Below are 55,884 nucleotides of genomic sequence, written 5' to 3' on the forward strand. Positions count from 1 at the left end.
TTCAACGATTTCGTCGATGTCGCGCGCGGCCTGATTGCCCGCGGCTATACATCGGCGGGCCGCATCAGCGCCAGCGGCGGCAGCGCCGGGGGCGAGTTGATGGGCGCGGTGATCAACCGGGCGCCCGAATTGTTCGGCGCGGTGGTGGCGCATGTGCCCTTCGTTGATGTGCTGTCCACCATGCTGGACGAGACACTGCCGCTGACGCCGGGCGAATGGCCCGAATGGGGCAATCCCATCGAGAGCAAGGCCGCCTTCACCCACATCCTCAGCTATTCGCCTTACGATCAGGTGGTCGCGCAGGATTACCCGCCGCTGCTGGTCACCGCTGGGCTTAACGATCCGCGCGTGACCTATTGGGAACCCGCCAAATGGGTCGCCAAGCTGCGCGTGACCAAGACCGATGATAATGTGCTGCTGCTGAAAACCAATATGGGCGCAGGCCATGGCGGGCGGTCGGGCCGGTTCGAAAGCTTGCGCGAGGATGCGGAGGAATATGCCTTCATCCTGTGGCAGCTGGGCATCGATCAATAGGCTGACGCATGGCCAACACCTTCGCCATGACCTTCACCGCCAGGGCCGAGCATATTGACGAGCTGGGCCATGTGAACAACGGCGTGTGGGTGAACTGGATGGAGGAGGTGGCGACCGCGCATTGGCGAAACGATGGCGACCCCGCGCATGTTGCCGCCTATGCCTGGGTCGTCACCCGGCACGAGATCGATTACCGCGGCAATGTGCGGCTGGGCGATACGGTGACTGCGCTGACCGAAATCCGTGAGGGGCCATCGGGCGCGCGGTTTGACCGGCATATCACCTTCACCGACGCGAACGGCAAGCTGCTGGTGCGCGCGCGCACGACATGGGCGATGATCGACCGGGCGACAGGCCGCCTGCTGCGCGTGCCGCCGGAAGTTGCCGCGCCTTTTTTACAGGCGGATTGATCGGGGGCGGAACAGCTTCACACGAAGACACGAAGTTGCCGCCCTTGCGGCAAGGCCGCATTCTGGATCTGGCAACGGTTCGCGTGGCAGATGCTTATCGAAAGAAGCACCTGCGGTGCGGCTCGCCCGACATCTTCGTGTCTTCGTATGCAATCAAAAGGGCGCGACTTTATTCCGTAAACAGCGCCAGATCGATGCTTTCACCCACCGCCTGCAAACCGGCATCGGAACCATGCAGGAAATCGCCCATATGGTATCCCTCGCGCATCGCGGCGGGGTCCGCCGGGTCGGCAAAGGCTGTATCCAGCCGCGTTACCGCATCGAACTCGCCCCCGTTCACGATCCAGTCGTTGATCGTTTGGCGCGCGGCCTCGCCTTCTTCGCTCCAATAGCCGGCGCCCTTATAGGGGCCGATGGGGCTGCCGATGACCTTGATGCCCTTTTCCCGCGCCCGCAGGATCAATTGGCGGTATCCTGCGATCATCTGCGCCGCGTCGATCTGCGGCTGGTCGAGCGTGAAGCCGCCCGGTCCGCCGCGCTGTGTGCCATAGCGGTTGCCGATATCGTTCACGCCGACAAAGATGATGAGATGCGTCACATTGGGCAGTGCCAGCACATCCTCGTCAAACCGGGCGAGCGCGCTTTCGCCCATGCCGGGGGAAAGGACACGGTTGCCTGATATGCCCGCATTGGCGACCGCATATTCCAGCCCTGCCGCCTCCAGCCGGTTGGCAAGGATATCGGGCCATCGCCGGTTCGCGCCGGGCGTGGAGCCGACCCCGTCGGTGATCGAATCGCCTAAGGTCACGATAGTGCCGCGCGCATCAGGGCTGAGCACCTCGACCGTGTGCAGGAAAGCGCGGTAGCCTGCGGTGCTGGCCGCTTCCCACGCCTGCCCCACATGGTTGCCGGGGGCGGATACGGCCAGCGTGTCCTGCCCGGTCAAATGGCAGGTGCACGGGCCAGTGGCTTCGGGCAAATAGAACTCCACCTTGATGCGGGCGAGATCAGGCAGGGTCAGCGCCACGGCATCGCTGGCAAAGGGGCTGCCGCGCGGGATCACCGCGCTTGCCTCTCCGCCAAAGGTCAGCGTGCGGCTGGTGCCGGGGACTTCCGCGCCCGCATCGTCAATCTGGAACAGGCGCGCCGCACCGATGGCAAGCGGACCTGTGCCATAGCGGTTGGTGAAACGCACCCGCAGATGCGTGCCCCCTTCGGACAGGCGCAAGACCTGGCTGATGGTCACATTTTCAAAGCTGGCGGCGGCAAACGGCCCCTGGGTGGAAAGCGGCGCGTGCGGGCTTGCCGTCCAGCTGCCGACCCAGATCCCCTCGCCATCCTGCGCCAGCGCGGGCGCGGCCATCGCCATCGCCATCGCCATCGCCATCGCTGCCGCAGCCAATCCCAGCCCGAAACGCCGCATCCACTCTCTCCCTTGTATCCGCGCCTTGTGCGGCGCTGTGCATGCTAGTCTAGACCCCGCGCCTCAGCGCATCAATCCGCCGATCAGATTGCGAACAAAGCGCCCGGCGATGGAGCCGCCCAGTTCGGTGGCAATGCTGCCCGCCGCGCTGGTGGCGGCGGTGCGCATGGGGTTGGCGCGGCTGGATTTGCCGGTGATCGCGGCGGCGGCGACCGACGCGGCGGAGCCCGCTGCCGCGCCCAGCGCCGCCTTGCCCGCCTTTTCCCAGATCGAGGTGGTCTTGCGCCCGCGCCTGGTCACTTCCTCCTCGCCCTTCTGCGCCACTTCGGCAGCCGTGGCGGCGGCGTCGGCGGCCTTCTGCGCCAGCACTTCGGCCGCACTCTCGCGGTTGACGGGCGTGTCATACTTGCCATCGACAGGGCTGATCGAGCGGATGATGGCGCGCTCCTTCTCGGTCACCGGGCCCAAACGGCTGCGCGGCGGCTTCACAAGCGTGCGCTGCACCACCGATGGCGATCCGTCCTCCAGCAGGGTCGAAACCAGCGCCTCGCCCGTTTTCAGCTCGGTAATCGCCTGTTCCACCTTCAGATCGGGATTGATGCGGAAAGTCTGCGCGGCGGCCTTGATCGCCTTCTGGTCGCGCGGGGTAAAGGCGCGCAGCGCGTGCTGCACCCGGTTGCCCAATTGCCCCGCCACTTCTTCGGGAATGTCGATGGGGTTCTGCGTCACGAAATAGACGCCCACGCCCTTCGACCGGATCAGGCGCACCACGCGCTCGATCGTGTCCTGCAAGGCCTTGGGCGCATCGTCGAACAGCAGGTGGGCCTCGTCAAAGAAGAACACCAGCTTGGGCTTTTCGGGGTCGCCCACTTCGGGCAGGCTTTCGAACAGCTCGGCGAGCAGCCACAGCAGGAAGGTGGCGTAGAGCTTGGGGCTGCGCATCAACTGGTCAGCGGCGAGCACATTGATATAGCCGCGCCCCTGTTCGTCCACTTTCAGGAAGTCGTCGATTTCCAGTGCCGGCTCGCCAAAGAACTGCCCGCCGCCTTGCGAATCGAGCGCGAGCAATTGGCGCTGGATCGTGCCGATCGTCGCCTTGGTCACATTGCCGTATTTTGCCGTCAGCTGCGCGGCATTTTCCGCCGTGTAGACCAGCATGGATTGCAGGTCTTCCAGGTCGAGCAGCAGCATCCCCTGCTCGTCCGCGAAACGGAACACGATGTTGAGCACGCCTTCCTGCGTCTCGTTCAGGTCGAGCAGGCGGGCCAGCAGCAGCGGCCCCATTTCCGACACCGTGGTGCGGATGGGGTGGCCCTGCTGCCCGTAAAGATCCCAGAAGATCACCGGGTTATCGGAATAGGCATAGTCGGTCATGCCCAGTTCGGCGGCGCGCTCTTCCAGCTTGGCGGCGTGCTTGAATGTGGGCGATCCGGCCATGGCGATGCCCGACAGATCGCCCTTCACATCGGCCACGAACACCGGGACGCCTGCGGCAGAAAAGCTTTCGGCAATCCCTTGCAAGGTCACCGTCTTGCCGGTGCCGGTGGCGCCCGCGATCAGCCCGTGCCGGTTGGCGCGCGCCAGAACCAGCGACTGCGTGCCCCCGGTTGCATCCTTGCCGATGAAAATCTCGCCCATGCTGCGCCCCTGTATCCCTGATAACTCAAAAGGAAGCTTGGCGCAGGCAGGGCCGCACGGTCAAGCACCTGCCCTTTCAGGCGATGGACAAGGGCCATTTTGTGGCTAGAGCAGTCGCCTATGTCCGCCCAAAAGCCCTTCGTCCTGCTCGATGATGCCCGCGCCGAGGGGGCGGGCGACGCGCAGCTTTTCGAAAACCCCCGCGCATTGTTCGTGGCGCAGACGCCCGGCGATGTGGCGCGTGTGCTGGCCGAAGCGGATGCGGCGCGGCGCGAAAGCGGCGGTACGCTGGCGGGATATCTTGCCTACGAAGCGGGCCTCGCGCTGGAAGAACGGCTCGCCCCGCTGGCAGACAGCCGCAGCGGCGCGGCCGGCCCGCTGGTCTGGCTGGGCCTGTTTGACGAAGTGACCGCGATCCCCGCCGCCGATATGCCCGGCTGGCTGGAGGAACGCGGCGGCAGCGATCCTGCCAGAATCGGCCCGCTCGACCCGCAGATGTCCACCGGCGCCTATCTTGCCGGGTTCGGACGCCTGCAAGACGCGATCAGGGCGGGCGACATCTATCAGGTCAATTACACGATGATGCTGGCGGGCGCCGCAACCGGGCATCCGCTGGCGATCTACCGCGCCGTGCGCCCCACGGCGCTGGCCGGATATGGCGGGGTGGTATTTGACGGGTCGCACTGGCTTTTGTCGTTCAGTCCCGAACTGTTCTTCACGCTGAAGGGACGCGAGGCGCGGGTAAAGCCGATGAAGGGCACCCGCCCGCGCGGCAACACGGCGGCGGAAGACACAGCCTTTGCCGCCGAGCTGGAAGGTTCGGTGAAAGACCGGGCGGAAAACCTGATGATCGTCGATCTGATGCGCAACGACCTGTCGCGCGTGGCAGTGCCGGGCAGCGTGCGCGTGGAACGCCCCTTTGCCATCGAAAGCTATCCCACGGTGCACCAGATGGTTTCCACCGTGCGCGCCACGCTGGCCGACGGGATGGGCGCGCTCGACATGATGGCCGCTTTGTTTCCCTGCGGATCGATCACCGGGGCGCCCAAGATCCGCGCGATGGAACTGATCAATGAAGTGGAGCGCGACGCGCGCGGCCCCTATTGCGGCGCGATTGGCCGCATCGGCACCGCCGCCGATGGCAGCGCCGATGCCGCCTTCAACGTCGCCATCCGCACCGTGCGCCTGACGCCGGGCGAGAATGACCGGCACAAGGTCGAAGCGGGCGTGGGCGGCGCGATCGTGGCCGACAGCGTGGGCATGGCCGAATGGCGCGAATGTCTGGTCAAGGGTGGCTTCCTGCGCGGCCCCGCATCGGGCGCAGACTTGATCGAATCGATGCGGTTCGACCCCGACGAAGGGATTCCCCTGCTCGAACTGCATCTGGAACGGATGAAGGCCAGCGCGGCGGAATTGGGCTTTGCCTTCGACCGGCACGAAACCCGCAACCGCATTCAGGCGCTGTGCTTTGAACTCGATGCGCCTGCCAAGCTGCGCCTGCTGCTCGCCCGCAATGGCGAGGTGACGCTGGAGGCGCAGCCGCTTGCCGCCGGTGCCCCGCCGCAGGAGGTGCTGTGCGCGGTGATGCCGCTGCCCGTTGTCACCGGCGACTGGCGTTTGCGGCACAAGACCACCGACCGCGCCTTTTACGACGATGCCCGGCGCGCCGCGCAGGACATGGGCGCGCACGAAGTGCTGTTCCTCCGCGATGACGGGCTGCTGACAGAGGCCAGCTATGCCAGCATTTTCGTGGAGCGCGGCGGCAAGCTGCTCACCCCGCCGCTGGCGCTGGGCCTGCTGCCCGGCGTGCTGCGCCGCCATCTGATCGAGGAAGGCCGCGCGGTGGAGGCCGAATTGCGGCTGGAGGATCTGGCCGATGGTTTCTTCCTCGGCAATTCGGTGCGCGGCCTGATGAAAGCGAAACTGCCATGACCCAGCACCTGAGCGAAATGCTCCAGCGGATCGAGGCATCGCCCACCACCGCGATGACCGACCGCGCCATGCAACTGCGCGAGGAAGGCCGCGACATCATCTCGCTGTCGGTGGGCGAACCCGATTTTGCCACGCCCGCCCATGTGATCGACGCGGCCAAGGCGGCGCTGGATGCAGGCGCCACCAAATACACCCCCGTCACCGGCACCATGGCGCTGAAAAAGGCCGCCGTGCTGCATTTCGCGCGCGATCTGGGCATTGCCACCGATCCCGCGCAGGTGATCGTGACCGCAGGCGGCAAGCAGGCGATCTTTCAGGCGATTGCCGCCACGGTGAGCGCCGGGGACGAGGTGATCGTGCCCGCGCCCTGGTGGGTATCCTATCCGCAGATGGTGCGTTTCGCCGGGGGCCGTGTGGTGCCGCTGATCACCCATGCGCACCGCAATTTCCGATTCGATCCGGGCGATGTCGAGGCGCTGATTACCCCGCGCACCAACTGGCTGATGCTCAATTCGCCCGGCAATCCCACCGGCGCGGTCTATCCCGCCGAAATGTTGCTCGGCATTGCCGAGGTGCTGCGCCGCCACCCGCAGGTTCTGGTGCTGTCGGACGATATCTACGCGCCCTTGAATTACACCGATGGCCCGCACGCCACGCTGGCCAACCTTGCGCCCGATCTGGCAGACCGGATCTGCACCGTGTCGGGCGTATCGAAAAGCCACGCGATGACGGGCTTTCGCATCGGGCTTGCCACCGGGCCGCAATGGTTGATCGAGGCGATGGGGCGGCTGCAAAGCAATTCCACCGGCAATCCCGCCGCGGTCAGCCAGGCGGCAGCGGTCGCCGCGCTGGAAGGGCCGCAGGATTTCCTTATCGAATGGCGCGAGATTTTTCGCCGCCGCCGCGATCTGGTGGTCGCCGGCATCAACGCGATCCCCGGCCTCTCCACTCCGGTGCCCGATGGCGCGTTCTACTGCTTCATCGATGCGACGCCGCTGATGCAGCGCTTCGATGGCGACGACAACAAGCTGGCGCTGCATTTGCTGGAAGCAGGCGTGGCGGTGGTTTCGGCTTCGTCCTTCGGCGGCAAGAATGGCTTCCGCATTTCCTTTGCCACGAGCGAGGATGTCCTGGCGGAGGCGATAAGGCGGATTGCGCGCGCGCTGGCATAAGCGTTGCGGCAGCACGCATTTCTCACACGAAGGCACGAAGATGCAGCATTGGCGGCGCAGCCGCTTTCAATGGCGGCCCAGCGCTGCGTTCTGTGAAGTGGCAGGAGGCCTGCGGCGCTCGCACCATCTTCGTGTCTTCGTGTGAAACCCGATAAACGCACAAATCACCTTTCGACACAGTGCCGCCAAACCGTCTATGGGCGCAGGGATGAGCGAATTCACGATCCTGTACGAAGACGGCGAAGCGCTGGTGATTGACAAGCCGGGCGGCCTGCCGATTGACCGGCCGCGCAAGGGCGGCCTCTCGCTGGAGGCGCGGCTGGATGAATTGCGGCTCGGCTTTCAGCGCCAGCCGCAGCCCGCGCACCGGCTCGACACCGATACATCGGGCTGCCTGCTGCTGGCGCGCAATCCCAAGGCGTTGAAGCGCTTCAACCAGGCGTTCGAGAACCGGCAGGTGGGCAAGACCTATCTGGGCATTCTGGCGGGCATTCCGGCAGACAAGGAAGGCACGGTCGAACTGGCGCTCGCCAAGATCAGCAGCGCCGAAAAGGGCTGGCGCACGATCCCGGCGAAGAAGGGCAAGCCCAGTATCACCCATTGGCGCGTACTGGCCGAAGTGGGCGGGCGCGCGCTGGTGGAGTTTCGGCCCGAAACCGGGCGCACGCACCAGATTCGCGTCCACGCCGCCAGCGGCATCGGCATCCCGCTGCTGGGCGATCCGGTCTATGGCACACCTGCCGGATTTGCCCGCACCATGCTGCACGCCAGCCGGATTGAACTGGGCCGCGAGGGCAAGACGCCGATTGCCGCGCATGCGCCGCTTCCGGCCGATTTCGCCAATCTGGGTTTCACCGAGAGCGAATAATGGGCCGCATCCTCGACACCGCGATGGATATTGCCGAGGAAAGCTTCGTCACCGCATCCGGCCCCGGCGGGCAGAATGTCAACAAGGTGGCGACCGCGGTGCAGCTGCGCGTCAACATCTTCGGCCTTGGCCTGCCGCCTGCGGTCTATCACCGGCTGGTCGCGCTGGCGGGGTCGCGGCTGAACCAGAAGGGCGAGATCGTGATCGATGCGCGCCGCTTCCGCACGCAGGAAGCCAACCGCACCGATGCCCGCGCCCGGCTTGCCGAGATGATCGAGGCGGCGCTGAAGGAACCCAAAAAGCGCGCCCGCACCACGGTGAACCGCCCCGGCAAGGTGAAGCGGCTGGCATCCAAGAAAGCGCGCAGCACGGTGAAAGCGGGGCGCGGCAAGGTGGAGTGGTAGGGCATCCATGCCGCCCTCCCCTGCTTGACTTTCCCCCGATTCTCCCGCAATGGCCCGCCCCATGAGGCGGCGCTGCGCGTGCCGCCTGTTGTTTTTTGCGGCTGGTGCCGCGCACAAGCTGTATTGGGAATTGCGACATGGCGAAGCCTGCAACCATCAAGATCCGCCTGAACTCGACCGAGTCGGGGCACTTCTATGTCACCAAGAAGAACCCCCGCAACACGACCGAGAAGATGAGCTTCCGCAAGTACGACCCGATCGTCAAGAAGCACGTCGAATACAAGGAAGGCAAGATCAAGTAAGCGGCGCATCGCTGCCTTGCTGGGCTGGAACGATCCGGTTCAGTGACAGTTCAAGGCCCAGCCGATAAGGATGGCCGGATGAACAGCTTGAAAAAAATCTCCGCTCGCACTCTGGGCGCCGCATCAGCCGGCGCCCTTGCGATTCTTGCGCCGGCTGCGCTTATTGCGCCTGCCGCACCTGCCGCCGCCCAAAGCGCGGCGCAAAACACGCAGATCAACCGCGCCGTGGCTGCGCTGCGCGGCATTACCACGATGCAGGCCGATTTCACGCAGACCGACCGCGCCGGGCGCACCGTGTCGGGCACGCTGACCCTGAAGAATCCGGGCCGCATCCGGTTTGAATACAGCCGCGATGTGAACATGCTGGTCGTGTCCAACGGCAGCACGCTGACACTGGTGGATTACGATGTGCAGCAGGTCGAACGCTATCCGGTGCGCAATTCGCCGCTGGGCGCGCTGCTCGATCCAAACCGCGATGTCGCGCGATTTGGCCGCGTGGTGCCATCGAACAGCCCCGGCGTGATAAGCGTGGCGGTGGCCGATCCGGGCCGTCCCGAAATGCCCGAATTCACGCTGATCTTTGTCGAAAAAGCATCCGCCCCCGGCGGGCTGGAACTGGCAAGCTGGGTGGCGCGCGATGCGCAGAACAACCGCACCACGGTGCGCCTGCGCGGCCACCGTTATGGCCTGGCGGTGGCGGACAGCACCTTCACCTACCGCGACCCGCGCCGCACGACCCGTCGCCCCTGACACTCGGCGCGCGGGCGAAATGTTGGAGGTTTGCGACAAAATGCGATTCCCCATTCATTCAGCGGACAGGCAACGCTCCCTATAGTCAGAAATGCAAGACGGCTGGCGCATTCGGGTTTCCCCCCTGTTGCCCGACCCGCCCTGAAAGCCCGATTGCGAGCGTGACGAACGCTTGAAACGAACCCCCGTCCCACGATGCCCCCGGGACGGGGGTTTTTCATTGGCTGCACAGCGCTTGCGATGCGCGGCCCCGCCACCTAAGCATCGCGGCCATGATCTCTGTCGCCAGCTGGAACATCAACTCGGTCCGCCTGCGCCTGCCGCTGGTGACGCGATTCCTGGCCGAACAGGCACCCGACATTCTGTGCCTGCAGGAAATCAAGTGCCAGGAAAGCCAGTTTCCGCATCATGCGTTTGCCGATCTGGGCTATAACCATATCGTGATCCATGGGCAGAAAGGCTATCACGGCGTTGCCACGGTCAGCCGCATCCCCATCCGCGAAGTGTCGCGCCACGATTGGCAGGCCAATGGCGAAGCGCGCCATGTGGGCGTGGAGCTGCTTGGGCCAGAGGCTGGCGCGCTGGCGGGCATGGTGCTGGAAAATGTCTATGTGCCTGCCGGAGGTGACGAGCCTGATCGCACAATCAACCCCAAATTCGGGCAGAAGCTCGACTTCCTCGAACGCATGACGCGCTGGGCCGAGGCGATCGACCGGCCCACGCTGATCGTGGGCGATTTCAACATCGCACCGCTGGAAAGCGATGTGTGGAGCCACAAGCAATTGCTCAAAGTCGTCAGCCACACCCCGATCGAGGTGGAGACGCTGGCACGGTTCCGCGATGCGCATGGCTGGGCGGATCTGGGCCGCCAGTTCATTCCTGACCCGGCGCGCTATTACAGCTGGTGGAGCTACCGCTCGGCCGATTGGCGCGCGAATGATCGCGGGCGGCGGCTCGACCATATGTGGGCCAGCCCTGATCTGGCGCGGCAGTCGACCGGCCACCGCGTGCTGGAAGATGCGCGCGGCTGGATGCAGCCGTCCGACCATGTCCCGCTGATCACGGAGTTTGCAAGCTGAGCGCTTCGCCACCTTCCCCAAGCCGCCGCGTGGCGCAGGCGGTGGACGCGCTGCGCCATGGCTGGCCGCTGCGCATCGGGAACGCGCCGCTGCTGCTGCCGGTGGAAACCGCCGCCGCGCCGGGTGCTGCATCCACCCGCCTGCTGATTTCCGCCGCACGCGCCGCCACGCTGAAACTGGCGAATCAGCGTGAGGCGGCAGATGGCCATTCGCCCGTGCTGGTGGAAGCGAGCGCGACGCAAGATCTGGCACAGGCGCTCGCCGTGGCCGATCCTTCGCGCGATCTGGATTCCCCGCTCAAAGGCCCGTTTGCAGCGAAGGCGTTGAGTTTCCCGGCCGAAGCGGAGGCGGCGCTGGAACTGGCGCGGATTGCGGGCGTGCTGCCGGCCTTTCTGGTCGATCCCAAGGACGCGGGGGAGCCGGTGACGCTGGAGGCCAGCGATCTGGCGGATTGGGCCACGCCGCAACACCTTACCATCGCCACCCGCGCGCGCCTGCCCGTGGCCGCAAGCGAGGAGGCCGAAATCGTCGCCTTCCGCAAACCCGACGACATGCGTGAGCATGTGGCGCTGGTGATCGGCAATCCCGATTACGGCCGTGCCCCACTGGTGCGGCTGCATTCCGAGTGCCTGACGGGCGACATCTTCGCCAGCCTGAAATGCGATTGCGGCCCGCAATTGCAGGCCGCCCTTCGCCTGATGGCGGCAGAGGCGGCGGGCGGCGGCTGGGGCGTGCTGCTTTACCTAAGGCAGGAAGGGCGCGGCATCGGCCTTGTCAACAAGCTGCGCGCCTATCGCCTGCAGGACGAAGGGTTCGACACGGTGGACGCGAACGCCCGCCTTGGCCTGCCGGTGGAGGCGCGCGATTTTGCCACGGCGGCGCGGATGCTGGAACTGCTGGGGGTGGAGGCGGTGCGCCTTCTCACCAACAATCCGGCCAAGGTGGATGCGCTGGCGGCGGCGGGTGTGACGGTGGCCGAACGCGTGGCGCACCAATTGCCCGCCAACCCGCACAACGCCCGCTATCTGGCCACCAAGCGCGACCGGACCGGGCATTTGCTGGGGTAGCGCGGGCCTAAGCCTACCGTATCTCGTACTGCGTCAGCCCGCGGCCCAGCGCATTGCTGGTGATCTGCTGCACTTCGCCTGACCAGTCGGCCACGAACACGGTGTTGCGATCGACGCCGGGAGCCAGCCGCGCGGTGTTGCCCGCCACCACGAGGCCTGCGCTCGAATAATCGCGGCTTTCGGGCGCGACCGCGATGAAGGCGGAGTAATTTTCCTTGTCGCGTCCCTGCACGAACCAGTTGTTGCTGATCTGGCCGCTCGCGCCTGCGGGCAGGTCGATCATGTAATTGGTGCCGCGCCCGCCCGCATCGTCAAAGCTGTTGCTGGCGATTTCCACGCGCGGCGCGCGGGCCTTCAGGTAATGACCGCCGCGCCCCTGTTCGAACCGGCTGTTGGTGATGCGCACCAGACCCAGCGCGCCGGTATAGATCGAATGCGCGCAGCCGCCCGATCCCTCGCAGGTGCCAAGACGGGTGAAGGTCGAATGGTCGACCACCAGCGTCGCGGTTTCGGCATTGGCCGTCAGGATACCCTGCTGGCTGTCGCGGAACCAGCTTTGCGCCACGGTCAGGTCGCCCGCCTCCATGCGGATGCCCGCGCCGTTGTAATCGCGCACGCGCATGTTCTGGAAGACGAGGCCCGATACCTGCGCCGACCGTCCGCGCAGCACCAGCGCCGCCTTGCCTTCGCATGTCACCGCATCGAACACCGCCTGCCCCGGCTGGGTAGCGAGATAGGCGATCTCGCCCGCGCTCTGCACCGCGCATTGGCGGTGATTGCCCGGCGCAATCGCGATTGTGCCGCGCCCGTCGCCGATCGAGTCAACCGCGGCCTGCAGATTGGCAAAGCCCTGGCCCGTCTCCACCACGGTGAAGGGGGCAGGCGAGCCTTGCGCCAGCAAAGCGGCGGGAATAGCGGCGGCAGCGGCAAGCGCGGCAAGTGCGGAGAGGCGTTTCATGGCCTGCACCTATAACCCGGCGCGGGTTAACAGGCGGAAAAGGCGGGCATCACCTCCGCCCCGAACAGCCGGGCCGACCGGGTGACTTCGGCCACGGTCATGTCGCCAAATGCCAGTTGCGCCACGCTGTAGGTATAGCCGCCCGCCGCAATGTCGCCTTCAAGGAAAGCGCGCACGGTGGCGGGCGATCCGGCGCAGGCGCTGCCCGCAGCTTGCAGCGCGGCCCAGTCGGCGGGAAAGCGGCTGACGATGGGGTTAGCCACGCCCTGAACTTCCCACAAATGCGCAAAGCTCGCGCGCCAGCGGGCAAAGGCGCGGGTGGCAATGCTTCGCGCCTCGGCATCGGTATCCGCCACCACAATATGCCGCCCCGCGCCGATCAGCGGCATGGCCGCCGGATCGCCGCCGCTTTCCGCATAGGCCGTGCGGTAGCTCGCTACCAATTGGCGCAAGGGTTCGCCCGCCAGCAGCGTGACCATGTTGAGCCGCTCTTTCGCGCAGCGCTCCACCGATCCAGGCGAGTTCGTGCCATACCACAAGGGCGGGCGCGGCGTCTGGGTGGGGCGCTGCGGCACGGGAACGCGATTGAAGGTGTAGAAGCGGCCCGTGTGCTCCACTGTGTCGCTTTCCAGCGCTTTCAGCACCACCGCCAGCGTTTCGGCGGCGCGCTCCTCCTGCTCGGCCATGTCGACGCCGTAGAAGCCCATTTCGATGGGACTGATTCCGCGCCCGTAACCGAATTCGAGCCGCCCGCCCGACAGCGCATCGAGCATGGCGATCTCCTCAGCGAGGCGCAGCGGGTGGTAAAGCGGCAGGAGGAAAACCAGCGGGCCAAACCGGATGGTTTTCGTGCGCTGGCTCAGCGCGGCGAGATAGACCGCAGGCGACGGCGCATGGCCCAGCGGGGTGCCGTGATGTTCGGCCACGTGATAGGCATGAAACCCCGCTTCCTCGAACGCGGTGACCATCTGCAGGCGGGCTTCCAGATGATTGGCCAGCGGCAGGCCGGAATCATCCACATGGTCGAAAATGCCGAACTTCATTGCGCCGCCTCTCCCCATGATCGGGAAGCCGCGCCCTTTAGCGTCGGCCTTTATCCCGCTCACGCTCGCGCTTGAGCGCCAGCAATTCATCGAGGTTGATAACCTCTGCCCGCGCCAGCATCCAGCGGATCATGGCAATCGCCCAGATCGCGGGGACAAGGATGAAGCCTGCGGTGATCTGGCCCACAAACGTCTCGTCATCCGGGCGGCCTGCCACGATCCAGACATAGAGGCCCGACAGCAGCGCGTAAGACAGCATCCACATCGCGGTCAGCCGCCAGCCTTCGCCGCCGCGCGGCATGATCTTCATCGCCCAGCGTCCCTGCCGGTAACAGACGAAAGGCTTGTCCTTGTCCGCCATCCTCTACTCCCCTTTTCTGGGCCGCCCGCGCCGGGGGGCCTCGCTCTGCTCGACACGGATGCCCCGCCGCCCCAAGGCCTCGCGCAACAGCACCTCGATCTCGGCATTGACCGAGCGGAAATCGGCCGCCGCGACCCTTTCCAGCGCCGCATACAGGGCGGGATCGAGCCGCAGGGGAAAAGGCTTTTTGGGGCTTGCGGGCATGGTGCAGATTACTGGTAGAGTGTGCCCGTGTTCACCACCGGCTGCGTGTCGCGGTCGCCCACCAGCACCACCATCAGATTGCTGACCATCGCGGCGCGCCGTTCGTCATCGAGATTGACGATGCCATCGGCCGACAGCTTGTCGAGCGCCATTTCCACCATGCTCACCGCGCCCAGCACCAGCTTGGCGCGCGCGGCGATCACCGCTTCGGCCTGTTGGCGGCGCAGCATCGCGCCCGCGATTTCGGGGGCATAGGCAAGGTGAGTCAACCCCGCCTCGTCCACCACGATGCCCGCCACTCTCAGCCGGTCGTTGAGTTCGGCCTGCAATTCGGCGTTGATGACATCGGCGCTGCCGCGCAAAGTGGTCTCGTCCTCCTCGCTCATATCGTCATAGGGGTGACGCGCGCCCACGGTGCGCAGCGCGGCCTCGATCTGGATGTTCACGAATTCGCGGTAATCATCGACATCGAACACCGCCTGCGCGGTATCGGATACGCGCCACACGACATTGCAGGCAATCTCCACCGGATTGCCGCGCAGATCGTTGATCTTCACGCGTTCGGAATGGACATTGTTGGCGCGCACCGACACCTTGGTGCGCCCCATCCACGGCCAGATCCAGCGCAGGCCCGTTGTCCGGTCGGTGCCGCGATAGGCGCCGAACAGCGTGATGACGCGGCCCTGATTGGGCTGGATCATGAAGAAACCGGGCAGGATCAGCAGCGCGGCAATGCCCGAAAGGATCAGCAACCAGCCCCTGAACGCGCTGGGCGCATCAGGTTCCAGAGTGATGATGTTCCAAAAAAACAGCAGCACCGCGGCCAGCAGAATGCCCGCCGCGGCATAGCCGTTGAACGTGCTTGCCGCCTTCTCCTTGCTGGTGTTCATCCCCAGTGAAAACTCTGCCATCGATACCCCCTGCGATTGATACTAATATGATATCATATTTATCTAACCGGAGCGGCTAGGCAAGCGGAATCGGTCAGTAGGCACGGATTACCGCGAGGAACTGCCTGCCATAGGCTTCCAGCTTGCGCGCGCCGATGCCGGGCAGCGCGCCCAGCTCCGTCAGGGTAGAGGGGCGCGCCAAAGCGATTTCGCGCAAGGTGGCATCGTGGAAAATCACGAAAGGGGGCACGCCCGCTTCCTGCGCCAGTTCGCGGCGCAAGGCGCGCAGCGCCTCGAACAGCGGATTGCCCACCGGGTTTGCCGCCGCGCCGGGGGACGCGCGCCGACCTTTGCGGGCAGCCCGCTCTGCCGTGCGCGCAATCGCCACCGGCATCTCGCCTTTCAGGATCGCGCGCGCATCGCCGCCCAGCGCGAGCCCCCCATGCTCGGTCGCCACCAGAGTGCCGCGTGCCTGAAGTGTGCGCACCAGCGGCTGCAACAGCGGCGCCTCGTCCGCGCCGACAATGCCGAAGACCGACAGCCGGTCATGCCCGCGTGCAGTGACCCGTTCGTCGCTCACGCCGGTCAGCACTTTCTGGACATGACCAAAGCCAAAACTCTGCCCGGTGCGATACACGGCGGAGAGCAACTTGCGCGCCAGTTCGGTGGCATCGATCATGGCGGGCGGGTCGAGGCAGTTGTCGCAATTGCCGCAGGATTGCGGCGGTTCCTCGCCAAAATGGCGCAGCAGCAGCGCCCGGCGGCATTGCGGCGTTTCGACCAGCGCCGCCAGCGCATCGAGCCGCTTGCGCTCCCCCTGCTGGCGCGCCTCCTCCACCTCGGCAACACGCTGGCGCGCCGCGACGAAATCGCCCGCGCCCCAGAACATCACCGCCAGCGCCGGATCGCCATCGCGCCCCGCGCGGCCGGTTTCCTGGTAATAGGCTTCGATCGATTTGGGGATGCCCGCATGGGCGACAAAGCGGACATCGGGCTTGTCGATGCCCATGCCAAAGGCGATGGTGGCGACCATCACCATATCCTCGCTCGCCACGAAAGCTGCCTGGTTTTCCGCGCGCTCCTCTGCCGGAAGACCGGCGTGATAGGGGCGCACTTCGCGGCCCGTGGCGCGTTCCAGCTGCGCGGCCAGTTCCTCCACCTTGCGGCGCGTGGGGGCATAGATGATGCCCGGCCCCGGCTCCTCCTCCATCAGCTGCGCCAATTGCGCGGGCACCGATTGCCGGTGGCGAATGGCATAGCGGATATTGGGCCGATCAAACCCCGCCACCACCATGCCTTCGGCGGGAATGCCCAGCTGTTCCAGAATATCGGCGCGGGTATGCGCATCGGCGGTGGCGGTCAGGGCAAGGCGTGCGGCACCCGGAAAGCCGTCCATCAGCGGGCGCAGCAGGCGGTAATCGGGGCGGAAATCATGCCCCCATTCGGATACGCAATGCGCCTCGTCCACCGCGAACAGCGCCACCCGGCCGCGATTGAGCAGATCGCGAAAGCCCGGCTGGCTGGCGCGTTCGGGCGCAACATAGAGCAGGTCGAGCGCGCCATTGCAGAACGCGTCCGCCGTCTCGCGCCAGTCGGCATCCGCGCTGGTCAGCGCAGCGGCGGCAATGCCGTTGGCGCGCGCGCTGCGCAGCTGGTCATGCATCAGCGCGATCAGCGGGGAGATGACGACGCATGTCCCATCCAGCAGCGCGGCGGGCAATTGGTAGGTCAGCGACTTGCCCGCGCCGGTGGGCATGACGGCCAGCGTCGATTGCCCGCCCAGCACACGCGCCACCACCTGTTCCTGCACCCCGCGAAAGCTGTCAAAGCCGAAAATCCGGCGCAGAGCGGCGCGCGCCTCGTCCATTTGCGTGGCAGGGGAGATCGGGGAATCCATGCCGCCCCGCTTGGCACAGCCGGCGCAGGGCCGAAACCGTGCAACTGGCCGTTATCGGCGATTTTCTTGTGCGCAGCGCTGGGCTATTGAGATGGCACGCCCATTACAGGAGTATGCCACAATGAAGACCACATTCGCCGTCCGCCTCGCCTTCAGCGCTCCGCTGGCTCTGGCGCTGGCCGCCTGCGGTTCCGCCACTGACGCGTCGGAAGATGCGCTGGCCGACAATGTTGAACTGCCTGCCGATGAGAGCCTGGCCGGCACGCCTGCCCCGGTGGCGGACGAGGCGGCGCTGGTGGAAGGCGCCGCCGCGACAGAAGGCGAAGCAGCTGATGCGGCGGCAGAAGCCGAAGCCATGGTTGCGGCCGACGCTCCCGCCGCCCCGGCGGCCGAGTGATCCGCGCCCTTGCCCCGCTGGCTGCCTGCCTGGTGCTGGCGGCGTGCGGCGCAGCCGACACCGATCCCGGCCCCGGCGGGGTGAGCGTGGGCGAAGCGCGTGCGCTGGACGAAGCGGCGGAAATGCTCGACCAGCAGCGCCTGCCCGCCGAAGCGCTGGAGGAGCCGGAAACGCCGGAAAACCCCGCGCCATGATCGGGCACTGCTCCGCAAAATAGGAAAGGGCCGGCCCCGCGCGGTGCGGAACCGGCCCTGATCCTGTGCTGCACCCCGAAAGGTGCAGGCAGCAGCAGCTTACTGAGCCGGAGCAGCTTCAGCCGGAGCGGCTTCAGCCGGAGCAGCTTCTTCCATGGCGCCTTCAACCGGAGCAGCTTCAGTCGGAGCAGCTTCAGCCGGAGCGGCTTCAGCCGGAGCAGCTTCTTCCATCGCGGGCTCTTCCACGGGAGCTTCTTCAGCAGCTTCTTCCGAAGCGCAGGCAGCCAGGCCCATGGTCAGCACGGCAGCAGCAGCGACAGCAACGATCTTCTTCATGTGTTTTCCCCTTCAATAAACCAGGGCGATTTGCGCCACCCATCGAAGGGGCAAGCACCCCTTCGCCGCGCTGCTTAGCGCATTTCGCCGCGCTGCAACAGATTAACTGCGAACAGTAGAAAAAATGCCCCAGCAAAAGACACCAGCAGCGCTTCCACGCTGTAGGCCCCGCGCAGGATATTCCCCAATCCGATCAACGGGTTGATGACTATTCCAGCGAGAATTGCCCCGCCTACCCCGCTGGCAAGGTTCACCAAAAGGTTCCGCGTCTGCCCTGTCTGCAGGATGATCGTCGCCAACCATCCCAGCACCAGGCCGAGCAGGATGAGGAAAATCAGCCCCATGATGGAAAGTTCCGCTGCGTCATTCCGGTAAAACGCGGCGGATAGATGCTTGTTCCGTTCTTCCCGCCGCGCCTGTTACCGCATTGTCAGCCAGATCAGCGCCACCGCGCCGATCACGATGCGATACCAGGCAAAGGGCGTGAAGCCGTGCCGGCTGACATAGGCGACGAACAGCCGAATCACGATCAGCGCCACGATGAAGCTGACGGCGAATCCGATCGCAATCTCGCTCCAGCCGATGCGGGTTGTGCCATCCATCAGATCGTCCCCGTTCTGGAAAAGCTCCAGCGCGGTCGCCCCGATCATCGTGGGTACGGCAAGAAAGAAGGAGAACTCTGCCGCGGTCTTGCGGTTCACGCCCATGGCGAGCGCACCCATGATCGTGGCGCCCGACCGGCTGACGCCGGGGATCATCGCCGTGCATTGCGCAATTCCGATGCCGATCACCTGCTTCAGCGGCAAGTCGCTGACCGCCACTTCCTCGCCCGGCTTGGCGATCTTCTCGATTGCGATAATGGCCATCCCGCCCAGAATCAGCGCCCAGCCGACCAATTCCGGACTGCCGAGCATCACATCAATATAATCCTTGAACACCAGGCCCAGCACAGCGCTGGGCATGAAGGCAATCAGGATATTGCGCGCAAAGCGCAGGCCCGCCGGTTCCAGCCGCAGCACGCCCATCCCTGCGTTCCAGAACGTGCCCCAATACTGATACACCACCGCCAGTATCGCGCCGAGCTGGATCACCACATTGAACATCGCCCATTCGGCCGCGTCATAGCCGAACATTTCCGATGCCAGAATGAGGTGGCCGGTGGAGGAGACAGGGAGGAATTCGGTCAGCCCCTCGACAATGCCGAGAAGGATTGCGGTGAGGGTCGTGTCCATTGCTGCTGCGATGCGGCATGGCGGGGGCTTTCGTCAAGCCGCCCGCCTGTATTCCCGCGCAATTACCAGATCTTCACGCGCTCTTCGGGCGGCAGATAGAGCGGATCGTCCGGGGTGACGCCAAAAGCCTCGTACCACGCATCCACATGGCGCACCGCGTTGTTCAGGCGGAAATCGCCCGGCGGGTGCGGGCTGCCGCCGATCATCTGTGCACGCAGCGCCTGTTCGCGGTATTTGCCGCGCCACACCTGCGCAAAGCCGAGGAAAAAGCGCTGGTCGCCGGTAAGCCCGTCGATCACCGGCGCTTCCGCCCCGTCCAGCGACAGGCGATAGGCGCGGTAGGCCATTTGCAGCCCCACCACATCGCCCAGCGTTTCGCCAAGCCCGCGGCTGGTCAGGCACACCTGTCCATCGTCGATGCAATATTGCTGGAGCAGGCCGACCAGACTTTGCGTGCGCGCGCGGAAACCGGCCAGATCTTCGGGTTGCCACCAATTGCGCAGCGTGCCCGTGCCATCATAGCGCGAGCCCGAATCGTCAAAGCCGTGGCCGATCTCGTGCCCGATCACCGCGCCGATCGCGCCGTAATTCACCGCCGGGTCGTTGCCGGGGCCGAAAAAGGGCTGTTGCAGGATCGCGGCAGGGAACACGATCTGGTTGAACGGGGGCATGTAATAGGCGTTCACCGTCTGCGGCAGCATCAGCCATTCCGTGCGGTCTACCGGCTTGTCGAGCCGGGCGAGCGAATCGGCGCGGCGCCAGGCGGCGGCGCTCATCCGGTTGGCCAGCGGCGCGCCGGGTGTGATCTCCAGCCCGTCATAGGTCTTGAACTGGTCGGGATAGCCGATCATCGAGGTGAAGGACGCCAGCTTGGCCTTCGCTTCCTCCACCGTGGCAGGCGTCATCCAGTCGTTTTCCGCCAGACTCAGTTCCATTGCCCGGAAGAGATTGGCGACGAGCTCGTCCATCATCGCCTTGCTTTGGGGCGGGAAATGCCGTTCGACATACAGCGCGCCCAATTGCTCGCCCAGCATCCCCTCGATCTCGCTGATCGCGCGCTTCCAACGCGGGCGCTGTTCGGTCTGGCCGTTCAGGAACCGCCCGAAGAAATCGAAATGCGCGGTGTCGATGGCCGAAGGCAGAACCGGCGCGTAGGACGCGAGAAAGCGCACCGCCATCCACGCCTTCAGCGTTTCCAGCGGTTCGTCCGCGACCATCTGCATCATGGCGGGCAGGCCGCCGCCCATCAGAGCCAGTTGCGCCTCGGTCAGCTCCAGCGCGGCCACTTCCTCGTCCGTGGGCAGAAGTTGCGAGGCGAGGAAACGCTGCACATGGCCCAGTTCGCTGCTGTCGAGCAGGGCGTCCACCGGAAAGGCCGGGGCAAGCGCAGCCAGTTCGGCGCGGCTCAACTCGTTATAGGTCAGTTCCGGGATACGCATCATCTGCTGGTCCCATTCGATCACCGCCACGCGCCGCTCGAAATCATAGACCGCTTCTGCCGCCGCCTGCGGATCGGCATAGCCCGCCTGCCCCAGCATGAAGGCAAGGTATTCGCGGTAGGCCGCACGGGTCGCCAGGTTCTGTTCGGTATCGTCGAGGTAGTATTTGCGATCGGGCAGACCCATCCCGCCAAAGCCGATTTCGACCGCGTGGGCATTGGGGTCCATATCGTCGATTGTCACGCTGGCCGAAACCATCGCGGGCATTCCGGGGCGGGCGAACAGGCGCACCAGTGCGTCCAGATCGGATGCGGTGTAGATTTCGGTCAGGAAGGGGTAAGCCGGCGCCATCCCGGCTGCGTCAATCGCGTCCTGATCCAGAAAGGCCTGATAGGCATCGACCAGCCGGCGGGCCTGCGTGCCCGGCGCGGGGTTGGATGCGACCAGTTCGGCCACCAGTGCTTCCACATCGGCCACCGCCGCCTCGCGCAGGAAATCAAACGCGCCATAGCGCGAAAGATCGGCCGGAATCTCGGTATTCGCCGTCCAGCGGCCGTTGACATAAGCGTTGAAATCCGCGCCCGGCCGCGCCGAAGGATCGATCTGCGTCAGGTCCACGCCCCAGGTGCCAAAGGTCATGGTGGGCGCTATGGAGACGGTCTGCGAGGCGGCAGTCGGCGTATCCGCAGCCGCAGGAACAGACGCATCCTCATGCGCCAGAACGGGCAGGGAAACAGCCAGAGCGAGCGTGGAGAGGCCGGTAGCAAGAAGGCGACGGATCATGTGTAACCCCTGAAAGCGCTGCGCGGCAGGCGCACAGGCTGTGGCAAATGCAAAACGAAGCTGTAGCCGAGGCGCGCGGCAGGCAAATGCCGCTTGTCGGTTTCAGTTGTTACTTCGTCGAATATCAGCGGCCCCCGCAACGGGCAAGCAGGCCCGAAGGCGGTGGATTGGTCGAAAACCTCAGGCCGCCTGATCGGTGAATTGCAGCGAGGCGAGGCGGGCGTAGAGGCCGCCTTTGGCCATCAGCGCGCCGTGATCGCCTTCTTCCACGATGCGTCCGCCATCCATCACCACGATCCGGTCGGCCGCGCGCACCGTGGCAAGGCGGTGCGCGATCACCAGCGTGGTGCGGTTTTCCATCAGCCGTTCGAGCGCCTGCTGCACCAGCCGCTCGCTTTCGGCATCGAGCGCGCTGGTCGCCTCGTCCAGCAGCAGGATCGGCGCATCGCGCAGCAGTGCGCGGGCAATCGCCATGCGTTGCCGCTGCCCGCCCGACAGCCGCGCTCCGCCTTCGCCAAGGAAGGTATCGAGGCCTTCGGGCAGGTCGCGCAGGAACTTTTCGGCATTGGCCGCACGCGCCGCATCCCAAATCGCGTCTTCGCTGGCATCCCATGCGCCATACCGCAGATTGTCGCGGGCATTGGCGGCGAACAGCACGCCTTCCTGCGGCACCAGCGCCATGCGGCGGCGAATTTCGGCAGGGTCGGCCTGTGTCAGCGGCACGCCGTCGATCTTCACCGTGCCCGCCTGCGGGTCGTAGAACCGCTCGGCCAGCTGGAAGATCGTGCTCTTGCCCGCGCCTGACGGGCCGACAATCGCCACAGTCTCGCCCGGCTCCACCGTTAGCGTGAAGCCCTCGATCGCCTTTTCGCCGGGCCGCGTGGGATAGCTGAAAGTGACATTGTCGAACGCGATGGCCCCGCGCGGCGGCACGGGCAGCGGCACAGGGCGGGCGGGCGGCGCAATCGCGGGCGTCTCGCTCAGCAATTCGTTGAGGCGGCTGGCCGCGCCCGCACCGCGCAGCAGATCGCCATACACCTCGGTCAGCGCGCCGAAGGCGCCTGCCACGATCAGGCCGGTAAAGACAAAGGCGGCAATCGTTCCACCGCTCAGCGTGCCGTCGGCCACCATCATCGCCCCGCGCCACATGATGAAGGTCAGCGCGCCGAAAATCAGCGCGATGGCCGTGGCGGTCATCACCGAACGGATCAGGATGCGCGTGCGCGCGGCGGCGAAGGTATCCTCCACATCGCCGGCGAAACGGGCCAGTTCGCGGGCTTCCTGGTTGAAGCCCTGGACGATCTTCATTGCGCCCAGCACTTCGGTGATGCGCGCGCCCACGGTGGCGATGCGATCCTGGCTTTCACGGCTGGCCTTGCGCACGCGGCGGCCGAATATGGCAATCGGCCCGATCACCAGCGGGATCGCCACCACCATCAACAGGGTGAGGCTGGGGGCAAGGTAGATCATGTAGCCAAGCCCGCCCACCGCCAGGATGGCGTTGCGCAGCGCGACCGAGATGGTTGTGCCCACCACATGTTCGATCTGCGCGGTGTCGGCAGTCATGCGGGTGGAGATTTCGGACGGCGAGTTTTCCTCGAAAAAGCCGGGCGAGAGGCGCAGCAGGTTCTCCTGCACCGCCAGCCGGATGTCGGCCACCACCCGTTCGCCCAGCAGGCTGACGAAATAGAATCGGCAGGCTGTGCCCACGGCCAGCACCATCGCCACCAGGAAGAGGCGGCGGAACCACAGATTGATCTCTGCCGGATCGGCCCCGGCGGCAAAGCCGGAATCGATTACACCGCGGAAATAGGCGGGGATCGCCAGCGTCGCGCTGGCGGTGATGACCAGCGCCAGCCCCGCCAGCGCGATGAGCCCGCGATAGCGCGCCGCCGCGCGGAAAATCATCGCCAACGGGCCGAGGCTGTCGGCGGGTTTCACAGTGTCGGGCGATGCGCGGCTGGCCATATCGGCCACGCGCCTAGCCCATCTGGCGCAAGGAATGAAGGGCGCGGATGGACAAAATCTGTGCCCCCCAATCCGAACCGGGAATTGCGCTTTGTGCGGCAACGCACCATGTCCTAAAATATCAACAGATTCGATCCGATGGGTCGCAGCCGGGGGTCGCCATGCTTTATTCCGCCTATGAAATGCACCGGCAGATGATGAACGCCGCCAGCACCTGGGCACAGGTGGGCGCGAATCTGCTATCCAACCCCGCCTTGCCGATGGGCTATTTCGGCCTTGGCCCCGCCATGGCGAGCGCGCTGAAAGTGTTTGCCCATGTGTATGAGGAACGCGGCAAGCCCGCCTTCGGCATCGATGCGGTCGAGGTGGGCGGCGAATTGTTCCCCGTTCACGAAGATGTGGTGTTCGAAAAGCCCTTCGGCAGTCTGCGCCATTTCCGCCGCGAAGGCTTGCCCGCCGATGCGCCCAAATTGCTGATCGTCGCCCCGATGAGCGGGCACTACGCCACGTTGCTGCGCGGCACGGTAGCGCGCATGGTGCAGAACCAGGAGGTATGGATCACCGATTGGGCCGATGCCAAGATGGTGCCGCTGGATAGGGGACTGTTCGATCTCGACGATTACATCGATTACCTGATCGAATTCCTGCATTTCATCGGCGAAGGCACCCACATGCTGGCGGTGTGCCAGCCTTCGGTGCCTGCCTTTGTCGCCGCTGCGGTGATGGGCGCAGCGGGCGATCCCTATCGGCCCGCCAGCCTCACCATGATGGGCGGCCCGATCGATACCCGCGCCAGCCCGACTTCGGTCAACGATGTGGCGGTGAACCGGCCGCTGAGCTGGTTTGCCAACAATGTGATCGCCACCGTGCCGTTCACCTATCCGGGTGCGGGGCGCAAGGTGTATCCCGGCTTCCTGCAACTGGCCGGCTTCATTTCGATGAACCTCGAAAGCCACATGCAGAGCCATTACCAGATGTTCCAGCACCTGACGCTGGGCGACCATGAAAGCGCCGAGGCAACGCGCAAGTTCTACGACGAATATCTGTCGGTCTGCGACATGACGGCGGAATTCTACCTCCAGACAATCCACCACGTGTTTCAGGAACACAGCCTGCCACGCGGCAAGTTCGTCCACCGCGACAAGGCGATCGATCCCGATGCGATCCGCGATACCGCGCTGCTCGCGATCGAGGGGGAGAAGGACGACATTTCCGGCATCGGACAGACCAAGGCCGCGCTGGGCCTCGCCCCGCATCTGCCCGATACGATGAAGAAATACCACCTCGCCAAGGATGTGGGCCATTACGGCATCTTCAACGGGTCCAAATGGCGGAACAAGATCGCACCGGTGGTGGAAGACTGGATCCGCGCCAATGCGCGTTAACGGTCAAGCTGCGGGCGGCGGAACTTCGGGCACGCGCCAGAACAGCCGTTTCAGCACCCGCCGCGCCAGCAGCAACAGCCACAGGCACGCCCCCAGCACGATCAGCGCGACAACGGCGCTTGCCACCGGATATTCGTAAGCCAGCCAGATCAGGCCCAGCGTCGCCACATCCTCAGCGCTCGACACCGCCACATTGCTGACCGGTTCGGGGCTGGTATTGACCACGGCGCGCGCGCTGGCCTTGCCGCCATGCGCCAGCAACGCCCCACCCCCACCCAGCAGGAAGGCGGTCACTTGCAAGACCGGATCGCCGGGATCGACAATCGCCAGCGCCACCAGCGCCCCGCCCAACGGCCGCACGAATGTGTGCACCCCGTCCCACAGGCTGTCGATCCACATCACCTTGTCGGCCAGAAACTCGGCCAGCGCGCCCACCGCCGCCAGCCCCATGATCCACGGATTGGCCAGCACGCCAAGGCCGGAAAGATGTTCGGGCAAGGGCACCACGCCGCTGCGCATGGCAATGCCGGTGGCCAAAATCACCAGATAAAGCCGCCACCCCGCCAGCAGGCTGGCACTGGTGGCAATGCCCAGAATCTCGACAATGCCAATGGTTTGCGGCGCGTCCATTGCGGCAGGCTACACCCACGCAGGCCCCCCTGTCGATCAGCGAGTGGCGATCAGGCCATGGCCGGCGATGGCCGGGGCTTGCCCGTCAGCTTGGCGCGCCATTCGCGCCCCTCCACCCGCTGCACATAGCTCCACAACGCGCATTGCAAGCCCACCAGCATGAACAGGAACGGCTGATAGGCAATGCCGACGAAGACCGCACCCACCAGATAGACCAGATGCGCCTGTTGCAGCGCGGTGGCGAGGCCCCATTGCCAGCTGCGGTTATCGCCATCGCGGCGGCGGAAACGGCGGCGCAGGCTTTCCATGTGCCACACGCCCAGCCCCTGCAGCAGCAGCCAGACGGCGAGCCCGAAATAGCCCTGTTCGCCCAGCAGCTCGAAATAGGACGAGTGGTAGGCCCGCGCCGTCTCGGTCACCTCGCGGTATTCCACGCGGCGCATGGCGCCTTCGCCGGTCGTCACCACGGTGTTGTAGGTGAAGCTGTTGGCGCGGTAGGCGTCAAAGCCGCCGCCCAGCGGATGTTCCTTGGCGTAATCGATCGTCCATTGCCACACCACCAGCCTTGTGGAAGCCGACTGGTCGCCGCGAAAGCCGACGATCGTCTCCATCCGCTCGACATATTCCTGCGGCAGGAATGGCACCGCCGCCATCATCGCAAGGCTTGCCGCGCCTGCATAGAGGAAGCGATACCGCACCGATCGCAGCAGCAACACGAACAGCACCAGAATACAGATCAGGCCCGTGCGCGCCGATGTGCCGACCGGGATCAGCAGACAGGCGAAAACCAGCCCTGCGGTAAAGGCCCATGTGGTCCAGTGGCGCGGGAAAATGCTTGTATGCCGCGCCACCCACAGCGCCAGCGGAATGGTGGCGATGGCGACGGTGGAAATGATCGAGCCTTCGTACATGCCCGAATTCTCGTCTGCCAGAAGGCGCAATTCGCCATAGCCGCCGCCGCCGAATACGGTCTTGATCCCGCCATTGATGGCAATCGTGCCCACCGCCAGCACGATGAAGGTCACCGCCGCCTCGATCCGCAATTTGGTGCGCAGGGTGAGCGGCAGGAAAGCGGCAAAGATCAGCGCTTTCCATACCCAGTCCCATTTCGCCCAGGCCGAATCCTGAAACTCGGCCCCCAGCGTGGTCATCCCGCACCACGCGAGCAGCACGAGGATCAGCGCCTGGCGGAAGGTGAAGCGCGACCCGACTTTGCTGTCGAGCAGCAACCAGCCCGCAAACGCGGCGACAAAGGTGATGAGCGAGAGCTGGAAGCTCTGGATCAGACCCCAGCCGATCTTCTGCGGCGCGACAATGTCGATATAGATATAGGCGAGCACCCAGATAAACGGACGCTTCAGCCCTAGCAGCAGCAAGAGGCCGATAAAGCCGAGAAGGAACAGATCCTTGAGCACCGCTCAGCTATCCGCATCCGGCGCGGGCGCGGGGCCGCGTTTCTTGGCCCAGCGCGAACGCGGCGCAGCCTCGCCCTCCTCGTCCAGCTCGTCGCGCTGGATCAGGCGCCATGCGGCAAAGGCCATCAGGCCATGCGTCAGGGCAAGGGTGAAGATATCGACCACGAAAAGGCTCTCGGCAATTGCAGCGTCAACGCCCTACCGTAGAGGAATTGACGCGGCGTTAAGCAAAGCCGTGGCAACAGCTTGGCCCATGCCCCCGAACACGCCTCGCATCCTGCACGTCCTCGATCACTCGCTGCCCATGCACAGCGGCTATACCTTCCGCACGCGCGCGATACTGAAAGCGCAGGAGGCGCTGGGCTGGCAGGTGCGCGGGATTACGGGGCTGCGCCATACGGCGGCAGGCCCGGATGCGGAGGAGGCCGAGGGGCTGCATTTCACCCGGACGCGCGGCGATGTCGGCGGCCCGCCGGCAATCCGCGAATGGCGCGAGGCGGGCCTGCTGGCCGATGCGATCGGCGAATTGGCAAAGGATTGGCGGCCCGACATCCTGCACGCCCATTCGCCCGCATTGTGCGGGCTGGCGGCGCTGCGTGCGGGAAGAAAGCTGGGCCTGCCCGTGGTGTACGAAATCCGCGCCTTCTGGGAAGATGCCGCCGTCGGCAACGGGACAGGGCAGGAAGGCTCGCTCAAATATCGCCTCATCCGCGCGCTGGAAAACCACGTGGTGGCAGGCGCCGACCGGGTGGTGACGATCTGCCAAGGTCTGAACGATGATCTTGTCGCGCGCGGCGTTCCCGCAGGCAAGCTGTCGATCATGCCCAATGGCGTCGATCTGGCGCTGTTCGGCACGCCCGCGCCGCGCGACGGGGCGCTGGCGGCAGAGCTGGGTTTGGGCGATGGCCCCGATGCTGGCCCGGTGATCGGCTTCATCGGCAGCTTCTATGATTACGAAGGGCTGGACGATCTGATCGCCGCCATGCCTGCCCTGATCACCCGCCATCCCGATGCGCGGCTGCTGCTGGTGGGCGGCGGGCCGATGGCAGACGCACTTCAAGCGCAGGCGCAGGCAAGTCCTGCCGCATACGCGATCCGCTTTGTCGGGCGTGTGCCGCACGATCAGGTCGAGCGCTATTACGCGCTGGCCGACATCATGGCCTATCCGCGCAAGGCCAGCCGCCTGACCGATCTGGTCACGCCCTTGAAGCCGCTTGAAGCGATGGCGCAGGGCAAGCTGGTGGCGGCAAGCAATGTGGGCGGGCACCGCGAATTGATGGAGCACGGTGTTACCGGCACGCTGTTTCCGGCAGACAACCCGGCGCAATGCGCCGCCGCGCTGGCCGATCTGCTCGACGCACGCGCCGAGTGGGGGGCGATGCGCCAGGCGGCACGCGCCCATGTTGCCGCCCGTCACGATTGGGCACGCAACGTTCAGCGTTATCAAGACGTTTACCAAAGCCTGTTACGCCGCAATCAGGATGGCCTGAGCACCGCCGCCTGAACGGGGCGGGGCAAGGGGCGGCAATAACAGGACAAATGCGTGGCAAGTCTGGCAGATGAAAAGCGGGTGAAGGGCAAAACGGCAAAGCCGCCGATCAGCACGCATCCCGCTTTCCCGTTCATCGTGGCGCTGTGGTTTGCCGCCTTGCTGGGCATTGGCAGCCTGGTGGTGCCCGTGCCGCTGATCGAACGCATCAGCGTGGCCACCGGCCTTGCATCGCTATTCCCGCCTGCCGCGCCGCCGCTGGGATTTACAGCAAGGCTGCTGATGGCGCTGGGCTTTACCGTGGGCGGCGCGCTGGTGGGCTTGTTCATCGCGCGCAAGGTGGCCGAGGCGCACCGCGCCGAACCTGCGCTGCGCCGCGCCGCACAAACCGTGGCTGGAACCGATGGCGCGCCTGTCATGCCCCCGCCGATCTCGGCGCTCGACGAGCTGGGCAGCGAGGGGCTGGATGGCCGCCAACTGACCGGCACCCCTCAGCGCGGGCGCCGTGCGCTGGCGATCGAGGAGGAGGAAGGGCCAAGCACCTTCCTCGAATTTGCCCCGCTGCCCTCTTCGCATAGCGGCGCCATCCCCTCCTCCATGCGCGAGGCCGTGCACGCGAGTGGGCTGACAGGATGGCGTCCAGAGGATGCACATGCAGACGAGACTGATGATCTCGACGAACTCGATCTTGCCCTGGTCGAAATGGCGCAGGAAGACGAGGCCAAGCCGGATGTGGCTTTGCCCGACGCGCCAATCCCCCTGTCCAATGAGGCCCCCTCCAGCAAGGCTGCCTTGACCGAACCCGGATTCACCGAGCCCGGTTTCGGCGCAAATGCCCACCATGCCGAAACAGACCCCCCCCTTGCCCGGCCATATGCCGGCGCCGCCACGCCGCTTGGCGCGGCCCGGCAGGAATTCCATTTCAATCCCACTCCGGCGGAATGCCCGACCGTCGCCATCGCCTGGGACGAAGCGGAACCGCACCACGCCAGCGCTCCGCCTCAGATTTTCGGCGAGGCCCCGGCGCAATTCGGGAGCGATGAAAGGGAGCTGGAAATGGACGACGAAACATCCGATCTGATCGATCACAGCCAGTTCCTGGCCCCTCATTTCGTCTCGGATGCAGGCGGAGCCGACGCGGAAGACGCTTACCCGGCCCCCGCCGCCCCCTTCGCTCCGCACACCGAGGCCGCACCCGAAGGCGAGCCGGAAACACCCTCACCCGCTACCGCCACGCATGATGCGCTCGACGAACTGGGCCTGGTGCAACTGGCGCAGCGCCTCGGCTCCTCGATTGAGAGGCGCCGCGCGCTGCTGGCGGAACGCGCTGCGCAGGCTGCCCGGCGCGATGCCGTGGCTGGTGCCAGCGCACCCGCGCCGGCCGCCAATCCGCTGCTCGACGATGTTGACGCTGTCGCACCCGACGAGGCCGCAGAGGCCATGGCGGCATGGTTCAACCGGCCTGCCCCGTCGCACGATGACGCGGCGATGCCGCCCGAAAGCGCCCAAGCCGCCCCGGTTGCGATCGAGCCCGCTGCCGCTGCGCCGCGCCAGGTATTCAAGCCGCTGGACGAGGATGAACACGGGGAGAAACAGGGGAACGAACGGGATGAAACGTACGAAACCGGCCCGTCCGATCACATGCCCCCGCCGCCGTTCCAAGCGTTTCCCGGCCGCGCGCTCGATGGCTTTGCGCATATCGATATCGACGAGGAGGAGGAAGACGAGGACCTGCCCGAACTCGCCGCCAGCTTCACGCTCAATCTCGGCGTTGCGCCCGGCACCATGCCGAACGATGGCGAGACAGCGCCGGTGAACCCCTTTGCCGCGCCCCGCCAGACCTTCGTGCGGATCGAGGACGAGCCCGAAGCGGGCGACCCTGGCGATGCCCAACCCGCAGTGGTGTTCCCCGCCGAAGCGCCGGTTACTGCCGGCACTGGCGAGAGGGCCGCTGCCGGCCTGTCCGCCGCCGATCAGGAAGCGCAGGACCGCGCGCTGCGCGAGGCGCTGCTCAATCTCCAGCGGATGAGCGGCGCGGCCTGAAGCCAAGCAGAGCCGCACCACGCCCGCTTCCCTGCCCCCTGGGCCTTGCCACCCGATACCGTCAATGGTCCAAGGGGTGCACCGGCCCTATCCGTAAAGGCGCACCCGCATGGCGAACGGGCGGAAATTGCCCTGCCTGCAATCTTGCCAAAACACATTAGTGTCGCCATGGGGAAATCTCGCGACATTTATGACAAGCACCCATGCCGGGTGAGTCGCGCATCGCTGCCTGCTACATGCGGCAACGGGGCGCTGCAAACCTTGGCCTGAGACAGGGACCGACAAGTTGAACGAACTGCCAGCACCCCAGGGCCTCTACGATCCGCGCAACGAACATGATGCCTGTGGCGTGGGCCTGATTGCCCACATCAAAGGCCAGAAATCGCACGCCATCGTGACCCAGGCGCTGGAGATTCTGAAGAACCTCGATCACCGCGGGGCCGTGGGTGCAGACCCGCTGCTGGGCGATGGCGCGGGTATCCTGATTCAATTGCCCGACCTGCTGCTGCGCAAATGGGCCGAAGGCGAAGGCCTGAAGCTGCCGCAGCCGGGTGATTATGCCGTGGCCATGTGCTTCCTGCCGCAGGACGAGGCAGCGCGCGATTTCGTGGTCGCCACCTTTGAAAAGTTCATCGCCAAGGAAGGCCAGCGCCTGATCGGCTGGCGCGATGTGCCGGTGAACACCGCCGGGCTGGGCAAGACGGTGCTCGAATCGATGCCCGTCATCCGCCAGTGCTTCGTCGCGCGCGGCGAGAATTGCGCCGATCAGGATGCGTTCGAACGCAAGCTGGTGGTGATCCGCAAGCAAACGCAGAACCCGCTCGCCGCGCTGGCCGAAAAGCACAATCTGCCCGGCCTGACGCAGCTGTACATGCCCAGCTTCTCCAGCCGCACCATGGTCTATAAGGGCCTGCTGCTGGCAACGCAGGTGGGCAGCTTCTACGAAGACCTGCAGAACCCCGATTGCCAGTCGGCACTGGGCCTTGTGCACCAGCGGTTTTCGACCAACACCTTCCCCAGCTGGCGGCTGGCGCATCCGTTCCGCTTCATCGCGCATAACGGCGAAATCAACACGGTGCGCGGCAATACCAACTGGATGAATGCGCGCCGCCGCACGATGGAAAGCGAGCTGCTGGGCGCGGATATGGACAAGCTGTGGCCGATCGTGCCGCACGGCCAATCCGACACGGCCAGCCTCGACAACGCGCTCGAACTGCTGGTGGCGGGCGGTTATCCGCTGGCCCATGCGATGATGATCCTGATGCCCGAAGCCTGGGCCGGGAACCCGCAGATGGAGCCCAAGCGCCGCGCCTTCTACGAATACCACGCCGCGCTGATGGAACCGTGGGACGGCCCCGCTGCTGTTGCCTTCACCGATGGCCGCCAGATCGGCGCCACGCTGGATCGCAACGGCCTCAGGCCCGCGCGGTTCTGCGTGACCAAGGATGACCTCGTGTGCCTCGCCTCCGAAAGCGGTGTGCTGCCGTTCGATGAAAAGGACATCGTGCGCAAGTGGCGCCTGCAACCCGGCAAGATGCTGCTGATCGACATGGAAGAAGGCCGCATTATCGAGGACGAGGAATTGAAGGCCAGCCTCGCCAATGCCCAGCCTTACGAGGAATGGCTGCAGAAGGCCCAGTACAAGCTGAAGGATCTGGAGGCGATCGAAACCTCCAGCGAAGCCGTGCGCCAGTCGGACGAAACGCTGCTCGACCGGCAGCAGGCCTTTGGCTACACGCAGGAAGACATCGCCAAGTTCCTCGAACCCATGGCGGTGAATGCGGATGATCCTATCGGCTCGATGGGCACCGACACGCCCATCGCCGTGCTGTCCAACCGCAGCCGCCTGCTCTACGATTATTTCAAGCAGAACTTCGCCCAGGTCACCAATCCGCCGATCGACCCGATCCGCGAGGAACTGGTGATGAGCCTGCTGTCGATGATCGGCCCGCGCCCCAATCTGCTGGGCATGGATGCCGGCACGCACAAGCGGCTGGAAGTCGAGCAGCCAATCCTGACCAACAAGGACATGGAAAAGATCCGCTCGGTCGAAGCCAGCCTCGACGGCGCGTTCCGCACTGCCACCATCGACATGACGTGGGATGCCGAAACCGGGGCCGACGGGCTTGAGGCGGCGATCAAGGAAATGTGCTGGGCCGCGACCGAGGCGGTCTTGCAGGATCACAACATCTTGATCCTGTCGGACCGCGCGGCCAGCCCCTCGCGCATCCCCATGCCCGCGCTGCTGGCGACCGCTGCCGTGCACCACCATCTGGTGCGGCAGGGCCTGCGTATGCAGACCGGGCTTGTCGTCGAAACCGGCGAAGCACGCGAAGTGCACCATTTCTGCGTGCTGGCGGGTTACGGGGCAGAGGCGATCAACCCCTATCTCGCCTTTGAGACGCTCGAAGCGATCCGGGTGGACAAGCACCCTGAACTGGCGCCCGAACAGGTGCAGAAGAACTACATCAAGGCGATCGGCAAGGGCATCCTCAAGGTCATGTCCAAGATGGGCATTTCGACTTACCAGTCCTATTGCGGCGCGCAGATCTTTGACGCGGTGGGCCTGTCCAGCGCGTTCATCGATCAGTATTTCACCGGCACCGCCACCACGATCGAAGGCATCGGCCTTGCCCAGGTCGCGGAAGAAACCGTGCGCCGCCATCAGGCCGCGTGGGGCAACAACCCGATCTACCGCAACATGCTCGATGTCGGCGGGATCTACCAGTATCGCCTGCGCGGCGAGGATCACGCGTGGACGCCCACCAATATCGCCCATGTGCAACACGCGGTGCGCGGCAACAAATGGGCCGATTACGAGGCCTTTGCCCGTTCGATCAACGAACAGTCCGAACGGCTGCTGACGATACGCGGCCTGATGGAGCTGAAGAAGGCGGAAAAGCCGCTCGACATCAGCGAGGTTGAGCCCGCGAGCGAAATCGTGAAGCGCTTTGCCACCGGCGCGATGAGCTATGGCTCGATCAGCTGGGAAGCGCACACCACGCTGGCCGTGGCGATGAACCGCATCGGCGGCAAATCGAACACCGGCGAAGGCGGCGAGGATCCGGCGCGTTTCAAGCCGATGGAAAACGGCGATTCGATGCGTTCGGCGATCAAGCAGGTCGCATCGGGCCGCTTTGGCGTGACCACCGAATATCTCGTCAATTCGGACGACATCCAGATCAAGATGGCGCAGGGCGCAAAGCCCGGCGAGGGCGGCCAGTTGCCGGGGCACAAGGTGGACAAGACCATCGGCGCGACCCGCCACTCGACGCCGGGCGTGGGCCTCATCTCGCCCCCGCCGCACCACGATATCTATTCGATCGAGGATCTCGCGCAGCTGATCCACGACCTGAAGAACGTCCAGCCCACCGCGCGCATTTCGGTGAAGCTGGTGTCCGAAGTGGGCGTGGGGACGGTGGCTGCGGGCGTGTCCAAGGCGCGCGCCGACCATGTGACCATTTCGGGTTACGAAGGCGGCACCGGCGCATCGCCCTTGACCTCGCTCACCCATGCGGGTTCCCCTTGGGAAATCGGCCTCGCCGAAACGCAGCAGACGCTGCTTCTCAACGATCTGCGCAGCCGTATTGCGGTGCAGGTCGATGGCGGGCTGCGCACCGGGCGCGATGTCGCCATCGGAGCGCTGCTGGGCGCGGACGAGTTCGGCTTTGCCACCGCCCCGCTGATCGCGGCAGGCTGCATCATGATGCGCAAGTGCCATCTCAACACCTGCCCGGTGGGCGTGGCAACGCAGGATCCGGTGCTGCGCGCGCGTTTCGTCGGCCAGCCTGAGCATGTGATCAACTACTTCTTCTTCGTGGCCGAGGAACTGCGGCAGATCATGGCCGAAATGGGCTTCCGCACGCTGGACGAGATGATCGGCCGCGTCGACCGCATCGACATGAAGCGGGTGGAGCGCCACTGGAAGGCGCAGGGCGTCGACCTGTCGCGCCTGCTGCGCCGCATCGAAGTGCCCGCGGGCAAAGAACTGCGCCACACCGAAGGGCAGGACCATGGCCTCGAAAACGCGCTCGACAACGAACTGATCCAGGCCGCGCGTCCGGCGCTGGAGTACGGCGAGACGCTGGTGCTCGATTTCCCGATCCGCAATGTCAACCGCACGGTGGGCACCATGCTGTCGGGCGAGATTGCGCGCCGGTTTGGCCATGCGGGCCTCAAGCCCGATCAGCTGCGCATCAACTTCACCGGGGTGGCCGGGCAGAGCTTTGGCGCATGGGCCGCGCATGGCCTGACGCTGGATCTGGTGGGCGATGCCAATGACTATGTCGGCAAGGGCCTGTCGGGCGGCCGCATCATCGTGCGCCAGCCAGCGGGCGTCGACCGCGATCCCACCGCCAACATCATCGTGGGCAACACGGTGCTGTACGGCGCGATTGCGGGCGAGGCCTATTTCAACGGCGTGGCGGGCGAACGCTTTGCCGTGCGCAATTCGGGCGCGATTGCCGTTGTCGAAGGCACGGGCGACCATGGCTGCGAATACATGACCGGCGGCGTCGTCTGCGTGCTGGGTCCCACGGGCCGCAACTTTGCCGCCGGGATGAGCGGCGGCATCGCCTATGTCTATGATCCGGATGGCACGTTTGCCAGCCGCTGCAACATGGCGCAGGTCGAATTGCTGCCCATCGATGCCGCGCCTTCGGCAAATGAAGGCACCGGCCGCCCGCAGCAGCGCGCGCTTAACGTGACCGATTTCGGCATGGGCGACCCGCTCTATCACGATGCCGAACGGCTGCGCATTCTGGTGGAACGGCACAAGCTGCACACCGGTTCGGCCCGCGCGGCCGAATTGCTCGACAACTGGGACACGGCGCTGAGCAAGTTCGTGAAGGTCATGCCGACCGATTATGCACGCGCGCTCAAGCAGCTCGAAGCCGAGCGCGAGGCCGTCGCCTCCGTGGCGGCGGAATAAAGGTTACGATACAATGGGCAAGGAAACCGGTTTTCTCGAACTCGACCGCCAGGATCGCGCCTATGCCGATCCCAAGGAGCGGGTGCATCATTACAAGGAATTCGTGATCCCGCATCCCGAACCCGCGCTGCGTGCGCAGGCTTCGCGGTGCATGAATTGCGGCATTCCCTACTGCCACAACGGCTGCCCGGTGAACAACATCATCCCGGACTGGAACCATCTGGTCTATGAAGGGGATTGGAAGAACGCGCTGGAAGTGCTGCATTCGACCAACAATTTCCCCGAATTCACGGGCCGCATTTGCCCCGCCCCGTGCGAGGCGAGCTGCACGCTCAACCTCACCGACCAGCCGGTGACGATCAAATCCATCGAATGCGCGATTGTCGATCGCGGGTGGAAGGAAGGCTGGATCGAGCCGCAGATCCCGGCGAAAAAGACGGGCAAGAGCGTGGCGGTGGTGGGTTCCGGCCCGGCCGGCATGGCCTGCGCGCAGCAACTCGCTCGCGCCGGCCATTCGGTGACGCTGTTCGAAAAGGCGGACCGGATCGGCGGCCTGCTGCGTTACGGCATCCCCGACTTCAAGATGGAGAAGCACCTCATCAACCGCCGCGCGGTGCAGATGGAGGCCGAAGGCGTCACCATCCGCACCTCCACCGAAGTGGGCGTGGATGTGTCGATGAAGTCGTTGAAGGAGAACTTCGACGCGGTGGTCATGGCGGGCGGCGCGGAAGAGGCGCGCATGCTCAACATCCCCGGCGCGGAACTTCCTGGCGTGCGGCTGGCGATGGAGTTCCTGACCCAGCAGAACAAGCGCGTGGCAGGCGACAGCGAGGAACGCGCCGCGCCGCGCGGCACGCTGGTCGCCACGGGCAAGGATGTGATCGTGATCGGCGGCGGCGATACGGGCAGCGACTGCGTGGGCACATCGAACCGGCAGGGCGCCAAGAGCGTGACACAGATCGAAATCATGCCGCAGCCGCCGGAAAAGGAAAACAAGCTGCTGACCTGGCCCGATTGGCCGATGAAGTTGCGCACCTCGACCAGCCACGAAGAAGGCGTGAACCGCGACTGGGCCGTGCTGACCAAGGAAGTGGTGAGCCAGGACGGCGTGGTGACCGGCCTCAAATGCATGCGCGCCGATTGGAGCGAAGGCAAGCTCAAGGAAGTGCCGGGCAGCGAATTCGTGCTCAAGGCCGATCTGATACTGCTCGCGATGGGCTTTGTCGGCCCGCGCAAGGCCGGGATGGTGGACCAGAGCGGTGTCGAACTGGATGAGCGCGGCAATGTGAAGGCTGACACGCTCACCTACCGCACCTCCGATCCGCAGATCTGGGCCTGCGGCGATATGCGCCGCGGGCAAAGCCTTGTCGTCTGGGCCATCCGCGAAGGCCGCCAGTGCGCGCGCAGCGTGGACGAGGCGCTGATGGGCGTATCCGAACTGCCGCGCTGATAGGCACGCTGCGTGCTCTTGCACGACAGCTTGCCGCGCTGCTGCTTGGCGCCACGCTGATCAGCGCGCCGTTGCAGGCGCGGGAAGCGGATGGGGAAGCTGCCGGGCGGTATTACCTGCGCGGCGGCTTCGAAATCGCCATGCAGCTCGAACTGCGCGATGATGGCAGCTACGGTTTCGAGCTGGCGGTGGGGGCCAAGGATGAGCGCTCGTCCGGCACCTGGACGCAAGCGGGCAACCGCATCATTTTTGCCACCGATCCCCTGCCCGTTGCCCCCGTTTTTGCGCAAATGGAGCGCGACGCCGCCGCCGATGCGCCCTATCTGCTGGTCACATGGCCGGACGGCGAGGTATTGCAGGGCGTGACGGTGCGGCTCACCTGCGCCGGCGGGGAAGTGGCGTGGGGTTACACGCACGACACCGGCTGGCCCTACCCCGAAAACGAGGATGGATTGGGCGGGGACGGGCTGTGCGCCGAACCGCAAAGCCTGCGTTTGATAGAGGGCATCCACGACATCCATTCGCCCGATTACGATGTGGCAGGAGTGGCGGGCGGCCTGCGGTTTGTGCTGCATCCCAATGATCTGGGGCTGCGCGACATGACCGGCTGGCAGGCCATTCTGGACGGCGATCGCCTGTGGCTGGAATACGACGGGTCAGACCGCGTCGAACTGGTGCGTTATCGGCCCAATTGAACCCCTCGCCTGCGCCCCGCCTGTATCGGCCGCGCTTGTGTCCCCACCCGGCCTTTGGCACTCTCCTGCAAAACACAGGCAGGAGAGGCCGCGCATGATCCCCGAAAGCTACCACGCCGATACAGACGGCCTGCCTTGGGCCGAATGCTGGGCGGATGATCCCGCCATCCGCCTCAAACTGCTGATGGCCGATGTGGAGGGTGCGCGTTTTGCGGTGCGCATGGGCTTTGCGCCGGGCACGCAGGTGTTCCCGCACAAACATACCGGCGAGGTCCACGCCTATACGCTGGCAGGCAAATGGTCCTACCTCGAATATCCTGGCAGCCCGGCCAATGTCGCAGGCTCCTATCTGTTCGAACCGCCGGGCAGCACGCACACGCTCAAAGTGGCGGATGATGCGGACGGGGAGACCGATGTTCTGTTTGTGATCTATGGCGCGCTGCTGCATCTGGACGATGGCGGCAACCCGGTCGCGATCACCGATGCCGCCAGCGTGATCGCGGAATATGGCCGCCGCCTGCGTGATGCGGGGGTGCCGGTGCCATCGGTGCCCACCGGCGGGGCGATGGGATACCGGGCGGTCTAGGCGCTAGTCCAACTCGTAGCCCAGCTGTTCGAGCAGCGGCCCCGCCTTGGCCACGAACAGGCGGTTCTGTTCGGGGGTGAAGACATTGCGCCAGCCGCGCGGTGCGGGCTTTTCGGCGGTTTCGTCCGCCTGCTCGCCTGTATTCACGCCGCCGGTAAACTGCGTCTTGCGGGCGCTGCGAAACGTGCGGAAGGTCTGGTGCACCTTGTCGAGCGAGCTTTTGCTGACTGCTGCTTCCACCTGCGCCGCGCTCAGATCGAGGTTGCAAAAGCGAAAAACCTGCGTCGCCGTGCCAACCGGATCGGCACGCATGTCCTCGAACCGGATCAGCAGCATATTGGGATGATCGCGGTGCGCCACCCACGATCCGGCATTGTCCGCCCACGATCCGTAACGCACACGGCCCGCCAGCGTCTTTTTGAGGAAATCGTCAAAACTGCCCTGGTAGCGGTGGATGTGGCGGAAATAATCGTAATAGGAAATCGTCGAATCGCGCCCGTCGCGCACGATGTAGACGACCTTGCCGTTCAGGAAATAGGGCGCATGGGGCAGATGCGATTTGAAAAAGCGCAGCCCGCCCGGTGCAGGTTTCATGCGCGACAACCGCTTGCGAAACTCCAGCGCGTCAATCGTGGGGCTGGCATTTTCCAGCGCGGCAAAGCCGGAGACATCGCCCTGCGTGGTGGCGTGGTAGACGATATGGCGCAGCCAGGTATTGCCTGATCGCGGCCAGGAAAACAGGAAACGGTCCTGCGGCTGCACATCCATCCACGGCACGCCGGCCACACGGTGAATAAGATCGCGTTTGACCTTGCGGGCATTGCGCAGGGCCACTTTCACCTTGTTTCCGATCACGCCTGCACGCCTCTTGCCAGGGACAAACAAGGCTTAGGTCACGCCCCGCCATTGTGCAAGCGCAGCATAAGCGTTCCCCCTTAGCTGCGGGCAGGTTGCAAAGCCACTTTCCTACGCGCTTGCTGCTGCGTCAGCACCTTGGCCGCTCTTTCCCATGGTCAGCACATCCGCGAAAGGCGGCGCGCAAAGTGTCAACTTTGCATTTCGACAGATTTTTTCTGAAATATCAGAACTATCCGATCGGCTAAGCGCCGCGTCACGATGTCAACTTCGTCAGCTTCACGCGCCAGCCCTTTCCTCCGCCGCGCGCCGGCTTGCCGCGAACATCTGCGTGAAATGGTCGTCCGGGGCATCAACCCCTGCCTCGCGAATGGTGGTGCGGCGCATGTCGCGGCGGTAAGCGGTATCGTCAAAATCCCCGGCGCGGTGCATGGTGCACAGATTGTCCCAAATGCTCATGTCGCCGGCGCGGTATTCCACCGCGATCACATATTTGGCCTGCGTGGCATGGGCGTTCAGCTCGTCGATCAGCGCGCGGCCTTCTGCGCGGCTCATCCCGACAATGTCGCGGGCGTGGGCGCCGAGATACAGACCGCGCCGCCCGCTGGCCTTGTGCTCCATCACCACCGGCTGCACCGCGTGCGGCATGGCGTCCAGTTCCTCCTCGGTGGTGGGATATCCGGCTTTCATGCGCGAATAGAAGTAGCAATGCCGCGCCTGCAGCCCCTCCAGCCGGTCCTTCATGCTTTGCGGAAGATCTTCGTATGCGCTGCGTGTATCGGCAAACAGCGTGGGCGCGGATATGCCCGCAGGCGGCGCTTCATGGCACAGCAACAGCGCCTGTGCGCTGCGCACATTCATGTAGCTGCTGTCGATATGCCACAGCCGGTTGCCCGCATTGATCAGCCGGCGCAGTTCGTTATCGATAATCCGCCCTTCGGCATCGATATTGCTGGCATCGAACAGTTCGGGATGGGCGAAACGCGGCGGCTTGCCCTTGTGCACCGGGGCGAGTTCGACATGGCCGAAGATCCGGCTGAAGGCGACATGGCCGGCATCATCCAGACCCGTATCACGCCACAGGGTGACGCCCCATTCATCCTGCGCCGCACGGATGGCGGATTGTGTTGCGGCGTCGAGCGGGCGCGTGATGTCCACGCCCGAAATCTCGGCACCGAAGCGGGGCGACAGCGGGGTGATGGCAAGCGGCATGGCAATTCCTCTCCGCAGACCGCTATATCCTTAGCTTCCTAACTAATCCAGCCGCCAGTTGATCGCCCCGCGCCCTTCGCTTTCCAGAAAGGCGTTGGTGCGGCTGAACGGGCGTGATCCGAAAAAGCCGCGATGCGCCGATAGCGGGCTGGGATGCGCGGACTGGATCAGCAGATGGCGCCCGGATTGCAGCGCCGGGATTTGGCTCGCCTTCTTCTGTGCGTGGGCACCCCACAGGATGAACACGCTGGGCATGGGCCGTTCGGCCACGGCCGTCACCAGCGCATCGGTGATCGCCTCCCACCCGCGCCCGGAATGCGAGGCAGGCTTTCCGTCCTCCACCGTCAGACAGGCATTGAGCAGCAAGACGCCTTCCCGCGCCCAGCCTTCCAGATTGCCATGTGCGGGCGGCTCCACCCCCAGATCGGCGCGCAGTTCCTTGTAGATGTTCTGCAGGGAGGGCGGCGGGCGCATACCGTGCGGCACCGAAAAGGCGAGGCCGTGCGCCTGCCCCGGCCCGTGATAGGGGTCCTGCCCCAGGATCACCGCCTTCACCGAATCGAGCGAGGTCAGTTCCAGAGCGCGCAGCCGCGCCCCGCGCGGCGGATAGATCGCCTTGCCCGCTGCCTCCTGTTCGCGCAGCCAGCCCCCCAATTGCCGCGCCGCGGGCCTTGCCAGAACACCGGCCAGCGCCGAGCGCCAGCTTTCCGGGATAGCCTGTTCCAATGCGTGCCCTTTCCCTCTGCGTCCAATCCGCCTAAGGCATTCCTCCTATGGCTGTCTATTTCCACGAAGAAGATCTGCCCGCCGATGTGCTGGCCCCCGGCCCGGTCGCGGTCGATACCGAAACGATGGGCCTTGTCACCCACCGGGACCGGCTGTGCCTGCTGCAAATCAGCGATGGCAAGGGTGACGAGCATCTGGTGCGCTTTGCCAATGGCAGCGCGTTCGATGCGCCCAATCTGAAAGCGGTGCTGGCCGATCAGTCGCGGCTCAAGCTCTATCATTACGCCCGCTTCGATCTGGCGGCGATCCGGCATTATCTGGGCGTGGTGGCCGCGCCGGTATTCTGCACCAAGATCGCCAGCAAGCTGACGCGCACCTATACCGACCGGCACGGGTTAAAGAACCTGGTCAGCGAATTGCTGGGCGAGGATATCTCCAAGCAGCAGCAATCGAGCGACTGGGGCGCACCCGTCCTCAACGATGCCCAGCGTGAATATGCCGCTTCCGATGTGCGGTATCTGCACCGCCTGCGCGAGGTGCTGATCGCCCGGCTGGAGCGCGAAGGGCGGCTGGAGATGGCGCAGGCCTGTTTCGATTTCCTGCCCACACGCGCCGCGCTGGATATGGCCGGATGGATCGACAAGGATATCTTCAGCCACGAGTAAGGCTGGCTTGGCCACGGGCGGGACTGCATGACCATTCAGGCTGACAGGATGAGGGGCCGCCGGCAGGCCTTTGCCGCCCCCGGATCGCGGCTGGACCGGATCGTGCGCTTTCTGGCCGTGGCGCTGCCCGCTGGCGTGGGCGTTGTCGCGGCGATGATGCTGATCACGCCGCTTGGCCCGCGCGGCGAAGTGTCCTTCTTGCTCGACCGCAACAAGGTTGCCATCGCGGATGACCGGCTGCGCATGGACAACGCGCTGTATCGCGGGGTGGACAGGCAGGGCCGCCCCTTCTCGATCGAAGCGGGCGATGCCGTGCAAACCAGCAACACCGTGCCGCTGGTGGAAATGCACCGTCTGGTGGCGCGCATCGTCCTGCCCGAAGGCCCGGCCGTGCTGAGCGCGGCGGCAGGCACCTATAATATCGAGACGGAACGCGTGACCATTCCCGGCACGGTGCAGTTCACCGCCAGTGATGGCTATGCCATTACCGCCAGCAATGTGTCGGTCTTTCTGTCCGAACGCCGGCTGCTTGGCGAAGGCGGGGTAGAGGGTGTTCTGCCGGCGGGCACGTTCTCGGCTGACCGGATCGAGGCCGATTTGCCCGAACGCAATGTCGCGTTGATCGGTAATGCGCGCCTGCGCATGGTGCCGGGGCAGATGCGTCTCCCCAGCGGCTTCTCCGTTGGCGTGTCGCGCAGCAACGGTGGGACGCGGCAATGATATGCTTGCACCATGTCGCTGATCGGCTATCGCTCGATGGCATGAATGCCACGCGCCGCCTCTCGCTTGCCGCCCTCGCCCGCCGCGGATTGCTGGGCGGCCTTGTCGCCGGTGCGATCGGAACGCTGGGCTTCGGATCGCTGGCCGGCGCGCAGTCCATCGCCGGATTCAATTCCAACCAGCCGGTCAGCTATGCTGCGGATCGTATCGAATTGCAGGATCGGCAAAAGCGCGTGGTCCTGTCTGGCGATGTCGTGATCCAGCAGGGCGACCTGCGGTTGACCGCGCAGCGCACCACCGTCGCCTATACCGATCAGGGCTCGCTGCAGATCCAGCGCATCGATGCGACGGGCGGCGTGGTTGTCACCCGCGGGGCCGAACGCGCAAGCGGCGCGTCGGGCGTGTACGATTTCAACCGCCGTGTCATCGTGTTGGCGGGCGGCGTGGCGTTGCGCCGCGGCAACGACACGCTGAACGGCGGACGGCTGGTGATCGACCTCAACAGCGGGCTTGCCAGCGTGGACGGCAGCGCGGCGAGATCGGGAACAGCGGGCGGAAGCGGCCGCGTTTCGGGCACATTCAGCGTTCCGCAGCAGAATTGACCGCCGGGTCGCACAACCGGCCTAGCCGCGCCGGCAATCCAGTTCCGCAAGCCGCGCGGCCCCTTCGGTATCGCGCGCACGCCGCAAGGCATTGATCGCGTTATCGCGCAAGGGACAGGCGAGGCCACCCTCCTCACGTGCCGCAAGGCGCACCATTTCCTCGTAACCGCCGGGCGGAAACAGCCGCGGCCGGGCAATCACGCCGGCCTGCCAATAGCCGGGCTGGGCGAGCTGCCGCGCCAGCGCCGTCCGGCCCTGGGGCGTGGCCGCCAGCTCGGCCAGGATCGGCTCGGTCACATCAGCTCCGGCGGCGCCCGTTGCGAGCAGCGCGGCAAGGCGCTGCACCGCCGCGTCGGCATTGCCCGCCAGCAGCGCAGCCCGCGCCATCGCGGCCTGGGCATAGGGCTCCCGCCAGCCGCGCCGCCCGGCTTCCTCCAGCGCGGCAAGGCCCGAATCGCTCATTCCGGCGCGCAATTCCGCCTGCGACAGCAGCGTAAGATGTTCCGCAGGCAAAGGGCGCGCGCGCACCAATTCGCGCACGAGGCGCAAGGCATCCTCGGTCTGCTCCTTCGCCATGGCATCCTGTGCCAGATGCACCAGCGAAAAACTGCGAAACGGCGCCGGCACGAGCGAGGCGAGCTGAGGGGCGTAGCGCGACGCCCGGTCAATCTGCGCGGCCCCGATCACCAGGCCCACGACCGCCAGCGCAGCGATCCATACGACGCGGCCGATCATTTGGCTTTCTCCTGCAGGCGTGTTGCCAGCAAAACCACCAACAGGCCCGCCATGCACAGCAGCGCCTGGTTGCGAAGCGGGTAATCGATCAGCGCTTGCGCGGCGATGGCTATCCCGGCCACGCCCGCCCCCACGCCCGGCCACCACGGGCCGCGCCGCAAATGCTGCCAGCTGGAAAAGAGAGCGAAGACCAGCCAGCCCGCTGCCAGCACCAAACCGGCAATTCCCGATTCGAGTGCCACTTCCAGCCAGTCGCTGTGCGCCCGGCCAGCCTTTCGCGGCGACACATATTCCAGCGATTCGTGCAGCTGAAACACCTCGTCGAAAGTCGCCGCCCCGCTGCCTGCGGGCCAGTATTGCCCGGCTGCGTACAGCGTATCTTCCCACATTTCCGGACGGTCGGTCCGCCTGTCCTCAAACCGCGCGATGGCATCGGCTACGCGTCCGCCCTGCGCGGCGGAATAGGCAATCGCGCCCAAGGCCAGCGCCCCGCCAAGCGCCAGCACCAGGCCAAGGGCGGCAACCTTGCGGTCGGCGCGCGGCCCGCGACGCAGGGCAAAAGCCATCAGGCGCAAGAGCAGCAGCGCCAGCGGCAGGGCGATGAGGACCATGCTCGATCGGGACTGGGTGAGGATCGCGCCGATCAGCAGCAGGACGGCAAGACTCCCTCCGGCCAGCAGCACGCGGAGGCGCGCGGGATCGGCCAGCGCAAGGGCAAGGCAGGCCCCGATCACAAAGAAAAGGCCGGTGGAATTGCGGTTCGCAAAGGTGGCGTAGAGAATGTTAGGCCCCGGATCGATCGGATAGAGCAAGCCGTAAGTGTTCGCTCCCTGCAATTGCACCGCGCCCAGCACAAGTGCCGCGCCGCCGCAGGCAACCGCCGTCCACGCGAGGGCCCGCTTGTCGGCATCGGGCAGCATCGTGCCAAGCGCGATAAGGGTAGCCGGGGGAATAAGGCCGGCAAAAGCCGTCAGCGTGCGGCCCCGGTCGAGGCTGAGCGAAGCCCATTGGCCGTCCCCCAGGCCCGTCAGCATATGCGAGGCCAGCACCGCCTCGCGCCCCGGCAGCGCCTGCCAGATGGCGGGCGGCAGAGGCACAAGCTGCACCAGCGGCAATGCCAGGGTCAGCAGAACCAGCAGCCGCAGGAACAGCGGCGCATGGACTACGAAACGGCCCACCGCACGGCCATTTACTGCCAGCAGCAGCAGCGCGAACAGCTGAATGGCCAGATTGTTGAGCCCGTATGCGACGCCGCCGCCGCCCAGCAGAAACGCCAGCACGATCAGCGCCTGCAATTGCACCCGCGGGGAGGTGAGAGGCGCGGTTGCACGCTGCCCAAATCGGCCTGCCGGAGCTGTGTCCCTTGGTTCAGCGCGCAGTGCAGAATCAGGCATGAGAAGCAGCGATCGGAAGGCGGAATCCAGATACGAAAAAGGCGGGCTGCACACACTGTGCAACCCGCCTTTTTCGAAAACTCATTACGATCAGCGAATCAGGCGCCAGCGGAGGCGTCGTCTTCCTGGTTTTCGATGATGACGATGATCGCGGTGCCGATCGCGCCGAACAGAACCACCAGCAGCGCTTCGTCAATGTCGCCAACAGCGTTGCGAGCGGCGCCAATCGGCGAGGACTGACGGGTCATTTCGGCCAGAGGAGCCAGCGAAACGCTGGCGTCGGCGGCGCGGGTATTGGCCTGAGCCGCGATCGGGGCCAGAAGCAGGCCAGCAGCAGCAGTGCTTGCGAGAATGGACTTAAACATCTTCCAGCTCCTGTAATGAATTTCGTGATCGGATTGTTACCGCACTGCACAATGGATTGCAACGGTTAATAGGCAATTTCCCTTAATCTGTTGCCCTAATGCTGCAATGCAAGCCGATCAAACAGGTTCCCCGGACCTGCCGGGCGCCGAATCGGCGGCACCCGAACCGGCTTGGGCATCATCCCCATACAATACGGCGTAGTCGTCGATTTCGCCGCCTGTAATAATGCAGGTGCCACTTTTCAGCCAGGCATGCGGCGCGAACCCTTCGCCGAGCGATTTCTTCGCGCCGATCACGATCCGGGCCGAAATACCGAATCGGCGCAGCATTTCCTGCGCCGCCATCGCCTGCACCAGACAATCGGAACGCCACGGCACCAGCCCCGCCATGCGCGGAACCGCGCGGGCCAGATGGGCGCGGACCGCGCTTTGCGTTAGCGGATCCAGGCGAGGCGCCTTGCCAGAAATCTGCGCAGCCCTGTTGCGCACGCCCAGATCATGCCCGACCACATGGCGCAGTTGCCACCGCGCCCGCGCAAGTTCGCACGCAGCGGCAGCCCCGGCCACAGCAAACCAGGCCATCTTTCCCAGCGTCCAGCGCCGATCAGTGCTGGCCGGAACCGGCAGGCGTTCAAGAATCATCGCAGGCCTCGTCGCATGAAGCACGCAACCTTGCCAAGCCGGGCGAGGCTACGCAGCCGCAGAGGCGGTTGGTGACATTGCATCGGCAAGCACCTAATTCCGGGCAAGAGATCGGCCATGCGTGCCCAATCCGGCGCGTGCCATATCCCGAAGGAGCCATTCACACATGAGCGGGATTGCCGCGATCTTTCACGCCGACGGCCGTCCCGCCGATGCCGCTGCGATTCGCGCGATGACGCAGGCGATGGCCTATCGCGGGCCCGATGGCATCGTCCACCATGTCTCCGGCCCCGTCGCGCTTGGCCATCTGCAACTGCTATCGACGGCGGAGCAAGGCACTGGCCCGCAAATCGCCGCCAGCGATGACGGACAGGTCCACGTGGCGATGGATGGGTATCTGACCAATCCCGACGAACTGCGCGCCGATCTGTCTGCCAAGGGCTATCCCACCCGCAACCGCAGCGATGTGGAAATCGCGCTGCGCGCTTACGAGGCATGGGGCACCGATTGCGCCGGGCATTTGGAGGGCGAATTCGCCTTCGTGCTGTGGGACGGGCGGCAGCGCATGGTCTTTTGCGCGCGCGACCATCAGGGGTTGCGCCCGCTGCTCTACCACTGGGCCCGGTCGCGGCTTCTGGTGGCATCGGATGCAGCGGCGATCCTTGCCGTGCTGGAAAACCGGCCGCAGCCCAATATCGGCTTTCTGGCCGAATATCTGACGGGGCAATTCTACACCCGCGAGGAAACCGCGTGGACCGGAATATCCCGCCTGCCACAGGCCTGCGCCATGACGGTTGCCAATTCGGGCCCGAAAGTCTGGCAATACTGGTCATTGCCTTTGCCTGATCGCCCGCTTTACCGGCACGAAGCCGATTATGTGGAGCATTACCGGGCGCTTCTGGCGGACAGCGTGCGGCGCACGGCGCGCACGAATCGCCCCTTGGCGATCGAGGCCAGCGGCGGGCTCGATTCGACGGCCCTGTTTTGCATGGCGGTGCATCTGGAACGGACAGGTGCCTTTCCGGCTCCATCGATTCGCGGTTACACGCTGGCCGGGCCTGCCGGCACCGGCGCGGATGAGGTCAGATATCCGCGTGCTGTGGCCGAAGAACTGGGCGTGCAGATTACCGAACGCCCCTATTTCATGCCGCCGCTGTCCTGGTTCGACGCCGATGCGAACAGAGCGCGCGATCTCCCGCTCATGCCCAACGGCATCATGTCGCGGCTGGAGGAGGAGGCGATGGTGGCCGACGGGTGCCGGGCCTGCATCAACGGCGTGGGGGGCGACCAATGGCTCGACGGTTCGCCCTACTATTACGCCGAATTGGTGCGCCACGGCGCGATAGACGATCTGTGGGATGCCGCGGCAAGAGATATTGCCGCCTTTGGCTGGCGCCAAACGGCCCGCATGGCATGGCGATTCGGCGCTGTCGCCCTGCTCCCACAAGCGGCACGCACGCCCGCCCGCCGCCTTCGCGAATCGCTCCGTCCGCGGCCCATGCCCGAACTGGAAGCGCTGCTGGCGCCAGAGGCACAGGCCATGCTGGCCCAGCGACGCGCACGGCATCGCGGTGACGCGCATCCCGACCATCACACACGCCTGAAACTGTCGAAATGGAATTATCCCTATTGGTCGACCATGTTCGATCACAATTCCCGGCAGGCGGCGCAGGCGGGGCTTTCGCAGCGGCACCCGATGCTCACCCGCGCTTACATCAGCTTTATGGCCAGTGTGCCCGAACACTTTCTGCTGCAGGGCGGGCAGACCAAGCAATTGCACCGCAAGGCACTGGCAGGCATCCTGCCCGACGTGGTGCGCCTGCGAACGGACAAGGCATGGACCGACTGCACATATGAAAATCTATGTGAGTCGATAATTGCGCGGCTGGAAGGGGAACCGGCCATCGCAGCAGACATTATTGTTGCAAGGGCGCAACGACAACGCATCTGCGAAAGATACCGCAATGCAGCAATTGACAGCGACCTGCCCTTCACACTATGGTCGCTATACGCAATTACCACTATGTTAATTCCGGCCTCTAGCGAGCCGCAACTGAAGTGAGACAAAAGATGAGCAACGACATTCGCACCCCCAAGGCCGCTTATGCCCGCCCCGAACTCACCGTGTTCGGCTCGGTTCGCAACCTCACCGGCGGCAGCGTCGGTGGCGCAGGTGATGGCATGTCGGCTATGCAGGTAATGGTGTAAGGACCGTAATCGCTTTTCCAGCGGGTAATGCTTTTGGGACATGACTTCCCCGCTGGAAGAACATTACGGATACCTTGCTATTGCTGGCCGCGCTGAGCTTTACCAAGCGGCCATAACCCAAACGATCACCCCCGGTGATACAATCGCCGACCTCGGATGCGGGGTCGGCGTTTTGGGTTTGCAATGCCTGCATGCGGGCGCTTCACACATTTACGGCATTGATTACACCGACGCGATCGAACTGGCGCGCGAAACCATGCAGCGCGCCGGTCTCGATGATCGCTACACCGCCATGCGGGATTCGACCTTCCGGGCGGTTTTGCCGGAAAAGGTGGACGCGCTGATCTGCGACCATGTTGGCTTTTTCGGCTTTGATTACGGCATTATCGACATGGTGCGCGACGCACGCGCACGGATGCTCAAACCCGGCGGCGCAGTCATTCCCCGGCGAATCGATCCGACGATCGCAGGCGTTTCGAGCGAATCGGCCCGCGAACTCGCCCGGCAATGGAGCGAGGCGGACTTTCCGCCCGAATACAAGTGGCTTAACACCTACGCCCGCAACACCAAGCACGCGCACAATATCGAGGCGGCGGATCTCTGCTCGCCTGCGGTTGCGGTGGCCAGCGTGGCGCTCGATGCCGAAGGGCCGGAACTCTATTCCTTCAAGGGGACGCTCGAAATTGCCCGCGATTGCCAGTTTGACGGGCTGGCAGGGTGGTTCAACTGCGAGCTGGCCGACGGTATCTGGATGACCAATTCACCGCTGGCCGAAGCACGCATCGCGCGAAGCAATGTGTTCCTGCCCTGTCTGGAAGCCTTTCCGGTGAAGGCGGGAGACATGGTCGGCATCTCGCTGCGCTTCACCAGCGCGGGCGACATGATCGCCTGGACAGTGACCCCGCCGGGCGGCAAACCGCAGAAGATGTCCACTTGGAACAGCCGCATCCTCACGCAGGCCGATCTGGCGGCTGATGAAGGAAAACCGCCCGTGCTTGATCGCAACGGCAGGGCGCGCCTTGCCGTGCTGGCACTGGTGGACGGCCAGCGCACGGCAGCCGAAATCGAGGCGCAAGTGCTTGCGTCCCAGCCCGATTTGTTCCCCACAACTGACGAAGCCAGCCGCTTCATCCGGGCCGAGCTGGGCCGACTCGGCCTGTGATCGCGCCTGCTGCGGAGGAAGATGGCTGGCAATTCGGCCCGGTCCGCGCGCAGCGGCCGCTGGGCTTGCTGCCCTATGACCGCTGGACCGATCCGGACGGCGACACAATAGGCGAATTCTACCGCTTCCCGTCCCATTTCCTCGTGCGTTTCCCGGATCGGGCGGATTTCGAGATTGCGGCCGGCACGCTGCAGGTGCGTGCCTTCCCCGCAGACGAAGGACTCGAAGAAGTCACCGATTCGCTGTTTCACAACGCCATCGTGCCGCTGATCGGCAATTACCGGGGCCAATTGCATCTGCACGGCAGCGCGGTGGTGATCGATGATGCGGCCTATGCCTTCATGGGCCTCTCGCGCCGGGGCAAGACCACGCTGGCGGGTGCCTTTGCCGCGGCAGGCCATCCCTATCTCACCGAGGACGTCGTCGTGCTCGAACACCGGCAAGGCGAACCCCGCCACGTGCAGCCCACGCGCCCCGTGCTGCGCCTGTTTGCCGACAGCGCGCAGCATTTGCTGGGCGCGGATGTGGAAGGGGTGGATGACGAGGCGAAATCGCCCGTGCACGCTGACGGCCGCCTGCCCTTTGCTAATCGCAGTTTCCCCTTGGCCGGCATATACTTGCTAGGGCCGGGCGAAGCCGATGAGGTGCAGATAGCCGCACTGGCGGAACATGCCGCGCTGGCGGAATTGATGCAGAATGCCTTCATCCTCGACGTCGAGGACAAGCTGCGTCTGCGCCGCCATTTCGCCTTGCTGGCGGGACTGGCGGCGGAAACGCGGTGCTATACGCTGGACTTCCCCCGTGATTATGACCAATTACCGCAAGTAATCGGCAGCATAATTGCCCACGCCCGCAACGAACGGACCAAGTGATGAACGCGACCCTTCTAAGTCCTGATGCCATCTTGAGCGCCTCTGAAGACGCTGTTGCCCGCGAAGTGGGCGGCGAATTGGTGCTGATGCATCCGGCCAGCGGCACATATTTCGGGCTCAACCCCGTTGGTGCGCGAATCTGGCAATTGATCGAGGACGAGCCGCGCTCGCTCGCCAGCCTGTGCGAGGTCATTGCCGCAGAGTTCGACGCGCCGGTCGATGTGATCGAACAGGATCTGGCCGCGCTGGCAGGTGATCTGGCGGCGCACAATCTCATCGAGGTGCAGGCGGCCTGATTTCGGCCGCCGCTCGGCCGCGCTAGGCGCCTTTCGGGTGCCTTTCGGTGACCGTTCTGATCCGCCCTTCATGCAGGTCGATGATCCGATCGGCCAGCGCCAGGCTGGCCGGGCGGTGCGTGACGATCAGCACGGTCCGGCCCTTCAGCCCCTCCTTGCACGCCGCCACGAAGGACGCCTCGGCATCGAGGTCGAACATCGAGGTCGCCTCGTCGAACACAAGCACGGGCGGATCGGCCAGCAACGCGCGGGCCAGCGCAATACGCTGGCGCTGCCCGCCGGACAGGCGCACACCGTGGTCGCCAATGCGCGTTTCGAGACCCTGTGGCAGCATCTGCACCAGCGCCTGCGCCTGCGCCAGCTCCACCGCCGCGGCCAGTTGCGCCGTGCTGGCATCGGGCAGGCCGTAGGTAATGTTTTCGCGCACCGTGCCGGCAAACAGCAGCGGACGCTGCGGCACCAGCCCGATCTGGCGGCGCAGATGCTGCAGCGGAATGGTAGAAATTTCCTGCCCGTCCAGCGTGATGCGCCCGCTGTCAGGCTGGTAGAATCGCAGCAGCAGGCTGATCAGCGTGGATTTTCCCGCCCCGTTATCGCCGGTCAGCGCGACGATTTCCCCTGGTGCAACGGCAAACGAAATGCCGTCCAGCGTCGCGTCGCGGCCCGGATAGGCGAAGCGCACATCCTCAAACGCCAGCGCCCCCTGCGCCCGCCGCGCGCCGGCGACATTGTCCTCGTATCCGCGCTCCTCGGCCTCGGCCATAACGGCTTCCAGCCGGGCCAGCGTCCCACCGGCCCATTGGGTGTAGCCATACAGATCGGCCAGCGATCCCATCGGGCGCGTCAGCAACGCGGCATAGAGCAGCAGGCTGAACAATTCGGCCGGATCGCGCGCCTCCTCGCCCGCGCCGCCCGCCAGCAGCAGCACAAGGATCGCGGCAAACCCTGCCAGCAGCGCGACGATCGGCCCCAGCATCGCCTTCAACCGCTCCTGTTCGAGCTGGACCTTCCGCGAGGCTTCCGCCAGCCGGGCGAACGCCGCCGATTGCGCCTGCTCCTGTGCAAAGGACTTGGTCGCCATCATCATTTCGAGCTGCTGCTCGGCCAGCACGATCAGCGCGGTTTCGGCATCGCGCGCTTCGTATCCCAATTGCCGCAGACGCCGCCCCACCAGCTTCACCGCCAGATAGAACAGCGGCAGCAGCAGCAACAGCACGAGGCCGGTGGCCGGATCGAGGCGGAACATCAGCACCGACGCGCCCGCCGCCGTCACCAGCATCGCGGGCATGCGCGCCAGCGTGTTGGCGAGGAAATTCGACAGGCTGGCCACTTCGAACGTGGTAAGCGACAGCAATTCGCCCGCATTGCTGTTGTCGTGAAACGGCACGGGCAGGCGCAGGATATGGCGGTGCGCGGCAATGCGCAGATCGGCCAGGATCCGCCCTCCCGTGGCGGCAGACAGGATCGCGCCCGCAATGGTCAGCCCGGTTCCCGCCACCAGGGCTGTGACCAGCAGCACGAGGATCGTGCCCATGCCCATGCCGGCAGCGGCAGCAACTGTCCCGCTTCCTTCGACGACCCGGCCCAGCAATTGCCCGGCCAGCCACGGAACAACCAGCGTCACCGCCGATGTAAGCAGGCTGACCGCGGCAATCGTCAAGAGCGGGCGGCGGTAGGGAGCCGCCTGCCGCAGCAGATAGGCAGGCTTCATCCGGCCTTGCCTTGCTGCACCAGCAGGCTCCACAGCCCGGCGAAAAGTCGGTGGAGGTAAAGCAGGCCAAGCGGCCAATGCGCCTTGCCCGGATATCGGCCTTGCATGAAATTGCGCGGCGGAAAGGCGTGCGCCAGCAGCAACCGCACACGGCTGGCCAAATCGCGCGAAGCGCCCAGGTCATCGCGCAGGCGTGCCGTGCCGCTGCCGAGTTCGAGATAGGACGTAACGGGGTTTGCCTGCGGTTCCGCCTCCAATCGCGCCATCACGGTTTCGGGCAAGGGCGTGCCCAGCGCCTGTTGCGCATGGCGCAGCACCTTGGCGCAAATGGGGGCGAGCCCGCGTTCCACGCCGATCCGCGCGATCTGCTCCCAATCGGCAGGGGTGTAGCGCAAGGCAAGAAGATGCGCGTCAAGCAGCCAGATCAGGCGGCCATCCTCGAACATCATCTGGTCATCCACCAGATAGCCATTGGTGCGGTGCAACGCCTGGTTGACCACGCCGCGCAGGAACAGCAGCGCCGGCGATGTGGTGCGGGCACTTGCCGCCAGCCGTGGCAGCGGCGTGGCGCTGGCAAAACATTCCTCCACATCAAGCAATCGCCGCAGGAACGGGGCGGCCACCACCTCCCAGTGCAGGTCGATGCAATGCACAAAGCCTATGCCGGTATCGTAAACCCAGCTTTCCTGCCCGAAGGTCGCGTCCTGCGTGCGGACAAGTCCCATGTCCGCCAGAACGGCGCGGGTCGCCTGCAGACTGCTTTCGCGCACCAGTATGTCGCTGTCTCCGCGCCGGCGCATGGCGGGCTGATCATAGACAAGATACGCCAGCGCCGTGCCTTTGAGCACAAGGCACTCCACCCCTGCCGCATCCAGCCTTGCCAGCACGGCCAGCAGGCAATTGCGGTGCGAGAGTTCCCACAGCGCCTGCAGGCGCGCCTCGTCCCGCAAGCTGGATAATATCGACCGCGGCCACGCATGCACAACGGGCGCCATTTCCAGCAATGCCAAGGCAATGCCATGCGTCCGGATGCGCGACCAGACCAGCCGCGCGGTGGCATCATTTCCCAGATAAGCAGAGAGATCGTCCTGGCCGCCTGCAATCAGGCCCGCCAGGCGCCGGTCCACCGCGGTCGGAGACGGCGTTGCACTTTCCCCACTTTGCCGCCTCGCCCCGGCAGCGCCAGTTCTTGGTGAGGGGCTTGAAACCGGCAATTCGCAAGCGTCCTGTTATTCTGCGGCGCAGCATGATGCGCCCAAACCCTTGTGGAAAATACCGGCCTTCCCGTCAATCCGCGCCGGACTTCCGGTACATTATCGTATCGTTATGTGGCATTATATCCCGATGCAACGCCGTTGCATCGCCCTGACAAGGGCGTTGACGCCATCGTCCTATGCTGCAATGCAGCGACGCAGCGCAGATAGGGGAAAGTGCGGATTTCATGGCTCAGTCCCACCGCAAGGGCATCATTCTGGCTGGCGGTTCCGGCACAAGGCTTTACCCGCTGACGCGCGGCGTATCGAAACAGTTGATGCCGGTATTCGACAAGCCGATGATCTATTACCCGCTCAGCACGCTGATGCTGGCGGGAATTCGCGACATCCTGATCATCACCACGCCCGAAGATTCGGCGCAGTTCCGCCGCGTTCTGGGCGATGGCGCGGATTGGGGGCTGGCCATATCCTATGCCGTGCAGCCTTCGCCCGACGGGCTGGCACAGGCGTTCCACATCGGCGCGGATTTTGTGCGCGGGGGGCCGAGTGCACTGGTTCTGGGGGACAATATTTTTTACGGACACGGCCTGCCCGAATTGCTGCACAACGCCAATGCGCGCACGACCGGCGCCAGCGTGTTCGCCTACCGCGTGGGCAATCCTGAGGCTTATGGCGTGGTCGCCTTTGACGAGGATGGGCGCGCTATCTCGATCGAAGAAAAGCCCGCAACCCCCAAATCCAATTACGCGGTGACCGGCCTTTATTTCTACGACGAGACAGTGGTCGACCGGGCGCGCGACCTGAAACCGTCCCCACGCGGGGAGCTGGAAATTACCGATCTCAACCGGCTCTACATGGATGACGGCCAGCTCAATGTGGAGATCATGGGTCGCGGCTTTGCCTGGCTCGATACCGGCACCCACGGTTCGCTGATCGATGCCGCGCAATATGTCCGCATTACCGAGGAACGGCAGGGCCTGAAGATCTGCTGCCCGGAAGAAATCGCCTGGCGACAAGGATTTATCGACGATGCCGGGCTGGAGAAGATCGCCCAGCCGCTGATAAAATCGGGCTATGGCGAATATCTGATGCAATTGCTCCGGCACTAGGGGCGCTGCGCGATGCATATCATTCCCTGCGACATCGAAGGCCCGCTCATCATCGAACCGCGCGTGTTCGGGGATGAGCGCGGCTTCTTTCTGGAAAGCTGGAACGCCGCCGGTTTTGCCGCCGCCGGGCTGGACCTGTCCTTTGTGCAGGACAATCACAGCCGCAGCCAGAAAGGCGTGCTGCGCGGCCTGCATTTCCAGAACCCTGTGCCGCAGGGCAAGCTGGTGCGCGTGGTCAGCGGGGCGGTGTTCGACGTGGCCGTGGATCTGCGCCGCTCCTCGCCCACATTCGGCAAATGGGTGGGCGTGGAACTGAGCGCGGAAAACAAGCGGATGTTCTGGGTGCCCGAAGGTTTTGCACACGGTTTCCTGACCTTGGAAGACAACACCGATTTCCTTTACAAATGCACCGCGCCCTATGCACCGCATCACGAACATGCGCTGGCCTGGGACGATCCGGATATCGGCATTGCGTGGCCGCTCGCGGGGCTGGAGGTGAAGCTTTCGGCCAAGGACTTGGCCGGCCTGCCGCTGGACAGGGTGGAGGCGTTCGCGTGAAGGTGCTTGTCACCGGCGCCACCGGCCAGCTTGGCCGAGCCTTGCAGCAGAGCGCCCCGCCGGACTGCGATGTGACAGCGGTTGACCGGGCGGAGCTGGACCTGACCGATGGCGCGGCGGTGCGCACCTTTGTGCACGCGCTGAAACCCGATCTCCTCATCAACGCCGCTGCCTATACCGCGGTCGACAGGGCTGAGAGCGAGGAGCCGCTGGCCCATGCGGTTAACGCTGCTGCGGTGGCTGCCATGGCCGAAGCGCTCAAGGCAACCAGTGGCCGGCTGGTGCAGGTCAGCACAGATTTTGTGTTCGATGGCGCAAGCCCTCGCGCCTACCGGCCCGACGATGCGCGCAACCCCCTGTCCGCTTATGGCCGCACCAAGGCAGCGGGCGAAGATGCCGTTGGGCCCGACGCGCTGATCGTGCGCACGGCCTGGGTGCATGCGGCAGGGGGCAGCAATTTCGTGCGCACCATGCTGCGCCTGATGGCCGAGCGTGACGAGCTGCGCGTGGTGGCCGACCAGATCGGCGCGCCCACCTGGGCCAGCGGGCTGGCCGCCACGATCTGGGGCCTGGTGGCAAAGGATGCACGCGGCATCTTCCACCATACCGATGCTGGCGTTGCCAGCTGGTACGATTTTGCCGTGGCGATACAGGAGGAGGCGCTGGCGCTGGGCATGCTCGGCCGCGCGATCCCCGTCATCCCCATCGCCACCGCCGATTACCCCACGCCTGCCCGCAGGCCCGCCTTGTCGCTGCTCGATTGCAGCGCCACGCGCGGCTTGCTGGGCGATGGCACCACGCATTGGCGCACAAATCTGCGCGCCATGTTGAAAGAGGAACAGGCACTTGGCTAATCTGCTCGTCACCGGCGGCGCGGGCTTTATCGGCGGCAATTTCGTCCATTACTGGGCGAAGGCGCATCCGGATGACGCCA

At 65.1% G+C, this 55,884-nt stretch carries 56 protein-coding genes (2 of these 56 cut by a window edge); 31 read left to right on the top strand and 25 right to left on the bottom strand.

What is annotated here, in order from left to right; all coding sequences use genetic code 11:
- Positions 1–534 carry the 3' portion of a S9 family peptidase gene (locus tag WFP39_RS04610; protein WP_336917969.1) on the top strand. It extends 1,623 nt beyond the left edge of the window, so only the last 534 of its 2,157 coding nucleotides appear in the window; its start codon lies off the left edge, out of view; the stop codon is at positions 532–534.
- A gap of 8 nt (positions 535–542) precedes the next feature.
- Positions 543–944 carry an acyl-CoA thioesterase gene (locus WFP39_RS04615; RefSeq protein ID WP_336917970.1) on the top strand — a complete coding sequence of 134 codons (402 nt, stop codon included), beginning with the start codon at positions 543–545 and terminating at the stop codon, positions 942–944.
- Between the two features lie 169 nt (positions 945–1,113).
- On the opposite strand, the gene WFP39_RS04620 is transcribed toward WFP39_RS04615, so the two are convergent.
- Both WFP39_RS04620 and WFP39_RS04625 read right to left on the bottom strand, forming a co-directional pair.
- The gene (locus WFP39_RS04620; protein WP_336917971.1) at positions 1,114–2,367 is read right to left on the bottom strand and encodes an SGNH/GDSL hydrolase family protein; all 1,254 of its coding nucleotides are present in this window, start codon (positions 2,365–2,367) and stop codon (positions 1,114–1,116) included.
- 63 nt (positions 2,368–2,430) lie between these two features.
- Complete coding sequence (locus WFP39_RS04625; RefSeq protein WP_336917972.1) at positions 2,431–4,005, bottom strand: helicase HerA-like domain-containing protein; 1,575 nt, start codon at positions 4,003–4,005, stop codon at positions 2,431–2,433.
- A 120-nt stretch (positions 4,006–4,125) separates the two neighbouring features.
- Between WFP39_RS04625 and pabB the strand changes: the two genes are divergently transcribed.
- From pabB to ribA, 8 genes are all read left to right on the top strand, one after another.
- Positions 4,126–5,937 carry an aminodeoxychorismate synthase component I gene (pabB, locus tag WFP39_RS04630; protein WP_336917973.1) on the top strand — a complete coding sequence of 604 codons (1,812 nt, stop codon included), beginning with the start codon at positions 4,126–4,128 and terminating at the stop codon, positions 5,935–5,937.
- Positions 5,934–7,109: a pyridoxal phosphate-dependent aminotransferase gene (locus WFP39_RS04635; protein WP_336917974.1), complete on the top strand. Its 1,176-nt coding sequence runs from the start codon at positions 5,934–5,936 to the stop codon at positions 7,107–7,109. The genes pabB and WFP39_RS04635 overlap by 4 nt, the downstream gene beginning before the upstream one ends.
- A gap of 208 nt (positions 7,110–7,317) precedes the next feature.
- Positions 7,318–7,977 carry an RluA family pseudouridine synthase gene (locus WFP39_RS04640; protein ID WP_336917975.1) on the top strand — a complete coding sequence of 220 codons (660 nt, stop codon included), beginning with the start codon at positions 7,318–7,320 and terminating at the stop codon, positions 7,975–7,977.
- The gene (gene arfB / locus WFP39_RS04645; RefSeq protein ID WP_336917976.1) at positions 7,977–8,381 is read left to right on the top strand and encodes an alternative ribosome rescue aminoacyl-tRNA hydrolase ArfB; all 405 of its coding nucleotides are present in this window, start codon (positions 7,977–7,979) and stop codon (positions 8,379–8,381) included. The genes WFP39_RS04640 and arfB overlap by 1 nt, the downstream gene beginning before the upstream one ends.
- A 137-nt stretch (positions 8,382–8,518) precedes the next feature.
- A complete protein-coding gene (gene rpmG / locus WFP39_RS04650; RefSeq protein ID WP_336917977.1) occupies positions 8,519–8,683 on the top strand; it encodes a 50S ribosomal protein L33 in 165 nt (54 codons plus the stop codon).
- 78 nt (positions 8,684–8,761) lie between these two features.
- Positions 8,762–9,433: a LolA family protein gene (locus tag WFP39_RS04655; RefSeq protein WP_336917978.1), complete on the top strand. Its 672-nt coding sequence runs from the start codon at positions 8,762–8,764 to the stop codon at positions 9,431–9,433.
- Between the two features lie 272 nt (positions 9,434–9,705).
- Complete coding sequence (locus tag WFP39_RS04660; RefSeq protein WP_336917979.1) at positions 9,706–10,512, top strand: exodeoxyribonuclease III; 807 nt, start codon at positions 9,706–9,708, stop codon at positions 10,510–10,512.
- Positions 10,513–10,541: 29 nt separating this feature from the next.
- Entirely contained in the window at positions 10,542–11,579 is a 1,038-nt protein-coding gene (gene ribA / locus WFP39_RS04665; RefSeq protein WP_336917980.1) for a GTP cyclohydrolase II, read from the top strand.
- Between the two features lie 13 nt (positions 11,580–11,592).
- Here ribA and WFP39_RS04670 read toward each other — a convergent pair whose 3' ends face one another.
- The 6 genes from WFP39_RS04670 to recQ all read right to left on the bottom strand — a co-directional run bounded on the left by WFP39_RS04670 (position 11,593) and on the right by recQ (position 16,932).
- Positions 11,593–12,537, bottom strand: coding sequence for a right-handed parallel beta-helix repeat-containing protein (locus tag WFP39_RS04670; RefSeq protein ID WP_336917981.1), 945 nt, complete (start codon positions 12,535–12,537; stop codon positions 11,593–11,595).
- A gap of 26 nt (positions 12,538–12,563) precedes the next feature.
- Positions 12,564–13,580 carry an LLM class flavin-dependent oxidoreductase gene (locus WFP39_RS04675; RefSeq protein WP_336917982.1) on the bottom strand — a complete coding sequence of 339 codons (1,017 nt, stop codon included), beginning with the start codon at positions 13,578–13,580 and terminating at the stop codon, positions 12,564–12,566.
- Positions 13,581–13,617: 37 nt separating this feature from the next.
- Entirely contained in the window at positions 13,618–13,941 is a 324-nt protein-coding gene (locus WFP39_RS04680) for a hypothetical protein (RefSeq protein ID WP_336917983.1), read from the bottom strand.
- 3 nt (positions 13,942–13,944) lie between these two features.
- Positions 13,945–14,145: a type II toxin-antitoxin system antitoxin gene (locus tag WFP39_RS04685; RefSeq protein ID WP_336917984.1), complete on the bottom strand. Its 201-nt coding sequence runs from the start codon at positions 14,143–14,145 to the stop codon at positions 13,945–13,947.
- A gap of 8 nt (positions 14,146–14,153) precedes the next feature.
- Positions 14,154–15,056: an SPFH domain-containing protein gene (locus WFP39_RS04690; protein ID WP_336917985.1), complete on the bottom strand. Its 903-nt coding sequence runs from the start codon at positions 15,054–15,056 to the stop codon at positions 14,154–14,156.
- Positions 15,057–15,129: 73 nt separating this feature from the next.
- Positions 15,130–16,932, bottom strand: a complete 1,803-nt coding sequence (gene recQ / locus WFP39_RS04695) for a DNA helicase RecQ (RefSeq protein WP_336917986.1) — start codon at positions 16,930–16,932, stop codon at positions 15,130–15,132.
- 121 nt (positions 16,933–17,053) lie between these two features.
- On the opposite strand from recQ, the gene WFP39_RS04700 reads away from it, so the two are divergent.
- Both WFP39_RS04700 and WFP39_RS04705 read left to right on the top strand, forming a co-directional pair.
- Positions 17,054–17,329, top strand: a complete 276-nt coding sequence (locus WFP39_RS04700; protein ID WP_336917987.1) for a hypothetical protein — start codon at positions 17,054–17,056, stop codon at positions 17,327–17,329.
- Positions 17,326–17,523, top strand: coding sequence for a hypothetical protein (locus WFP39_RS04705; protein ID WP_336917988.1), 198 nt, complete (start codon positions 17,326–17,328; stop codon positions 17,521–17,523). The genes WFP39_RS04700 and WFP39_RS04705 overlap by 4 nt, the downstream gene beginning before the upstream one ends.
- 99 nt (positions 17,524–17,622) lie before the next feature.
- Here the strand turns inward: WFP39_RS04705 and WFP39_RS04710 are convergent, their stop codons facing one another.
- The 5 genes from WFP39_RS04710 to WFP39_RS04730 form a co-directional block, all read right to left on the bottom strand.
- The gene (locus tag WFP39_RS04710) at positions 17,623–17,859 is read right to left on the bottom strand and encodes a hypothetical protein (protein WP_336917989.1); all 237 of its coding nucleotides are present in this window, start codon (positions 17,857–17,859) and stop codon (positions 17,623–17,625) included.
- Between the two features lie 74 nt (positions 17,860–17,933).
- Positions 17,934–18,203: a GlsB/YeaQ/YmgE family stress response membrane protein gene (locus WFP39_RS04715; RefSeq protein WP_336917990.1), complete on the bottom strand. Its 270-nt coding sequence runs from the start codon at positions 18,201–18,203 to the stop codon at positions 17,934–17,936.
- Positions 18,204–18,278: 75 nt separating this feature from the next.
- Complete coding sequence (locus WFP39_RS04720) at positions 18,279–19,091, bottom strand: undecaprenyl-diphosphate phosphatase (protein WP_336917991.1); 813 nt, start codon at positions 19,089–19,091, stop codon at positions 18,279–18,281.
- A gap of 62 nt (positions 19,092–19,153) precedes the next feature.
- Positions 19,154–21,313, bottom strand: coding sequence for a M13 family metallopeptidase (locus tag WFP39_RS04725; RefSeq protein ID WP_336917992.1), 2,160 nt, complete (start codon positions 21,311–21,313; stop codon positions 19,154–19,156).
- Between the two features lie 180 nt (positions 21,314–21,493).
- On the bottom strand, positions 21,494–23,281 hold the full coding sequence (locus WFP39_RS04730) for an ABC transporter transmembrane domain-containing protein (protein WP_336917993.1): 1,788 nt from the start codon (positions 23,279–23,281) through the stop codon (positions 21,494–21,496).
- Between the two features lie 161 nt (positions 23,282–23,442).
- Between WFP39_RS04730 and WFP39_RS04735 the strand changes: the two genes are divergently transcribed.
- Entirely contained in the window at positions 23,443–24,666 is a 1,224-nt protein-coding gene (locus tag WFP39_RS04735; protein WP_336917994.1) for a polyhydroxyalkanoate depolymerase, read from the top strand.
- 3 nt (positions 24,667–24,669) lie between these two features.
- On the opposite strand, the gene WFP39_RS04740 is transcribed toward WFP39_RS04735, so the two are convergent.
- The 3 genes from WFP39_RS04740 to WFP39_RS04750 all read right to left on the bottom strand — a co-directional run bounded on the left by WFP39_RS04740 (position 24,670) and on the right by WFP39_RS04750 (position 26,876).
- A complete protein-coding gene (locus WFP39_RS04740) occupies positions 24,670–25,278 on the bottom strand; it encodes a DUF4126 domain-containing protein (RefSeq protein WP_336918084.1) in 609 nt (202 codons plus the stop codon).
- A gap of 68 nt (positions 25,279–25,346) precedes the next feature.
- Positions 25,347–26,711, bottom strand: coding sequence for a putative O-glycosylation ligase, exosortase A system-associated (locus WFP39_RS04745; protein ID WP_336917995.1), 1,365 nt, complete (start codon positions 26,709–26,711; stop codon positions 25,347–25,349).
- 3 nt (positions 26,712–26,714) lie between these two features.
- Positions 26,715–26,876, bottom strand: a complete 162-nt coding sequence (locus tag WFP39_RS04750; RefSeq protein ID WP_336917996.1) for a hypothetical protein — start codon at positions 26,874–26,876, stop codon at positions 26,715–26,717.
- An 88-nt stretch (positions 26,877–26,964) separates the two neighbouring features.
- Here WFP39_RS04750 and WFP39_RS04755 point away from each other — a divergent pair, with 88 nt between their 5' ends.
- The 6 genes from WFP39_RS04755 to WFP39_RS04780 all read left to right on the top strand — a co-directional run bounded on the left by WFP39_RS04755 (position 26,965) and on the right by WFP39_RS04780 (position 37,904).
- On the top strand, positions 26,965–28,215 hold the full coding sequence (locus WFP39_RS04755) for a TIGR04063 family PEP-CTERM/XrtA system glycosyltransferase (protein WP_336918086.1): 1,251 nt from the start codon (positions 26,965–26,967) through the stop codon (positions 28,213–28,215).
- 39 nt (positions 28,216–28,254) lie between these two features.
- A complete protein-coding gene (locus WFP39_RS04760) occupies positions 28,255–30,243 on the top strand; it encodes a hypothetical protein (protein ID WP_336917997.1) in 1,989 nt (662 codons plus the stop codon).
- Between the two features lie 286 nt (positions 30,244–30,529).
- The gene (gene gltB, locus WFP39_RS04765) at positions 30,530–35,173 is read left to right on the top strand and encodes a glutamate synthase large subunit (protein WP_452039021.1); all 4,644 of its coding nucleotides are present in this window, start codon (positions 30,530–30,532) and stop codon (positions 35,171–35,173) included.
- 13 nt (positions 35,174–35,186) lie between these two features.
- Positions 35,187–36,623: a glutamate synthase subunit beta gene (locus WFP39_RS04770; protein WP_336917998.1), complete on the top strand. Its 1,437-nt coding sequence runs from the start codon at positions 35,187–35,189 to the stop codon at positions 36,621–36,623.
- Entirely contained in the window at positions 36,569–37,318 is a 750-nt protein-coding gene (locus tag WFP39_RS04775) for a hypothetical protein (RefSeq protein WP_336917999.1), read from the top strand. Before WFP39_RS04770 ends, WFP39_RS04775 begins: the two co-directional genes overlap by 55 nt.
- A gap of 94 nt (positions 37,319–37,412) precedes the next feature.
- A complete protein-coding gene (locus WFP39_RS04780; RefSeq protein WP_336918000.1) occupies positions 37,413–37,904 on the top strand; it encodes a 2,4'-dihydroxyacetophenone dioxygenase family protein in 492 nt (163 codons plus the stop codon).
- A gap of 3 nt (positions 37,905–37,907) precedes the next feature.
- On the opposite strand, the gene WFP39_RS04785 is transcribed toward WFP39_RS04780, so the two are convergent.
- From WFP39_RS04785 to WFP39_RS04795, 3 genes are all read right to left on the bottom strand, one after another.
- Positions 37,908–38,759, bottom strand: a complete 852-nt coding sequence (locus WFP39_RS04785; protein WP_336918001.1) for a sulfotransferase domain-containing protein — start codon at positions 38,757–38,759, stop codon at positions 37,908–37,910.
- 279 nt (positions 38,760–39,038) lie between these two features.
- Positions 39,039–39,971, bottom strand: coding sequence for a TauD/TfdA dioxygenase family protein (locus WFP39_RS04790; RefSeq protein ID WP_336918002.1), 933 nt, complete (start codon positions 39,969–39,971; stop codon positions 39,039–39,041).
- 42 nt (positions 39,972–40,013) lie between these two features.
- Positions 40,014–40,697, bottom strand: coding sequence for a uracil-DNA glycosylase (locus WFP39_RS04795; protein WP_336918003.1), 684 nt, complete (start codon positions 40,695–40,697; stop codon positions 40,014–40,016).
- A gap of 47 nt (positions 40,698–40,744) precedes the next feature.
- Here WFP39_RS04795 and WFP39_RS04800 point away from each other — a divergent pair, with 47 nt between their 5' ends.
- Genes WFP39_RS04800 through WFP39_RS04810 form a run of 3 tightly spaced genes read left to right on the top strand, consistent with a single transcriptional unit; the run spans position 40,745 to position 42,684 of the window.
- A complete protein-coding gene (locus WFP39_RS04800; RefSeq protein ID WP_336918004.1) occupies positions 40,745–41,362 on the top strand; it encodes a ribonuclease D in 618 nt (205 codons plus the stop codon).
- Between the two features lie 27 nt (positions 41,363–41,389).
- Complete coding sequence (gene lptC, locus WFP39_RS04805) at positions 41,390–42,082, top strand: LPS export ABC transporter periplasmic protein LptC (RefSeq protein WP_336918005.1); 693 nt, start codon at positions 41,390–41,392, stop codon at positions 42,080–42,082.
- Positions 42,083–42,123: 41 nt separating this feature from the next.
- Positions 42,124–42,684 (top strand): LptA/OstA family protein, encoded by a 561-nt coding sequence (locus WFP39_RS04810; protein WP_336918006.1) that lies wholly within the window; start codon positions 42,124–42,126, stop codon positions 42,682–42,684.
- 21 nt (positions 42,685–42,705) lie between these two features.
- Here the strand turns inward: WFP39_RS04810 and WFP39_RS04815 are convergent, their stop codons facing one another.
- The 4 genes from WFP39_RS04815 to WFP39_RS04830 all read right to left on the bottom strand — a co-directional run bounded on the left by WFP39_RS04815 (position 42,706) and on the right by WFP39_RS04830 (position 45,820).
- Positions 42,706–43,419, bottom strand: a complete 714-nt coding sequence (locus WFP39_RS04815; RefSeq protein ID WP_336918007.1) for a hypothetical protein — start codon at positions 43,417–43,419, stop codon at positions 42,706–42,708.
- Positions 43,416–44,720, bottom strand: a complete 1,305-nt coding sequence (locus WFP39_RS04820; RefSeq protein WP_336918008.1) for an O-antigen ligase family protein — start codon at positions 44,718–44,720, stop codon at positions 43,416–43,418. Before WFP39_RS04820 ends, WFP39_RS04815 begins: the two co-directional genes overlap by 4 nt.
- Before the next feature lie 191 nt (positions 44,721–44,911).
- The gene (locus WFP39_RS04825) at positions 44,912–45,178 is read right to left on the bottom strand and encodes a hypothetical protein (protein WP_336918009.1); all 267 of its coding nucleotides are present in this window, start codon (positions 45,176–45,178) and stop codon (positions 44,912–44,914) included.
- A gap of 117 nt (positions 45,179–45,295) precedes the next feature.
- Positions 45,296–45,820, bottom strand: a complete 525-nt coding sequence (locus WFP39_RS04830) for a lasso peptide biosynthesis B2 protein (protein ID WP_336918010.1) — start codon at positions 45,818–45,820, stop codon at positions 45,296–45,298.
- 166 nt (positions 45,821–45,986) lie between these two features.
- Between WFP39_RS04830 and WFP39_RS04835 the strand changes: the two genes are divergently transcribed.
- Genes WFP39_RS04835 through WFP39_RS04855 form a run of 5 tightly spaced genes read left to right on the top strand, consistent with a single transcriptional unit; the run spans position 45,987 to position 50,358 of the window.
- On the top strand, positions 45,987–47,882 hold the full coding sequence (locus WFP39_RS04835) for an asparagine synthetase B family protein (RefSeq protein WP_336918011.1): 1,896 nt from the start codon (positions 45,987–45,989) through the stop codon (positions 47,880–47,882).
- 8 nt (positions 47,883–47,890) lie between these two features.
- Positions 47,891–48,028 (top strand): hypothetical protein, encoded by a 138-nt coding sequence (locus WFP39_RS04840; protein ID WP_336918012.1) that lies wholly within the window; start codon positions 47,891–47,893, stop codon positions 48,026–48,028.
- 40 nt (positions 48,029–48,068) lie between these two features.
- Positions 48,069–49,190 carry a methyltransferase domain-containing protein gene (locus WFP39_RS04845; protein ID WP_336918013.1) on the top strand — a complete coding sequence of 374 codons (1,122 nt, stop codon included), beginning with the start codon at positions 48,069–48,071 and terminating at the stop codon, positions 49,188–49,190.
- Positions 49,187–50,062 (top strand): hypothetical protein, encoded by an 876-nt coding sequence (locus tag WFP39_RS04850; RefSeq protein ID WP_336918014.1) that lies wholly within the window; start codon positions 49,187–49,189, stop codon positions 50,060–50,062. Before WFP39_RS04845 ends, WFP39_RS04850 begins: the two co-directional genes overlap by 4 nt.
- Positions 50,062–50,358, top strand: coding sequence for a PqqD family protein (locus WFP39_RS04855; protein WP_336918015.1), 297 nt, complete (start codon positions 50,062–50,064; stop codon positions 50,356–50,358). The genes WFP39_RS04850 and WFP39_RS04855 overlap by 1 nt, the downstream gene beginning before the upstream one ends.
- A 22-nt stretch (positions 50,359–50,380) precedes the next feature.
- On the opposite strand, the gene WFP39_RS04860 is transcribed toward WFP39_RS04855, so the two are convergent.
- Together WFP39_RS04860 and WFP39_RS04865 are read right to left on the bottom strand one after the other, a co-directional pair.
- Positions 50,381–52,069: an ABC transporter ATP-binding protein gene (locus WFP39_RS04860; RefSeq protein WP_336918016.1), complete on the bottom strand. Its 1,689-nt coding sequence runs from the start codon at positions 52,067–52,069 to the stop codon at positions 50,381–50,383.
- Positions 52,066–53,196 carry a nucleotidyltransferase family protein gene (locus WFP39_RS04865; RefSeq protein ID WP_336918017.1) on the bottom strand — a complete coding sequence of 377 codons (1,131 nt, stop codon included), beginning with the start codon at positions 53,194–53,196 and terminating at the stop codon, positions 52,066–52,068. The genes WFP39_RS04860 and WFP39_RS04865 overlap by 4 nt, the downstream gene beginning before the upstream one ends.
- Positions 53,197–53,510: 314 nt before the next feature.
- Between WFP39_RS04865 and rfbA the strand changes: the two genes are divergently transcribed.
- The 4 genes in view from rfbA to rfbB are tightly spaced (at most 12 nt apart) and all read left to right on the top strand, a layout consistent with a single transcriptional unit that may run on beyond the window.
- Complete coding sequence (gene rfbA / locus WFP39_RS04870; protein ID WP_336918018.1) at positions 53,511–54,392, top strand: glucose-1-phosphate thymidylyltransferase RfbA; 882 nt, start codon at positions 53,511–53,513, stop codon at positions 54,390–54,392.
- A 12-nt stretch (positions 54,393–54,404) separates the two neighbouring features.
- A complete protein-coding gene (rfbC, locus tag WFP39_RS04875; RefSeq protein ID WP_336918019.1) occupies positions 54,405–54,950 on the top strand; it encodes a dTDP-4-dehydrorhamnose 3,5-epimerase in 546 nt (181 codons plus the stop codon).
- On the top strand, positions 54,947–55,804 hold the full coding sequence (gene rfbD, locus WFP39_RS04880; RefSeq protein WP_336918020.1) for a dTDP-4-dehydrorhamnose reductase: 858 nt from the start codon (positions 54,947–54,949) through the stop codon (positions 55,802–55,804). Before rfbC ends, rfbD begins: the two co-directional genes overlap by 4 nt.
- A protein-coding gene (gene rfbB, locus WFP39_RS04885) for a dTDP-glucose 4,6-dehydratase (protein ID WP_336918022.1) crosses the window boundary here: on the top strand, positions 55,797–55,884 show its 5' portion. 968 nt of this gene lie beyond the right edge of the window; only the first 88 of its 1,056 coding nucleotides appear in the window; it begins with the start codon at positions 55,797–55,799; the stop codon falls past the right edge of the window. The genes rfbD and rfbB overlap by 8 nt, the downstream gene beginning before the upstream one ends.

The organism is Alteraurantiacibacter lauratis (assembly GCF_037154155.1).
In the GTDB taxonomy this organism is placed as follows: Bacteria; Pseudomonadota; Alphaproteobacteria; order Sphingomonadales; family Sphingomonadaceae; genus Alteraurantiacibacter; species Alteraurantiacibacter lauratis.

Excerpts from the sequence above, each read along its gene's own strand:
- WFP39_RS04615 (WP_336917970.1), top strand. The coding sequence starts at position 543 with ATGGCCAACACCTTCGCCATGACCTTCACCGCCAGGGCCGAGCATATT.
- WFP39_RS04730 (WP_336917993.1), bottom strand. The coding sequence starts at position 23,281 with ATGGCCAGCCGCGCATCGCCCGACACTGTGAAACCCGCCGACAGCCTC.
- WFP39_RS04670 (WP_336917981.1), bottom strand. The coding sequence starts at position 12,537 with ATGAAACGCCTCTCCGCACTTGCCGCGCTTGCCGCTGCCGCCGCTATT.
- WFP39_RS04715 (WP_336917990.1), bottom strand. The coding sequence starts at position 18,203 with ATGGGGCTGATTTTCCTCATCCTGCTCGGCCTGGTGCTGGGATGGTTG.
- WFP39_RS04790 (WP_336918002.1), bottom strand. The coding sequence starts at position 39,971 with ATGCCGCTTGCCATCACCCCGCTGTCGCCCCGCTTCGGTGCCGAGATT.
- WFP39_RS04660 (WP_336917979.1), top strand. The coding sequence starts at position 9,706 with ATGATCTCTGTCGCCAGCTGGAACATCAACTCGGTCCGCCTGCGCCTG.
- WFP39_RS04780 (WP_336918000.1), top strand. The coding sequence starts at position 37,413 with ATGATCCCCGAAAGCTACCACGCCGATACAGACGGCCTGCCTTGGGCC.
- WFP39_RS04720 (WP_336917991.1), bottom strand. The coding sequence starts at position 19,091 with ATGGACACGACCCTCACCGCAATCCTTCTCGGCATTGTCGAGGGGCTG.
- WFP39_RS04855 (WP_336918015.1), top strand. The coding sequence starts at position 50,062 with ATGAACGCGACCCTTCTAAGTCCTGATGCCATCTTGAGCGCCTCTGAA.
- recQ (WP_336917986.1), bottom strand. The coding sequence starts at position 16,932 with ATGGATTCCCCGATCTCCCCTGCCACGCAAATGGACGAGGCGCGCGCC.
- arfB (WP_336917976.1), top strand. The coding sequence starts at position 7,977 with ATGGGCCGCATCCTCGACACCGCGATGGATATTGCCGAGGAAAGCTTC.
- WFP39_RS04840 (WP_336918012.1), top strand. The coding sequence starts at position 47,891 with ATGAGCAACGACATTCGCACCCCCAAGGCCGCTTATGCCCGCCCCGAA.
- WFP39_RS04685 (WP_336917984.1), bottom strand. The coding sequence starts at position 14,145 with ATGCCCGCAAGCCCCAAAAAGCCTTTTCCCCTGCGGCTCGATCCCGCC.
- WFP39_RS04655 (WP_336917978.1), top strand. The coding sequence starts at position 8,762 with ATGAACAGCTTGAAAAAAATCTCCGCTCGCACTCTGGGCGCCGCATCA.
- WFP39_RS04810 (WP_336918006.1), top strand. The coding sequence starts at position 42,124 with ATGAATGCCACGCGCCGCCTCTCGCTTGCCGCCCTCGCCCGCCGCGGA.
- pabB (WP_336917973.1), top strand. The coding sequence starts at position 4,126 with ATGTCCGCCCAAAAGCCCTTCGTCCTGCTCGATGATGCCCGCGCCGAG.
- WFP39_RS04635 (WP_336917974.1), top strand. The coding sequence starts at position 5,934 with ATGACCCAGCACCTGAGCGAAATGCTCCAGCGGATCGAGGCATCGCCC.
- WFP39_RS04825 (WP_336918009.1), bottom strand. The coding sequence starts at position 45,178 with ATGTTTAAGTCCATTCTCGCAAGCACTGCTGCTGCTGGCCTGCTTCTG.
- WFP39_RS04710 (WP_336917989.1), bottom strand. The coding sequence starts at position 17,859 with ATGAAGAAGATCGTTGCTGTCGCTGCTGCTGCCGTGCTGACCATGGGC.
- WFP39_RS04725 (WP_336917992.1), bottom strand. The coding sequence starts at position 21,313 with ATGATCCGTCGCCTTCTTGCTACCGGCCTCTCCACGCTCGCTCTGGCT.
- WFP39_RS04680 (WP_336917983.1), bottom strand. The coding sequence starts at position 13,941 with ATGGCGGACAAGGACAAGCCTTTCGTCTGTTACCGGCAGGGACGCTGG.
- rfbC (WP_336918019.1), top strand. The coding sequence starts at position 54,405 with ATGCATATCATTCCCTGCGACATCGAAGGCCCGCTCATCATCGAACCG.
- WFP39_RS04835 (WP_336918011.1), top strand. The coding sequence starts at position 45,987 with ATGAGCGGGATTGCCGCGATCTTTCACGCCGACGGCCGTCCCGCCGAT.
- WFP39_RS04735 (WP_336917994.1), top strand. The coding sequence starts at position 23,443 with ATGCTTTATTCCGCCTATGAAATGCACCGGCAGATGATGAACGCCGCC.
- WFP39_RS04800 (WP_336918004.1), top strand. The coding sequence starts at position 40,745 with ATGGCTGTCTATTTCCACGAAGAAGATCTGCCCGCCGATGTGCTGGCC.
- WFP39_RS04845 (WP_336918013.1), top strand. The coding sequence starts at position 48,069 with ATGACTTCCCCGCTGGAAGAACATTACGGATACCTTGCTATTGCTGGC.
- rfbA (WP_336918018.1), top strand. The coding sequence starts at position 53,511 with ATGGCTCAGTCCCACCGCAAGGGCATCATTCTGGCTGGCGGTTCCGGC.
- WFP39_RS04755 (WP_336918086.1), top strand. The coding sequence starts at position 26,965 with ATGCCCCCGAACACGCCTCGCATCCTGCACGTCCTCGATCACTCGCTG.
- WFP39_RS04770 (WP_336917998.1), top strand. The coding sequence starts at position 35,187 with ATGGGCAAGGAAACCGGTTTTCTCGAACTCGACCGCCAGGATCGCGCC.
- WFP39_RS04700 (WP_336917987.1), top strand. The coding sequence starts at position 17,054 with ATGAAGACCACATTCGCCGTCCGCCTCGCCTTCAGCGCTCCGCTGGCT.
- WFP39_RS04860 (WP_336918016.1), bottom strand. The coding sequence starts at position 52,069 with ATGAAGCCTGCCTATCTGCTGCGGCAGGCGGCTCCCTACCGCCGCCCG.
- WFP39_RS04625 (WP_336917972.1), bottom strand. The coding sequence starts at position 4,005 with ATGGGCGAGATTTTCATCGGCAAGGATGCAACCGGGGGCACGCAGTCG.
- WFP39_RS04640 (WP_336917975.1), top strand. The coding sequence starts at position 7,318 with ATGAGCGAATTCACGATCCTGTACGAAGACGGCGAAGCGCTGGTGATT.
- WFP39_RS04830 (WP_336918010.1), bottom strand. The coding sequence starts at position 45,820 with ATGATTCTTGAACGCCTGCCGGTTCCGGCCAGCACTGATCGGCGCTGG.
- WFP39_RS04620 (WP_336917971.1), bottom strand. The coding sequence starts at position 2,367 with ATGCGGCGTTTCGGGCTGGGATTGGCTGCGGCAGCGATGGCGATGGCG.
- WFP39_RS04815 (WP_336918007.1), bottom strand. The coding sequence starts at position 43,419 with ATGATCGGCCGCGTCGTATGGATCGCTGCGCTGGCGGTCGTGGGCCTG.
- rpmG (WP_336917977.1), top strand. The coding sequence starts at position 8,519 with ATGGCGAAGCCTGCAACCATCAAGATCCGCCTGAACTCGACCGAGTCG.
- WFP39_RS04690 (WP_336917985.1), bottom strand. The coding sequence starts at position 15,056 with ATGGCAGAGTTTTCACTGGGGATGAACACCAGCAAGGAGAAGGCGGCA.
- lptC (WP_336918005.1), top strand. The coding sequence starts at position 41,390 with ATGACCATTCAGGCTGACAGGATGAGGGGCCGCCGGCAGGCCTTTGCC.
- WFP39_RS04675 (WP_336917982.1), bottom strand. The coding sequence starts at position 13,580 with ATGAAGTTCGGCATTTTCGACCATGTGGATGATTCCGGCCTGCCGCTG.